This is a genomic window from Corynebacterium sp. LK2510 (assembly GCF_040946405.1).
Taxonomy (GTDB): Bacteria; Actinomycetota; Actinomycetes; order Mycobacteriales; family Mycobacteriaceae; genus Corynebacterium.
In genome coordinates this window covers 286,157-342,590 of record NZ_JAYWLR010000001.1, presented here as the reverse complement: position 1 = coordinate 342,590, position 56,434 = coordinate 286,157, and the positions used below count along the sequence as shown (strand labels likewise).

Sequence of the window (56,434 nt, the reverse complement as noted above, 5' to 3'; positions counted from 1 at the left end):
CACCGGGGAGCCGCTTGCCGTCTACGAAAATGCGGCAAAAGTCGGTGGATCGTTCGATCGGGACCGGAACGATTGCGGGACTGCCCGCGCTCGGGCGCTTTGGGCGCTGGCGGGGAAGCGGAATACGTGGCGGCATGGGCCCTCCCTTCAGACCGGACTTTCCAGATAATACGCCCTAGCGCCCCCGTTCAAACGAAACGGGAGCGCTAGGGCGGTAAATGCGAGGTGGCGCCTAGAAGACGGTCAAGCCTCGACTGCGGAAGGTCTCTCGGACCCGGTTGACTGTTTCAGCATCCGGTGGTGAGACACCTTCGAGGTTGTACGGAAGACCGACCTTCTTCCACTTGTCCGCACCCATGTTGTGGAAGGGGAGAACCTCGACGCGCTCGACGTTGCTCGCCCAACGGCCAGCGATGTCGGCTACGCGCTCGACGTTCTCGGGCGAATCGGTCAGGCCCGGGACGAGCACGAAGCGCAACCACACTCGTTTGCCCATCGCATTGAGGCGGTCGCCGAAAGCGATCGTCGGTGCGAGTTCACGGGCGGTGACGCGCTGGTATGTCTCCTCATCCCCAGACTTGAGGTCGAGGAGGAACATGTCGATGGTGCTGAGATCATCATCGGTGAGACGCGCACCAAGGTAGCCCGAGGTGTCAACCGCAGTGTGGATGCCTGCGTCGTGGAGCAGACGGAGCAGCCGCCGAGTGAAGGCGATCTGGAACAGCGGCTCGCCACCGGAGAGGGTGACCCCGCCCCCGGTCGCGTCGAAAATGCGCTTGTAGCGGATGATCCGCTTCGCCACGTCTTCGACGCGCTCGAGCGTGCCTTCCTTCATCTCCATCGTGTCCGGGTTGTGGCAGTACTGACACCTCAGCGGGCACCCAGAGAGAAAGACAGTCATTCTCGTTCCGGGGCCGTCGACGGAGGTGACCAACTCCCACGAGTGGACAAGTCCGATATCGCCGGTGCGGCGGGCGTCGAGAAGCTCGGGCCTGGTGATCTCCAGGTTGTCTGTAGACAGACCACCGAGTCCGCTTGCGACACCGCGGACGCGCTCACCTACTTCAGGCGAGAGCGTGACGCGGCCTGAGATGCCATCGTTTGCCATTTAACTCTTACGCGCCCTGGTGGAAGGTGCGGGAGATAACGTCGCGCTGCTGCTCCTTGGTCAGCTTCACGAAGTTCACGGCGTAGCCGGAGACGCGAACGGTGAGGTTGGGGTAGTTCTCCGGGTGCTCCATGGCGTCCTCGAGGGTGGACTCGTCCAGCACGTTGATGTTGGCGTGGTACAGACCAGCCTCCTGCTCGTGCTGGGCACGGTTGGCACGCATGGCGTCGAGGCGCTCGTTGAAGGTCTTAGCAGACATTGTGATTCTCCTTCTTAGGTGAGGTTGGGTTACTTGTTGTTGGGGCAGGTCTCGTCCATGATGAAGCCGGCATCGAGAACGCCGACCAGGTTGGAAACCTGCTCATCCTTGTCGCGACCAAGGCCCGTCGGGGTGATGGTGTTGGTCAGCGAGATGCCGTCGAGGGCGTCGTTGTAGTCGAGCTTGCCCACGGACAGCATCGAGGCGACCATGCCGTGGCTGTCGGCACCGTTCTCCGGGTTTGCGCCCGGAGCGAACGGGGTGCCGGCCTTGTGGCCAGACGGGAAGGATCCCGTCGCCTTGCCGTACACGACGTTGGAGGTGATGGTCAGCACCGACTGGGTCGGGATCGCGTCGCGGTAGAGCGGGATCGCCTTGATCTTCTCCATCACGGTGTGGACGATCGTTGCGGCGATGTCGTCGGCGCGGTCGTCGTCGTTGCCGTAGAGCGGGAACTCGCCCTCGGTCTTGTAGTCGACGATCAGGCCGGTCTCGTCACGCACCGGGGTCACCTTGGCGTACTTGATGGCCGACAGGGAGTCCGCCACGATCGACAGACCTGCGATGCCGCAGCCCATGGTGCGGACGATGTCGGAATCGTGCAGCGCCATCTCGATGGACTCGTATGCGTACTTGTCGTGCGAGTAGTGGATGATGTTGAGCGCCTCGACGTAGGTGGAAACAACCCAGTCGAGCATGAGCTCGTACTTCTCCCAGACCTCGTCGAAGTCCAGCGGGCCGTCGCCCTCGATCGGGGTGTGGTCACCGTCGGTGATCTGCTTGCCGCTGACCTCGTCGCGGCCGCCGTTGATGGCGTAGAGCAGGGCCTTGGCAGAGTTGACGCGAGCTCCGAAGAACTGCATCTGCTTGCCGACCTTCATCGGGGAAACGCAGCACGCGATGGCGGCGTCGTCGCCCCACTTGTCGCGGATCTGCTTGTCGGACTCGTACTGCAGGGACGAGGTCTCGATGGAGATCGCGGCGCAGAAGTCCTTGTAGCCCTGGGGCAGCTCCGGGTCCCAGAAGATGGTGATGTTCGGCTCCGGGGCGGGGCCGAGGTTGCGCAGGGTCTGCAGCAGACGGAACGCGGTCTTGGTGACCTGGTGGCGGCCGTCCTCGGAGAAGCCGGCGTCAGACCAGGTTGCCCAGTACGGGTCACCAGAGAAGATCTGGTCGTAGTCCTCGGTACGCAGGAAGCGCACGATGCGCAGCTTGATCACGAGCGCGTCGATGATCTCCTGTGCCTCGGTCTCGTCCAGGACACCGTTTGCGAGGTCGCGCTCGAAGTAGATGTCGAAGAAGGGGGAGAGGCGACCGATGGACATGGCGGCGCCGTCCTGGCTCTTGACGGATGCGAGGTAGCCGAAGTACGTCCACTGGACGGCTTCTTTCGCGTTGGTTGCCGGGCCCGAGATGTCGAAGCCGTAGGAGGCAGCCATCGTCTTGAGCTTCTTCAGAGCCTTGATCTGCTCGGAGTGCTCCTCGCGGTAGCGTGCCCAGTGCTCGGAGAAGTCCTCGCCGAGGCGTGCGTCCTTGGAGCGGTTCTTCTCCTCGATCAGGGCGTCGACGCCGTAGAGGGCGACGCGGCGGTAGTCACCGATGATGCGGCCGCGGCCGTAGGCGTCGGGCAGACCGGTGATGATGTGGGAGGAACGCGCCGCGCGGATACGCGGGGTGTAGATGTCGAAGACCGCGTCGTTGTGGGTCTTGCGGTACTTCGTGAAGATCTTCTTGACGTCCTCGTTGATCTCCTTGCCAGCCTCGTGAATGGCCTGCTCGACCATCCTCCAGCCGCCGTTGGGCATCATGGCGCGCTTGGTCGGAACGTCGGTCTGAAGGCCGACAATCACGTTGTCGTCCTCAGAGATGTAGCCAGCCGGGAAAGCGTCAATGTCGGCGGGGGTGTCGGTGTCGACGTCGTAGACACGGCGCTCGCGTTCGACCGCGAGGTAGGTGGAATCGAGGTGGTTCCACAGGCGCAGCGTCTTCTCCGTGGCGCCGGCCAAGAAGGAGGCGTCGCCGTCGAAGGGGGTGTAGTTGCGCTGAACGAAGTCGCGCACGTCGATCGATTCCGTCCACGGGCCGGTGGCGAAACCTTCCCACGCGGTGCGTTGGGATTCAGAAACTTCAGTCACGTTCTGAGATGTCCTTTCCAGGTTGCTGAATTACGAAGCGGTTCACGCTCACACAAGCAACTAAATAGCGCAGACCGCTTCATGTCCAATAGTGTAAACCCCGCATTACACATAGTCTAAATCTCTTTGACGTGATATTCGCCCTACTCTTTGGGGCGTATTTGTGCTTATCGACGACCCCAAAAACACCGCACCCCCGGCACCATCGTGGGCACCGGGGGTGGGGAAGCGAATAACGGTTAGTTCTCGCCGTTGAAGTCGCGCGTCTCAGGCATGGACTTCGAATCCTCCGCAGAAAGCTCGGCAAGTTTGCCCAGCGCAGTGCGTGCGTGCATCTGCTGCAGGGTAGTTGCGAGGTTGTAGCGGTTCGGTGAGACAGCGTTGAAGATCCACGTGAGGCCGGACACGAGGCGGTTGCGCGATCCAGCAAGGAAGGAAACGTGAACGAGCAGCCACAAGAGCCACCCGATGAAGCCGGACAGCTCGACCTTGCCGATCTTCGCGACAGCGTTGAAACGGGCCACGATGGCCATGGAACCCTTGTCGAAGAAGTCGAAAGGATCGCGGTCTTCCGGCGCGACGTCGTGCTCGACCTGCTCCTTGATAATTGTGCCGACGTACTCACCGGACTGGATAGCCACCTGCGCGACACCGGGGAGACGGTCGCGGCTCATCATGTCGCCAACGATGAAGATGTTGGACTTGTCGCCCACGGTGAGGTCCGCATTGACCGGAACCTTGCCGTTGCGCTCGGCTTCGACACCGACCTGCTCAGCGATGGTCTTGCCCAGCGGGGAAGCCTGGACACCAGCGGACCAGATCTTGGTCGCGGAGAGGATTGTGGTTTCCTCTTCCGTCTTGGAGTCCTTGTACGTGACGGAGTCTGCGTCAACGTTGGTGACCATGGCGTTGAGGACCACGGTCACGCCGCGCTTTTCGAGTGCGCGCTGAGCCTTCTTGCCGAGGCGCTTGCCAAACGGGGGAAGGATCTGCGGCATGCCGTCGATAAGAATGATCTTTGCCTGGGAGGGCACGAAGTTCTTGTACTGGCCTTCGAAGGAGCGGTGGGCCAACTCGGCGATCTGACCGGCGAGTTCTACGCCAGTCGGGCCTGCACCCACGACGACGAAGGTGAGGAACTGCTCGCGCTCCTCTGCGGATTCTGCAAGCTCTGCACGCTCGAAGGCGGTGACGAGACGTGCACGCACCTCGTGTGCATGGTCCAGGGTCTTCAGGCCCGGCGCAAACTCGGCGAAGTGATCGTTGCCGAAATAGGACTGGCCCGCGCCCGCAGCGACGATGAGGGAGTCGTACTCAACCTCAACGGTGCGCTCACCCTCAGTGAAGGTCACAATCGAACCGTCGACGTTCACGTCGGTAACATCGCCGCGAACGACGCGGACGTTATTCTGCCCTTTGAGGATCTGGTGGACCGAAGTAGCGACCTCGCCGGAGGAGAGGAGGCCAGTGGCCACCTGGTAGAGCAGCGGCGGGAAAAGGTGGTGGTTCGTGCGGTTAATCAGCGTGATGTCCACATCCGCGTCGGCAAGCTGCTGTACGGCGTTAATACCGCCGAAACCAGCACCAATAACAACGACGTGGTGGCGGTTGCCCGCCGGACGTTCGGCTCTCTCAGCCATCAGAATCGTCTCCTTCGATCATCGTGCACCTGTAATCTAAAACACAGCAGTTATGCTGACGCGTCCATACTACGCGGAGTATCCCATCGGATATGGGGTGGCCCCGTCGTGGCGCGATGTTGAAGCCAGAGCAGGGGATTAAGGTGTGGTGCGTGCTGACTCATTCTCACCTCGACACTGTTGACGCCACCGCCTGGCCGGGGGTCGCGACACTTCCAACAGGCTCGTTTGTGGCGGCGCGGGCCCGCAGGGCGGAAAAGGTATTTGCGAAGGCCTGTGCGCAGGCGGGGATCGAACTCGATCCCGTTGCCGGCGCCGACATTGCGGTGGAACACGAGGAGCTCTTTACCCGTCTCGCCACAAGCGGCTGGGTGGGTCTTGCCGAAGGCTTCATGGCAGGCGAGTGGACTGTCAGTGACACGGATGCGTTGGTCGGTGTCGTCGAATCCCTGATCCGCTCCGGCTATCGCCCGAAGGCTGCGGTCGCGCCCGGCGGCAACGCGGGTGGGGATGTTCCACCTGAGCTGGTCCAGCATTTCGCCGAGGATTCGATGAGCGCGTTCATGGGGCATTTCGCCACCGGGGTTCCGACCACCGAGCGGACGATGGTGTCGTCGTATGTCCCGGGGGCCGGCAGGCGCAACGAACCGGCAGCGCATTACGTCGATGTGACGAATATCGGTGCGCCGCTCGGTGCGCAGCGTGGCGATCTCGCGCCTGCGCAGCGCCGCTCGGTGGAGATGCTTCTCGACGCCGCCCGGGTCTCAGCACGCACCCACGTCGTCGAGCACCCGGCCTCGGGTGGCCTCGTGGCGATCGAGGCGGCGCGCCGCCGTGCGACCGTTGATGTCCGCACTGCGGACTCTGCCGTCGCGCACGCACTTAGTGAGCGCCTCATCTTCGCGGGAATCCGCGACGCGGTGCACATTGAGGTCGGCGCAGACGCGACGCGTTCGGGGGGTGCGTACGACGCGGTGATCTCTGTGGAGAAGTTGGAGACCCTTTCAGACCGCGCCAAAGTCGGTTACCTGCGCGCGCTCGGGGCGCTCATACAGCCTGGCGGGCGGGTGGCTCTGCAGACGGTGACGCGCACGCCGGCCTACTCGGTAGCGGCGGATGCAGCCGCGGATTCATTGCGCGCCTACGTGTGGCCGGGGCTGAGCTTTGCGACGCCCACCGAGATCGCGAGGATCGTCGACAAGCGCACCAATCTCCGGATCATCGCAGAGACGCATGCACAGGAACACCTCGAGCCGTCGCTGCGCATCCAGCGCCGCTGGTTCGACGCGCACCTGCGCGAGGCGGCTGCCGACGGGTTTGATCCGGTGTACCGGCGTCTGTGGCAGTGGCAGTTCGCCGTGCGCGAGGCGCTGGCGCGCTTGGGCATGATCGACTTGGTTCAGCTGACGCTGGTGCCGCGGCACCGCAGGGGACTACGGTAACCAGCGTTACTTGACATAATGTACATTATCGGACAATAGGGTTTAATTACGTCATGTGACGTAATTACCGATATATGTGGGCCTAGTCTGTCTTTCTCAAATTGAGGCGAATATTGAGCTCTCCGTCCTCGGCAATCTTTGCGGCTACGAAATCCGGCGTCTCCACGCCGTAGTCCGTGCGATTGATCGGCACACCGCCGGCAACGAGCAGCCGGTCGCCGGAGCGCGCGACCGCAAAGGTGTGTGTGATGGAGTTGGTGACCCCGTGGATTGTGAGATCTCCGGTGAGCTCTACGGTCTCAATGGATCCATCGTCTGGGACGTGAGTCAGGTCCGCGGCCTCGGTGAGCGTAAAGGTCGCCTCCGGGTAGGTCTCGGTGTGCAGAATCTTAGACTGGACGTTGGCGTCGCGAACGTCGCTGTCTGTGGTCAGTGTTGTCAGATCGACGGAGATCTCTCCGGAGCGCAGCGTGCCAGCTTCGATCTGGACGTCACCGTCGACGTCGCGCGTCGAGCCGGATGTGACCTTTTCCTCCGCGGGCAAGATCTCGAAGAATGTGAAGCCAGCCGAGGACTGATTGGCGCCAGGCCCCGAGGTGACGGTCCACGTCCCATCGAGGTCCGTTGACGCAGGCTTGAGCCTCGCCTCGTCGATACCTTCCGTTTTGACGCCCCCTCCGCCAGCGACCATAGCGTAGATCAACGGGACGAACGCCAAGGCAGCGAGCGCTGCAATGAAGAGCACACCGACAACGATGATGGGTTTCTGCGAGCGCTTCTTGTTCTCGATGGGTTTCACCTTAACTTCTCCAACTTCCTCGCGATATCAATTAATTCGTCACATAAGTGACGAATTTCTTGGGTGTCAGCACCCTCGGCATGCGCCGTGGCGACGTCTTCTGCGGCGCACCGCAATTCAAACAGCCTATCGCGCATCTCAGCCGCTCGGACCGGGTGAATAATCACCGCCTCGGCAGGAATGTCGCTGCCAGAGACGTTATTGCGCTGCTCGTAGGCGCGTTGCTTGCATGACGGCCCGCAGTACTTGCGCTTCCTACCCCGGCCCGGCTGCTCGGGCAACTCTCGCCCGCACCACGCGCAGGTGGCGGTCTTGCTGGATGGCACACGGCTAGCTTAGCGCACGCTACCGAGGGCGGGAACAAAGTCGTAGCCGTGACCGTTATACTCGATGTATCTAGGCCCATTGAGTGGGCCTGAGACGTTAGAGAACAATCGAGCGAAGGGATGGAACCGCATGGCTGATCGTGTGTTGCGCGGTAGTCGAATGGGTGCTGTGAGCTACGAGACTGATCGCGATCACGATCTCGCTCCACGCCAAATGGCGAAGTACCGCACCCCGAGCGGTGAGGTTTTCGACGTCCCGTTCGCCGACGACGCTGAGATCCCCGAAGAGTGGATGTGCAAGAACGGCCAGGTGGGAACCCTCATGGAGGGCGAAGGCACCGAAGCGAAGCCGGTTAAGCCGCCGCGCACCCACTGGGACATGCTGCGCGAACGCCGCACCATCGAGGAGCTCGATGTGCTGCTCGAGGAGCGCCTCGACCAGCTGCGCAAGCGCCGACGCACGGCTGCGCGCTTGGCCAAGGAGCAACAGGAAGCGCAGAACAACGCATAAGAAAAACCCGGGTGATCACCCGGGTTTTTTCATGTCCTACTTCGCGTCCGTGTCGTCGTGGCGCTCGGTTCTAAACACCTCGCGGACGAACTCCACAGCGGTATCCGCGGCACGAGCGGCGCGACGCGGCAACTCGCCAACACCAGAGCGCTTGAGCTGGCGCGAGGCTTCCCTCGCCCCCTCCCCGACCAGGTTCGCAAGGCCCTCTGGGGCGGCGCTGGCGGCGCGACCGCGCTTCCAGATACTCGAGCGGTCAAGGGTGTGGTGCACCTGCCGGCTGGCCTCCTCGGTCAGGTTGTTGATGAGCGTCGTGCGCTTCTCCAGGCCCCACTTGCTCACCTCCACCAGCGACTCGCCAGCGAAGCTCGCATCAAGCTTCGACTCCCCCAGTGTCCGGTCTTCGAACGTGATGGGAACCTCTCGGACGTCGAACCCGGCGTCGATAGCTGTGCGGGCGATGTCCACCTGGAAAATGTATCCCTTGGTGGACAGGTCGTAAAGGTCAATGTCTTCGAGAACCTCACGGCGGAAGGCGCGGAACCCGGCCGTCATATCGCGCACGTCCCCGCCGAGGGCGAGACCGATGTAGCGGTTTCCCCACTTCGACAGCAGGTAGCGATTGCGCGGCCAGTTCTTCACTTCCCCGCCGTCGACGTAGCGGGAACCGATGACGAGGTCGGCGCCGTCGGCAATGGCGTCGAGAAGCCTATGGAGCTCCTCCGGGGCGTGGGACCCGTCGGCGTCCATCTGGCAAATCACCTCGTAGCCGTGCTCCAGGCCCCACTCGAAGCCCTCGCGGTATGCAGCGAGCAGCCCCTCCTTGGCGGTGCGGTGCGCGACGTGCACCTGCTCGTGCTCCTGGGCGAGCTCGTCTGCCTTCGCACCCGTGCCATCAGGTGAGTTGTCGTCGACGACCAGGACGTCGACGTCCGGGGTGGCCGTGAGCACGCGGTCGATGATGAGTGGGAGGTTCTCCACCTCGTTGTAGGTGGGGATGATCACCAGCGTGGTGTTCGCCACAGGTATTTCTCCTTATGAAGCGGGGTTTTTCGTCTCCCCAGCAGCATACTCGCTCCGCGCACTACGCAGTGACAGCAGCATCGCCACCAAACCGAGCGCAACCATGACCCACTCCAGTTGTGTGCCGAAGCGCACCGCCGGAGTGACCGTTTCGCGCAGCGGAAGCGTCTCGGTCAAAAGGGCGGGCTCAAAGATGCCGCTGCTCTGCAGGACTGTGCCGTCCGGGGAAATGATCCCAGATGCGCCGGAGGTCGCGGCCACGACCACGGCGCGGTCTGTCTCAATCGCGCGCATCCGGCTCATCGCCATCTGCTGGTAGGTCATGTCGGTGAAGCCAAATGTCGCGTTGTTCGTCGGCGTCGCGAGGATCTGTGCCCCGGCGCGAACAGCGGTGCGGTACGCCTGGTCTACCGCGACTTCGTAGCACGTTGCCACGCCCAGTTTCACCCCGGCGATGGTGACGACTCCGTCGCCGTCTCCCGGCTTAAAGTTGCCTGCGAGATCGACGTATTCGGAGAACATCCGGAAGAAGTCGCGCATCGGCATGTACTCGCCAAAAGGCTGCAGCCACTTCTTGTGGTGGTACTCCCCCGGGCCAGTCTCCGGGTCAAAGACGACCATAGTGTTGCGGGCGCCTACCTCGTCGCGGGTCAGTGTGCCGACAAGGATGGGGGCATCGATAGCTTGGACGGCTTCATCGACAAGCGCCGCGGCCTCGGCGTCCGCGAACGGGTTCACGTCGGACGAGTTCTCCGGCCACACGACGAAGTCGGGCCGGGCACCGGAGTCCGCAAGGCGGACTGTTTCGGCGGTGTGGTTGGCCAGCACCGCGCGGCGCTGGGCGTTGAAGTCCAGCCCGAGACGGGGAACGTTGCCCTGCACCGCGGAAACGGTCACTTCCCCACTGTCTGCCGCGGACGGAACCGCTCCCGCTGCGCCAGCGAAGGCCACCGGTGCTGCGGCTACAGCGAGGGCGAGGGGGCGTCGATAAGCAATGGCGGTGACGAGGCCCGCCGCGACCAACACCATCGCCAGGGTGATCAGCGCGGGACCTCCCAGCGGGGCGAGGTGGCGAAGCGGACCGTCGATCTGCCCCCACGCCAGGCGCACCCAGGGAAAACCCCCGAACGGCACGCTAGAGCGCAGCCATTCCCAGAACAGGTAGATAAAGGCGAACAGGACAGCCCCGAAGCGGTGCCTCCCTGCGAGGACGCCCAGCGCGCCGACCGGGATCGACGCGAGTGCCAGGAACAACGACAGCGCCACGTACGGCAGCGCGCCGACGAACTCACCGATCCACGGCAGGAGACACAGATATAGGGCCACCGCGTGGGTGAAGCCGAGGAGTGCTCCGAGTCTCGCCCCCGGGCGATGGCTTGTCCACGGCAAAAGGGCGGCGAAAAAGGCCCCGATCCCGGCGAACCCGAGGAGCCACTGACCGTGCGGCGCATACGAGAAGTAGACCAGCACGCCCGACGCTGCGGCGAGGGCGAGGCGGGCGAGGATGACCACCTAGCGCTCGCCCCCGTTCGGCCGGTCCTCGTCACGCGCACTGTCCTCGCGGTACCACTTCTCCAGCTCGTCTGCGTCGATGACGTCGGCAGAGCTTTCCGACGTCTGCGTAAAGCTGCCGTAGCTCGTCCTATGCTGCGCCATAGGCGAGGAGGTGTAGACCTTCATCCCGAACTGCTCCATCGACGCGGTTGTCTTCGCCGTGAGGCTGCGCCGGATCAGTGCCCGTGTCGGCGGGAAGACAAGCAGCAGGCCTGCTAGCGACGACACGAAGCCGGGAATGATGCACAGTGCCCACCCGACCATCAGGATCGCGCTGTCGCCCGCGAGACGGCCCAGCGAATCAAGTGAACCGGGACCGTACGCGGTGCGCGCGACGGAATTTCGCAGCGTCGCACTCGCAATGAAACCGCCTACAACAGAAAGGGCGAATACCGCAAGAATCGTCCACCCAATACCGATGAGCTGTGACACCCCGATGAAGGCGAGGACTTCCACGATGAAATAAGCAAAAAGAAGGAGCCTCATGCGGCCAGACTACCCGGCAACGGAATCCAAGAGCCATTTCACGTCGCGCGGCGCGTGGAGGAAATACGGGGCAATGTGGTTGGCTCCGGTCCTCCCCGGGATGCGGCGTAGGCGCCGCGCTTCCAGGTCGATCCCCCACTGCTGGGAGAGGTGGGCCAGACTGGCGAAGGGAATCACGTCGTCGTTGACTGCACCCCAGAAACGGGTCGGGATGTGCAGCGGCCGGCGGTTGCCGAGCGCCATGTCCCCAAGCCGCGCGCCGGTATGAGGCAGGTTTTCGAGGACGTCCGACATGGGAACACCCAGCGTTGTCCACTCTTCCGTGCGCGCCCACGGGCGGTTGACCACGGCACCAATGGCGCAGACACTCCCTGCCTCCACTACTGCCTGTGCACCGGCGGGGCTGAGAACCGAATACACCTCCTCGGCGAGTGCGGCGTCCCAGGCCACGAGCCCGGCGACGGCGTAGAGCGCCACAACCGCGAGCATGGAGCCGTCGACATGCGAGAGAACGTCGGTGAGGTTCGCCGGGGGTGCGCCCACCACAGCGGCGAGCGGCTGGAGCTCGGGGGCGTATTCGGGTTCCTCCAACCAAGCGCCGACAGCGCCGCCGCCCTGCGAATAACCCCACAAACCCAAAGCCTGGGTGCCGACGCCGAGGGCGCGGGCGGCCCGGGTGGCGTCGACAAGCGAGCGCGCCGCGGAGAAGTGGTCGCCGTAGAGCTGGACGTTGTCCTCTGGGTCGCGCGGGTAGTCGGTGAGCACGACGTCCGCCCCAGCTGCTGTGAATAGGCTGATCACCGGTTGTTCGTAGGCCGCGATCGCGTCCCAGGGGCGGCGGCGCACCGCGAATCCCACGGTGCAGGAATAGGACGGGTCGCAGCGCGGCGCCACCCCCTGGGTCGACGGTGCGAACGCGATTGTCGGGCGGGGGACATTCCCGCGCCATGGTCGGCGCGACCGGATGACGGCACCGGTGGCGGTGAGGCAGCGGCTGCGCGAATCTGATGTGGCGTAGTCGATGCGGTACGCGCTGACCGGGTTGAGCCGGGTGCGCAGGCCGACTGGGTGGACCTCGGTCGCGCGCAGCAACGTGCCGGGCGTGACCCCCGTCAGCCACGTCGCCGCGCCGAAGTCCGGGTCGGTGCGCGGAAACAGGCTGAGCGCGTCAACCGCGTACGGCAGGGTCGCGCGCATGAGCATAGAGAGCACTGATGCCTCCTAACGCGGCATGCGGCGCCAGATGAAGCGCGGCACACACCTCATTGCGGCGGCGAGCAGCCGCAGCTTCCCCGGCACCCACACTGTTGCGCTGCGGCCCCTCGCGGCGGCCGCCACCACGGCGTCTGCGACGACGTCCGGGGTGACGGACATGACGGCCGGTGTCATGCCCTCGGTCATGGAGCCGATGACGAAGCCCGGGCGGGCAGTGATGAGAACGAGCCCGCTTCCGTGCAGGCGGTCCGTGAGACCCTGGCAGAACGGTTCGAGGCCCGCCTTCGTGGAGCCGTAGACGTAGTTGGCCCGACGGGCGCGCCAGCCTGCGATCGATGAAAACGCGAAAATCTCCCCGCGGCGCATCTGGTCGGCGAGGACGGTCAAGGCGTTGACCTGGGCCAGGTAATCGATCGTCGCGATGCGGGCTGCTTCGGTTTCGTCGCGTTCGGCGAGCTGCTGGTTTCCGAGGATGCCGAAGGCGACGATCGCGGTGGTCACGTCGCCCGCCTCCTCGATAATCCGGCGGTGCGAGTCGAGGTCCGTCGCCTCGAAGGGCACCAGCTTCACGTCTGCGGCGCCCGCAGCGAGCAATCGCTTCTCGACGCCTCCCCCACGCCGCACGTCGCGCAGCGCGACAACCACGTCGCGGTTGCGGCACAGCCGAACCGCGACCTCCCCGCCGATGTCGCTGGTTCCGCCAAGCAGGAGGATCGTGCCGTCGCTCATGCAGGACAATGCTAGCGAAGTGTGCGGCTCACCCGGTTCAGGCGCACCGCGCCCTCCGCGTCAACGACCACGATGTCCTCGAGCCGCATGCCCCAGCGCCCGGGGATGTAGATGCCCGGCTCAATGGAAAACGCCATGCCCTCGCGCAGCTCGGTGGATTCACCCGGTGCGATGAAGGGACGTTCGTGCAGCGCGAGGCCAATGCCGTGACCGGTGCGGTGGGTGAAGAATTCGCCGTAGCCGGCCTCTCCGATCACCTCGCGTGCCGCCGCGTCGACCTCGCCAGCTGAGATCCCGGGGCGCACCGCTTCGAAGGCTGCCTGCTGGGCGCGGGCAAGGACCTCGTAGGCCGCCGTGACCTCTGGGTCGGGCTCGGCGCCGACGACATAGGTCCGGGTGCAGTCGGAGTGGTATCCAGTGTCCAGAGACCCACCAAGGTCGACTACGACGGGGTCGCCCTTGGCGAGGACGCGCTGGGAGTGGCTGTGGTGCGGATTGGCTCCGTTCGGCCCGGATCCGACAATGATGAAGTCGACGCTCTCGTGGTCCGCGCGAATGAGTTCGGCGATGTCGTGGGCTACCTCGTTCTCGGTCCGGCCGACCCGCAGGAGTTCCGGGACTCGCTGGTGGACTCGGTCGATCGCCTCCGCGGCGCGGCGCAGCTGCGCGATCTCGTCAGGTTCCTTGGCCATGAGCACGTCTGCCAGAAGATCGGCCGCGAGAACGCTTGTCGGAACCAGGCGCTGGAGTCGGAGCACGTGGTCGGCAGTCAGAGAGGTTCCGAGCCCGACGGGGCCGTCGCCGAGGGCGTGCACCACCAGCTCGTATGGATCGTCTCCATCGCGCCAGCCGACGATCTCCACCCCGTCGACGCGGAAGCTGTCGACGTCCGTCAGTGGCGCGACCAACCGCGGAGCTCCATCGGGCCCGATGACGAGCGCTGTCAGCCGCTCGTGGGACTGCGCCCACGAGCCCGTAAAGAACGCGAGTTCGGGACCGGTGCCGATCACCACGCCTCCGCTGCCCTTCTCTGCGACGGCGCGGCGCGCTCGGCGAATTCGCTCTACGTACACGGATTGGTTCACGCCTAGCTCCCGATGGCGACGACGCCGCGCCGGATGGCGTCGATCGCCTTGTTCGCAGTGCGCCGGATCTCGTCGGTGTAGCCGGTCTTGGCAACTTGCTCGAGCAGGTCGATGACCTGGCGGCACCAGCGCACGAAGTCGCCGGGGGTCAGCTCTGCGCCCGACTCTGCTGCGGCGGCGAGACTGTATCCGAGTGGAGCCCCTGCCGTCCATTGGTGAAGGGAGAGGGCAAAGCCGGGGTCTGGCATCCTGGTCACCGGCAACCGGTGGCGCTGTTCGTCGGAGACGAGCTCTCCATAGATGCGCATCGTCGCGTCCATGGCTTCCGCCATGCGCTCCGTGGCCGCCTCCGGAGATCCTCCAGTGGCCTTGCGGTTCTCGAAGACGCACATCGAGGCGACTCCGGCGAGCTCAGCTGGGTCGAGCTCGTTCCAGATACCGCGTTTCAGGCACTGCGCGACGAGTAGGTCGGAGACACTGTGGATGGACGCGAGGCGCTCGCCCTCGTCGGTGACCTGTGGCTCGCCTTCAACAATCTCGACGTAATCCATCTCGGTCAGCAAACCGATGATGTGCTCGAACGTGGTGCCCAGCGAAGCAGTCGACGAGTCCACCCTGCGGGACTTCGCGGCGAGCTTGCGCTCCTCGCGCACCAGCTCCTCTCCCACCCGTGCGAGCATCTCGCGGTCCGTAGCAGGCCATGCGTGCACTGGGTGGTTGCGCAGTGCTTCACGCAAGGCAGTGACCTTCTTCGACGGGCGGGTGCGAGCCTGCTCCTTGAGCCGCTTCGGGGCGTGGAAGGAACCGCGGGCAAGCATGCTCACCACCTTGCGGGTGTGGCGGCGCGGCTGGTCCTGCATGTGGCGGGGAATCTTGATCTGTCCCACCACGACCGGAGGGTTGCGGAAGGACGCTGCGTCGATGCGCCCTGACCACCCGCGTTCAGTGGTCACCCACGGGCGCGGGTCGTTGCGCTTACCAGCAACTTGGACGACGGCCGCCAGTTCGGGGCGCTTCTTGCCGGGCAGGGCGATGACCTCCCCCACCTCGAGGCGCCCGAGAATCGCAGCTGTCTCAGTGGCGCGGTCTTCGATGGCGTTGCGGCGCATCTCCTTTTCCGCCTCAGTAAGGTCGCGGCGCAGCCACAGGTAGTCGACGAGGTCCGCCGCGGGGTCGTCGGAAGGCGGCGCGAAAGACGCAATGTCGCGCTCGAGCTGGGCACGCAGCTTGTCCGCCTTCGCCTGGTGCCGTTCGATTTCGCGGACCTCACCGACGACGGAGCGGTCCGTCTGGAACTGCGCGAACGACTGCTCGATGAGCCGGATGGAGTCGTCGAAGCCGTTCATTTTCAGCATGTTGATGGCCATGTTGTAGCCCGGCTGGAACAAAGAGATGAGCGGGTAGGTGCGTGTCGACGCAAGGCCTGCGACCTCGCGCGGATCCATCGCCGGAGCCCACTGGACCACGGCATTGCCGATGGTGTCGATGCCGCGGCGCCCCGCGCGACCCGTGAGCTGGGTGTACTGGCCCGGGGTCAGGTCGACGTGGGCCTCACCGTTGAACTTGACCAGCTTCTCGAGCACGACGGTGCGCGCAGGCATGTTGATGCCGAGCGCGAGGGTCTCCGTGGCGAAGACAACCCGAACGAGTCCGCGAACGAACAGCTCCTCCACAATGTGTTTAAACGCGGGCAACAGCCCGGCGTGGTGAGCGGCGAATCCGCGAGACCACGCGGTGCGCAGCTGGCGGTAGTTGAGGATGTCGAGATCTTCCTCCGGAATATCCTTTACGCCGGCATCCGCGATCTCCGCAATGAGCTGCTGCTCCTCGGGTGTGGTCAGCTCCTTGCGCGAGCGCAGGCATTGGAACAGTGCGCCGTCGCAGCCTGCGCGGGAGAAAATGAAGACGATGGCCGGAAGCATGTCCCGTGCCTGGAGCGCGGAGACGACTTCGGGCCTGCCCACAGGTCGGATCTTGTCCGGGCGATCGCGTCCGCTGCGGCGGCCCTCTGCGCGAGAGCGGAAACCGCGGCCCTCCTCAAAGTCGCGGCGGCCCTCCTCGGCCCGGCCGGACTCGATGCGCTCGATGGCGTGCTCGAGGTCGCGGTTGACGCGGCCGCCGGTACCAGGTTCGAACAGCGGGAAGACCTTCCGGCCGACCATGACGAACTGGCTGAGCGGGATCGGGCGTTCTTCGGAAACGATCACGGCTGTGTCGCCGCGCACAGTGTCTAGCCACTCGCCGAACTCCTCCGAGTTCGACACCGTTGCCGACAAGCCGATGAGCGACACCGAGTCGTCCAGGTTGAGGATGATTTCCTCCCACACCGCTCCGCGGTCGCGGTCGGCGAGATAGTGGATCTCGTCCATCACCACGTGTGAGAGGCGCTCGAGCTGTGGGGAGTCCGCGTAAATCATGTTGCGCAACACTTCGGTGGTCATCACGACCACGTCGGCGGTGGCGTTGATGCTGACGTCGCCTGTCAGCAGGCCGACGGCTTCCGACCCGTGCTCGTCGACCAGGTCGTGGTACTTCTGGTTGCTCAGCGCCTTGATTGGCGTGGTGTAGAAGCACTTGGTGCCGCGGCGCAGCGCAACGTAGACGGCGAACTCGCCGACGATGGTCTTTCCCGACCCCGTTGGTGCGCAGACGAGGACTCCTCTGTCTGCCTCAACGGCTCTACAGGCGTCCACCTGGAACGGGTCGAGCGGGAAAGGGCGGGTCGTGCGGAAGTCCTCCAGGAGCTGCTCAGGTAAAGCCATGCCCCCTAGAGTACGTCGTTGAAGTAGTCATCGGCCCGCCGCGTGTCGCGCACCGGCCGCTCAACCAGAGTGCTCGCCGGCGGGTTGACGGGAGCGGGTGCGGCTATGGAGCCGGAGGACGACACTGGCCCGGAGGCTTCGTCGTCGTCAAGCTCCAGCCACTCCGGGCGGTTTTGCGCACGGCGCTTGTCGCGAATGCGGCAGAACTGGAACGCGAGCTCGACCAGAAGAGTCATCGCCAACGCCAGCGCGACCATCGAGAAAGGATCCTGGCCGGGTGTCATGAACGCCGCGAAGGCGAATAACGCGACGATGATGATGCGCCTTTTGTTGCGCACGTGCTCGTAGCGCAGGATGCCCGCGAGGTTGAGCATGACGATCACGAGTGGCAGCTCGAAACTAACACCGAAAATGACGATCAGTGCCAGCAGGAACCCGTAGTACTCCTGCCCGGTCAAGGCAGCAACCTGGAACTCTGATCCGCCTCCCATAAGGAAGTACAGACCCTTGTCCAGGACGAAGTAAGCCAGGACCGAACCGGCGACGAACAGCATCACCGCGAGAGAGACGAACACGAAGGTGTAGCGCTTCTCGTTGCGGTGCAGTCCCGGGGTGATAAAGCGCCAGATCTGCGTGAGCCACACAGGCGAGGACACAACCACCCCGGCGAGGGCACCCACCTTCAACCGGAGCATGAACATCTCGAACGGCTTGGTGGCCAGAAGGCGGCATTCCCCGTCACGGGTGAAGTCGGCGCGCAGGTGGTCTGGGAGGTTGCAGTACGGCTGGCGGATGATCTCACCCAGTGGCGCGGTGCCAAACGGCGCCTGCTGGTACCAGATGAACCCGATGACGGTTCCAACCGCGATGGCCGCCATCGAGATAATCAGGCGGCGCCGTAGCTCTTTGAGATGGTCGACAAGCGACATCTCCCCGGTCGGGTTCTTCTTCACCTTCCGCGGAAGCTTTCGTGCCACGGCTTACTGGCGCGGCCGCGGCTGATTCTCGGGGCGGTCCCAGAAGCCGTCTTGCGGCGTGGCGGCGCTTTGCGTCTCGGGAGCCGGCGTCACGGTGCCGCGGGGCAGCTCCGCGCGAGGGTCGTTCGCAGGCTTGTCATCGTTTTGCATCTCCTTAACCTCGGATTTGAAGATGCGCGCGGAGCGGCCCATGGACCGAGCTAAGTCCGGCAGCTTGTTTGCACCGAAGAGCAGAAGGACGATGACGAGGATGATGAGGATTTCCGTCCAACCCAGATTAGGCATGGCGTTCCTTTCGCGTTGTCGGCGGTATCGACCTATCTTAACCCCTCGACTGCTGCCGCTGCCCTCCGACCGACTTCGCGCGCTAGCTCGGCTGGTTCCACAAGGCGTACCCGGTCTGCCTGGCTGAGGCAGAAGCGTATGAGCCATTCGGGGCTGCCGTACGCCATTCGGGCGTCGTGCCAGCCGTCCGCACCTGCCACGTCGTCGAGCTCGATCTCCCAGTAGTCGGCCAACCACGTCGCGGTATCGCGGATCAACAACGTCGCTTTGGTCGCGTCTGCGAAGCCGAAGGGGTCTGCGGCGTCGATGTTCCGCGACAACGTCTCCGGGGACACGTGCGTGCCCGCATAACTGCGCGAGGCGGCGCGGATTCTGTCGAGGCGAAACGATTTCTCCTGCTGGCCTTCTACAGCCCGCAGGTAGGTCTCTCCCCCGGTGTGGAACAGGGAAACCGGGGCGACGGTACGGGTGCTGGTGGTGTCCGATGACGCGGAGTAGTACTCCACTTCGAGCATCAAGTGTTTTGCTAACGCCTCCGCGATGACCGCTGCGACGGATGCGTTGTCTCCTGCGGGGTGGTCCGCATCCTCGACTCCCCTGCCGTGGGCGACGCGGCGCAGCTTCGCCGCTGCGGATGTGACGGCGTCGTGGTTGATGAGCCCGGGCATGGTCTCGAGGGACTCGAGGGTGAGTAACAGGGCGTTTGCCTCTGTGGGGGTGAGCCTCAGCGGTTTGTTCAACCCTTGGTCATCGATGACGGTGATCCCGGTCCACGACGCGACCAGGTCGATGAGCTCCCCTGGTCCGTTGCCGACGCCCGACATGCTGAGCCGGGTCAGGTCGGCCATGACGTCGTCGTGGCTGTAGCCCAGGTCGCGCGCGATCTCCATGGGGGTCGCACCGGGGTGTTGGCGCAGATACGGGATCAGGTTCAGCGAGCGGACCAGGCCTTCGAGCTTGACGGGACTATCTTTCACCGAGTGCCTCCAAAAGCTTGACGACGTCCACCCGCACCTCTTCAGGCTCAATGCGGCGCACATGTGGCGCGAGGCTCGCCAGGGTGCGCACCAGCCAGTCGCGTTCCACCCCGGCAAGGACGATCTCATTGCCCTCGCGCGCCCCGCGTGCCGCAAGCTCCGCGCCGCCGACGCCGCTGTCGAGGGTGATGCGGGCATCGGTGACCGGCCCGCGCAGGATGTCCTCGACGATGTCCTGCAGGGCCCTGTCTGGCTCAACGTAGCGTCCTGCCGTCCGGCGAACGTTGTTGACGCGCATGGCGCGAAACGCTCTCTCCCCGTCACGCTCGGTGTCGTAGCCGACCACGTAGGCGCGGTTGTTCAGCGCCACGATTCCCCACGGAGCCATTGTCCGGCGCTGAGGTGCCGCCGTGGGCGCTGGCTGGTAATCAAACGACATGCACGACTTGGCTCGGACGCAGGCGGTGACGTCTTTGACCGTCTCGGCGTCGAGGCGCAAAACGTCGTTGTCCACGCTATCGAGCGTCGGCCCGTCGAAGGTCCTCGTCGCACCAGAGGCCGCGAGCTTGGCCCATCCAGAACGGGCGAACGCCCCGAGGCTGCCTGTCCGACCCAGGTCGCCGGCGAGGCCGAGCACGGTTGCTTCCTCATCAGTGAACTCGATTGGCGGGAGCTCGTAGGCGTCCTTGTTCACCCAGACGAGTCCGTTCTCCATGCGCGCGGGCACGCCGGCGCGGCGGATGGTCTGGATGTCGCGATTGAGTTGGCGCTGGAACGCCTCGGTGGCGCGCGGGGCGTAGCCGGAGACGTGCGCGTACACCCACTCGTAGTCGCGCGGGCGTTCGGACCCCAGCAGCGCGAATGTGAGGTTTGTCAGACGCTCAATCGCGTTGCCGTCCGCCACGCCTACTCCTCTTCTTCGTACGCGAGGACGTCGTTGATGAGGTCCGTGACGCGTTCGTCCTGGGTCACAAATGGGTCGAGCAGCTCGATGGTGCGCGGTTCGGGGAGGTTGGATTTGAGCTGGACCCAGTCCACGTTGTGCGGCATTCCCACTTTCCGTACGGCGGCGAGGAACTCGGCGCGCAACCGGGCACGGGTGGTTTGGGGAGCGTTGTCGCGGGCATGCGCGATGTCCTCATCCGTCGTCCACCGCGCCGCCATGGACTTGCGCTGTAGGTGGAAGAACAGTCCGCGTTCGCGGTGGATGTCGTGGTAAGCCAAATCGATGTGGGCTAGCTTCGGATGGTCCCACCCGCAGCCGAGCTTGTCCTTGAACTGTGTGAGCAGCTTGCGCTTGATCACCCAATCGATCTCGGTGTCGACCCCGGTGAAGTCCTGGGTCTCGATCGCGTCGAGGACGCGGCCCCACAGGTCGACGATGCGGTGCATCTCGGCGTTCGGTGTGCCCTCGTCGGGTCGCTGCCCGAGCCAGAGGAGCGCGGCTTCGTGAAGCCGACGCTGGACGTCGAGGGCTGTGATGGAGCCCCCGTTGCGCAAGGCGAGGACGGTGGAACCGGTCGGATCGCCGGCGATCTCGCGGATGTGCGCGATCGGGTCCTCCAGCTCGAGGTCGGGAAGGTCGATGCCCGCCTCGAGCATCTCGATGACCAGCAGCATCGAGCCGATCTTCAGCGCGAAGGTGGGCTCGGACATGTTGGAGTCGCCGACGATGACGTGCATGCGGCGGAAGCGGTGCGAGTCGCCGTGCGGTTCGTCGCGGGTGTTGATGATGGGCCGGGTACGCGTCGTTGCGGACGACACGCCCTCCCACACCTGGTCGGCACGTTGGGAGATCCAGAACTGCCCGTCCTTGACCACACCTGCGCCACAGATGAGCTGGCGAGTGATGAGAAAGGCCAGCAGCTGACGCGAGAAGTTCTTCAGCACGAGCTCGCGGCTGATCAGATAGTTCTCGTGCGCCCCGTAGGAATTGCCGAGGGAGTCAACGTTGTTCTTGAACAGGTAAACGTCCGCTTTGATGCCTTCGGCCGCCAGGGTGTCCTGCGCGGTGCGCGCGAGCTCATCGAAGGCGACCTCGCCAGCCTTGTCGTAGTTGAGCAGCTGGGTGACCGAGTCGCACTCGGCCGTCGCGTATTCGGGGTGCGCGCCGACGTCGAGGTAGAGCCGTGACGCATTTTCGGTGAAGATGTTGGAGCTGCGGTGTTGCATGAAGACGGGCCGAAACAGGTAGCGCGCGACCTCTTGCGGGGTGAGCGCCGCCTTTCCGTCGCGAACAGCCGTGACTCCGAACTCGGTTTCGACGCCCATGATGCGCCGCGCGAACACTCCAGACATCGGCTTCTACTCGCCGCCCTTTTGCACGTACGAGCTCACGAACTGTTCGGTGTTGGAGTCGAGGAGCGCGTCGATTTCGTCGAGGAGACTGTCAGTGCCGGTCGTGTTGAGCTGGACCTGGCCGGCGGCTTGCTCGTCGTCGTTGGGGGTGTCGCCACCCGGTGCTGCGTGGATCTGTTGCTGGTTTGCCATGATGTCAATCCTAGTCCGTTGTCGTGTTCAAGAACCCGAGAAGGTCCTCGACGCTGTTGCTGTTTTCGAGGGTGTCGCCAAGCGTGGCGTGGGTGAAGCCGTCGACGGCGTCCAGGTGTACCTTGTGGACCCCCGCCGCGGTCTCGAAAACCACCGACTGCCAGCTCGAGGCGCGGATGTTCTCGCCGAACTTCCGGCTGACTTCGCCGCGGAACCAAGCGCGCGAGTCGAGCGGCGGTGTGGCCGCGGCGTTGGCGATGACGTCGGCGGAGACAAGTGTCTTCATGCTGCCTTTGCGCACGAGGGCGTGGTACAGCGACGCCTGCGGGTCGATGTCGGCGTACTGCAGGTCGATGGCCTTGAGCTTGGGGTCGGAGATGTCGACCCCGCGCCCAATAAAGCCGCTGATCAAAGCCCACTTCGCCGCCCAGTCCAAACGGTCGGCGGTGGAAAGCGGGTCGCGCTCGAGGTCGTCGAGAAGCTCGCCCCAGAGCGCGCACACTCGCTTATCGACGTCATCGCTGGGGCGCACCCGGGAAAGGTACTCGCGGAGGATGGCGGTGGCGCGCATGCGGCGGCCGTCGGCAAGCTCGAGCTCGTGCGTGCAGGTCGGGTCGTGCGAGACGAGCTTGATTTCGGCGACCGGGTCGGCGAGCGCGAGGTCGCGGAAGTCAATATCGGATTCGATGGCGTCGAGGACGAGCTTGGTCATGCCGAGTTTGAGGAAGTTCGAGTACTGGCTCATGTTGGCGTCGCCCACGATGACGTGCAGGCGGCGGAATTCGCGCTCGTCGGCGTGCGGTTCGTCGCGGGTGTTGACGATGCCCCGGTTCAGCGTCGTCTCCAGGCTGACCTTCTGCTCGAAGTAGTCGGCGCGCTGGGAGATCTGGAAGCCTTCCTTCTCGCCCGCCTGCCCGATACCGACGCGCCCGGCCCCGATGATGACCTGGCGGGTGACGAAGAATGGGATCAAGGCCTGTGCCAGCTGCGGGAAATCGGTGTGCCGCGAGTACTGGTAGTTCTCGTGGGAGCCGTAGGACGCGCCCTTGCCGTCGACGTTGTTCTTGTAGAACTTCAGCGGCGGGCACGGGGCCTTTTCTTGCAGTACGCTCACGCCCTGCTCGTACAGCTCGGCGATGTTCGCGGCCGCCGTGTTAAGCACTACGTCTCCGGCCGCGTCGTAGATCATTGCGTCGAAGGCATTCGACACCTCGGGGCTGGAGTACTCGGGGTGGGCGTGGTCGACGTAGAAGCGCGCGCCGTTGTAGGTCACGACGTTGGCCACACCGATCGCGTTGGGATCGACCACGGGCACGGTGTTGTAGCGCTTCAGGTCGAACCCTCGCGCGTCCTTGAGCGGGTGCTCGTCTTCGTAGTCCCACCGCGACCGGGCCGGAGTGTTGAACGCCGCGTACGCGACGACCGCGTGGGTCGAGGTGACGATCGGGCTCAGGCCTGGGTTGGAGGGGCAGATGATTCCGTACTCGGTCTCGGTACCCATGTAGCGCGTCATGGGTACCAAGGTTACTCCCCTATCTTGCCGAGGAAGTGCCGATGCACGGTCTGATCACCCGTCAATTCTGGGTGGAAGCTCACAGCGAGTGCGGTGTCGGTTTCCACGCCGACGATCGCGTCGCCTCGCTTGGCGACGACCCGGGTTCCCTCCCCGACGCTTTCCACCTTTGGGGCGCGGATAAACGCTCCCGTGGCGGGGCCGAAGGAGGTTTCGATCGTCTCCACGGCGCTATTGATCTGCGGCCCGAACGCATTGCGGCGCACGACCATGTCGATCACTCCGAGACTCTGCTGTCCCGGCGCGGGATCCACGATCTCGGTCGCGAGCATGATCAGCCCGGCGCAGGTGCCGAGGACCGGCAGGCCACCGGCGAGTGCTTCGCTAAGCGCATCCGTGCACCCGAAGGTGCGCAGCAACCGGTCGATCGTGGAGGACTCGCCGCCGGGGATGACCACGCCGTCAAGCTTGTCGACGTCTGCCGGGCGCCGCACCAACCTCACCTGCGCGCCGAGGTCGGTGAGCATGTCTGCGTGCTCGCGCACACCACCCTGCAGCGCGACGACGCCGATGGTGGGGGCTACCACCCGCGCTCCGCCAGGCGGTGAGGCGCGGGCAGGTCGGCTACGTTGATGCCCACCATGGCCTCGCCTAGCCCGCGCGATGCCTCAGTGACGACGTCGATGTCGTCCCACGCGGCGGTCGCCTTGACGATCGCGGCGGCGCGGGCAGCCGGGTCGCCGGATTTGAAGATGCCGGAGCCGACGAAGACGCCGTCGGCGCCGAGCTGCATCATCAGGGCCGCGTCGGCCGGCGTGGCCACGCCGCCTGCGGTGAACATGACGACGGGTAGCGTGCCGTGCTCGGCGACGTATTGGACTAGCTCGTACGGGGCCTGCAGCTCCTTAGCAGCCACGTAGAGTTCGTCGCGGTTGGCGTTCCGCATCGCGGAGAGCTGGGCGATTTCGGCCGTGATGGTGCGGATGTGCTTGGTGGCTTCTGAGACGTCGCCGGTGCCGGCCTCGCCTTTCGAGCGGATCATCGCGGCGCCCTCATTGATTCGGCGCAGTGCCTCGCCAAGATTGGTCGCTCCGCACACGAACGGAACGGTGAAGTCGCGCTTATCGATGTGGTTGGAGTAGTCCGCCGGGCTGAGCACCTCGGACTCGTCGATGTAGTCGACCCCGAGGTGTTCCAGGATGCGTGCTTCTACGCTGTGGCCGATGCGCGCTTTGGCCATGACCGGGATATCGACGGCCTCGATGATGCCCTCGATGAGGTCCGGGTCCGACATGCGGGCCACTCCACCCTGAGCACGGATATCTGCCGGGACGCGCTCGAGAGCCATAACGGCGACGGCTCCGGCGTCCTCGGCGATACGTGCCTGCTCCGGAGTGACAACGTCCATGATGACTCCACCCTTGAGCATTTGGGCGAGTCCAGATTTCACAGTGAGGTTCGATTCAGTCATGCGGACAATCGTGCACCGGCAACTGGTAGATTTGAAGATCCAGTAATAAATAGATTCTTTGGACCAGTTGTGTTTGACCTTGACCGTTCGCTTCCCACCCCGCTACCCGCCCAGATTGTGGCCGGCATGCGCGGTCTGGTCGCGAACGGACAGCTTGCCGCGGGCGACCGCGTTCCGTCCACGCGTGAGCTGGCGCGCCAGCTCGCGGTGTCGCGCGGGAGTGTTGTGACTGCATACGACCAGCTCATCGCCGAGGGGATCCTCGTCGCCGCGCAGGGCGCTCCAACAATCGTGCACCCAGAGCTGCCGGCGGTGAAAGCGACTCCCGTACCGCCGCGGCCCGCCGGCGTTCGTGCGCGGCGGGGACCGGAGCTGTCGTTGAAGCCCACCTCCGGCCACGCCGGCACCATCCGGCAAGCGGCGTGGCGCAAGGCATGGCGTGAGGCGGCCGACGCAGACAGAGAACCCGTGGACAAGGCGGGCCAGCCGGGGCTGCGCTGGGCGGTGGCTGAACACCTCCGCCTTGCCCGCGGCATGACGGTGAACCCAGACAGCGTCTTGGTGACGGGTGGTTCTCGTGAGGGGCTCCTCCTGATCCTAATGTCCCTCGGCCGCGGTCTGCGGGTAGGCGTCGAAGATCCAGGGCACCCAGGGCTGCGCCGCATTATCCCCATGGCCGGACACCAGTGTGTTGATTGTGTGACAGACCGCTCTGGGGTGGTCGTCGAAAAGCTTCCCGGTGACTTGGACGCGGTTCTGGTGACGCCGTCGCACCGCTACCCGCTCGGGGGTGCGATGCCCGCGGCGAGGCGTACCGCCCTCGCGGAGTGGGCGCGCGAGACGGGCACCGTCGTCGTGGAAGACGACTATTTCGCCGAGCTGCGCTACCGCCACTCCCCTCATCCACCACTGGCGGCGATGGCCCCCGGTGCTCCCGTCCTTGCATTGGGAACTTTCTCGACCTTGCTGAGCACACGACTTTCCGCCGGCTACGTCATCGCGGATCCGATAAACGCGCCGCTCATCCGCGCCACGCGCGAGGTACTGGGGATGCCGGTCTCCCCTGTTACCCAGGCCGCGATAGCAGCGCTTCTCAACGGCGGTCACGCGAGGCGAAACTCCCGCACCGTTCACACGCGCCTGGCACGGCGCAAGCAGGTGCTCGGGGACGATCTCATCCCCGCCCTGACCGCCTGTGGTGCCACCGTGTCAGAGGGGCCGGGACCGTTGAGTACCGATCTGGCAGTGTCATTCAACACCTCAGTTGGGCGCGAGTGGTTCGCGGGCGAACTGGACAGCCGTGGCGTCGAGTTCGGCACGATCGACGGCGGCGAGTCAATTCACCTGAGCTTCGGTCATCTCAGTGACGAAGATTTCACGCGCGCGGTCGACGTGCTCACGCGCGTAGGCGCGGAGTCGTCTCCACATTGAACTCTTCCAACGTCAACGCGTTGTCGTCACGCACCGGCAGGCCACGATCCCGGCTGACATAGCGTGAACCGTCTGGGAAGAGGAAGTGGATGTCGCCGGCTTCCTCGAGAATCGTGATGAAGCCGTCGCTGACCAAGCTATGGCACGCGGAACACAGCGGCAGCAAGTTGTCGAGGTCAGTGGTACCGCCGTCCGCCCAGTCCCGGATGTGGTGCATCTCCATAAAACGCGAGTGGTCGCATCCAGGAATCGCGCACTCTCCACGCCACATGAGCATCAGCGCGTTGATCTGAGCGTCGTTGGCCAACCGGAAGCGGCGGCCGGTGTTGATGACAAGCCCAGTTTCGTCGACTCTGTTGACCCTGTATTCGGCATTGCTGAGGAAGTTCTTGATCGCCTCGGACGGTGCACCGGGGTTGTTGGGAAGGTAGGCCCGGCCATCGGTGGTCATGACCACGTTGACATGGGCACCGGGTGCTCGCAGTGGGTTGGACGGCCGGGTCAGAGCGATATTGACCAGCCCCATGAATGAACTCAGTAGTGCCTCACGCAGGGGCAGTCCGAACCTGGAAACGCTGCTCGCCGCGTGGCAGTCCAGTTCACGGTCCACGGCCGCTGGATCGACTAACCCGTCTTCTCCAGACAGGTTGTCAAGGTCGATGTCGCGCCAGGCCAGCTCCCCGACCCTCATTGCGGCCATGAGCTTTGCCCCTTCCTCCGCGTTGAAGTCGGCCCACAGCCCGATGCGGCCGTCATTGCGAGCCTTCATCCGGACGTAGGACTGGCGCTTCCTCGGCCCGGGGTTGTCGCGGAACTGCAGGAGAGCCAGTTCAAGCTCGTGGTAGCGCATCTCTTCGGCGAGAGCGACGATATCGGCCTCGTTGTGCTCGGTGAGGTACGGCAGCATGAGGCGCACCTTTGAGTAGTTGATCCTCCCCTCCAAGAAGGCGTCGGCCATCACCGAGAACTCGAGCATTGCCCGGCCGGCCTTGACGTACTCGTGCGCGGTGGAGTGCGAGACCGACAAGTTGCGGATGAGCCAGCCCGCGGTGGAGCGTGCGCCGAGCTGGGAGGCGATCCGGAGTGCGTCGACAAGCGCGATGGCGTAGAGAATCTTTGCTTTGTTGCGGGTGATGAGGCCGAATCCGGACTCGATGAGGCTGACGAGGTGCTGCGGTGAAGTGTTGGTCAATTCGGTGGCGATGGACATTGATCCCCCTGATCACGTCTCGAATGGGCGTTCTATCGCGAACGTTAGCAAAGGGGTCAGACACGGCCTTAAAATGCAGTCTGACGTGCGAATTCGAAGAACGCACGAAAACGGAAAAGAGTCCGCAATGCGGACTCTTCACACAGATTCTCAGCAGCTATCCAAGCTCGGTCATACAGTCCGCATTGCGGACTATCCGACCACCTCGACCGCCATGACGCGCCGACCGTGGTGGCCCGTAATCCGGGCCCATTCATCGGGGTTCGCCGTGTTCGGCATGTCCTCGCTCTCATCCTGCTCGGCACGCACCGCCGCGCGCAGATGGTCCGGGCTCACACCGAGTACCGACGCCCCCGAGAGGTGATCCTTGATCGCCAGCTTCTTCGCCCTGTCCACGATGTTGGCAATCATCGCGCCGGAGACGAAGTCGGAGTAGTTCAGCGTCTCCTCGGTGCCGTCGGCAAACGTGAGGCGAATGAACGCGCGGGGCTCGAACAGTGCTGCCGTGGCGGCGTCGATAAGCGAATCCGTGTCCTCTGCGTGCGGGACGGAGTCAGTCAAGTGGCGGGCGAAAATGTCGCGCGCCTCCTCGCGCGTCGGACGCGACACGCGGATCTTGATGTCGAGGCGCCCCGGGCGCAAGATGGCCGGGTCGATGAGCTCCTCGCGGTTGGTCGCACCGATCACGATGACGTTGGCGATGTCCTCGACACCGTCGATCTCGGTGAGCAGCTGCGGAACGACGGTCGTCTCCATATCCGAGGACACACCCGAACCGCGGGTGCGGAAAATAGACTCCATCTCGTCGAAGAAGACGATCACGGGATGTCCGTCGGCCGCGAGCTCGCGGGCCCGCTCGAAGATCAGGCGGATGCGCCGCTCTGTCTCGCCGACAAACTTGTTCAGCAGCTCAGGGCCCTTGACGTTGATGAAGTGCGCGGTGCCACCGTCGCCGATGCGCGAGGACAGCGAGTTCGCCACAGCCTTGGCAATGAGCGTCTTACCGCAGCCGGGAGGGCCATAGAGCAAAACACCCTTCGGCGGGGTCAGGTTGTACTCCTTGTACAGCTCGGGGTGGGCGAACGGCAGCTCAACCGAATCCTGAATCGTCTCGATCTGGTTGTTCAGGCCACCGATGTCCGCGTAGGTGACATCGGGGATCTCCTCCAGCGAAAGCTGCGTGACCTCCGTCTTCGCCACCTTCTCGAAGGCGAAACCGATACGCGTGTCGCACAAGACGGTGTCACCCGCGCGAACAGTGTCGCGCAGCGGCTCCGCAAGCTTAACGACGAACTCCGCACCCTGCGGATCCATCAAGATGACGCGGTCCGGGCCAATTCGCTCGACCACCGTCGCGAGCACTCCGATGTCCTCGAAGCCGCACACCTCGACGATGATCGTGCCCTGGCCGAGGCGCACGAGCGCGCCGGGGATCAGCGCCTCCGGCGACACCCGCGGAGATACCTTGACCCGCATCCGGCGGCCCGAGGTGAAAACCTCCGCGTCGATGTCGTTGCCGGAAGAGCTGAGGTAGACGCCATAGGTCGAAGCCGGCTCCTCCAGCTCCTCGATCTGGGCGTAGAGGTCGGTGAGCTTGTCGCGACTCGCCTTGAGCAGCTCTGCAAGCCTGCTGTTGCGTGAGGTCAAGTCCTGGTTCTCACGCCTGAGAGCTAGGGAATCTGCTGCGAATGCGTCGTCGACAATAGCCATGCCTCAAGTCTAGCGCCGCGCTTTGCGCTGCGGGCGCGGCGGGGTGACCCCGTCTGCGAGCCTGCGGGTCCACACGAGGAACGCAGTGTGCGCGTTCATGCGGTGCTCCGGGCGGGTCGCCAACCCGTCGACTTTCCACTCGCGAAGCAGCGTCTCCCAAGCGCGCGGCTCGGTGAAGCACTTCGCCTCGCGGATTCCCTCCATGATGTTCATCAGCTGCGGGACGGTCGCCACGTACGTCATGAAGACGCCGCCAGGGATGAGCAGGTTCTTTACCGTGTCGATGAAATGCCACGGCTCGACCATGTCGAGGATGAGGCGGTCGACCGGACCGCCCAGGTCTTCCTGCGTCACCGCGCCGAAGTCTCCGAGGCGCGGGCTCCACCACTCCGGTTCCCCACCGAAGTACTCGCGTACGTTGTTGCGGGCGTACTCAAGGTGGTCGTCGCGGATTTCGTAGGAGTAGACGTGACCCTCAGGGCCGACGGCACGAAGCAGGGACATCGACAGCGCGCCCGATCCGGCACCGGCCTCCAGTACGCGAGCACCCATGAAGATGTCGCCCTCAACGAGAATCTGGGCGGCGTCTTTCGGATAGATCACCGCCGCGCCGCGGGGCATGGACAGGACGTGATCGACCAAGAGGTGGCGGAAGCACAAGTAATCGGCACCGAGCGTGGATTTGACCACAGAACCCTCATCCGCGCCTATGATCTCGTCGTGCTCGACGATGCCCTTGTGGGAGTGGAACTGCCCGCCGGCGGTGAGCTCGATGGTGAAGTGGCGGCGCTTGGCGTCGGTGAGCTGCACCTTGTCGCCTGCCTGGAACGGGCCTGAGTACATGGATCCTCCTGGTTGTTGTGCCGGTCGCGTTAACGGTAGTCGGCGCGGTAGAAGGACTCCAAGGCGCGGGTGAACCAGGCCATGTCCTCGACGCCGCAGAGCTCTCGCGCGGAGTGCATCGACAGCAACGGCACCCCCACATCGACGGTGCGGATACCGAGGCGCGTGGCGGAGATCGGCCCGATGGTCGAACCGCACGGCACATCGTTGTTGCCCACGAACGGCTGCACGGGGACGTCAACCGCGCGGCAGGCGCGGATCCACTCCGCCTGGGTCACAGCGTCTGAGGCGTAGCGCTGGTTGGCGTTGACCTTGAGCACCGGGCCGCGGTTCATCAGCGGGCGGTGCGTCGGGTCGTGCTTGCCGGGATAGTTCGGGTGCACGGAGTGCGCCGCGTCCGCCGAGATGAGCATGGAGTCCGCGAGTGCGGCGGAGGGGTCGTCGAAAAGCGAGGCGAGCTTGTGCAGCACCCACTCGAGCAGCGGCCCGCCAGCGCCGGTGGTTGAGGCCGAGCCGACCTCCTCGTGGTTGAACGCGGCCAGCACAAGCACGTCGCGCGCCGCGTCCTTCGCCGCGAGCAGGGCGCTTAACGACGCCCACACGCTCGACAAATTATCCAACCTGCCAGCGGCCAAAACATCGCCGAGTACCTCGGCTGGCTGGGTGTCCGCGGAAATGAGTTCGTGGGCGAGAATGCGCTCGGCCTCGACACCGGCGGACTGGGCGACAATGTCCATGAACGGCCGGTCCACGCCCAGGATCGGCTGCGTGTGCACCTGGCGCTCCACGGCGGGGGCATCACCGCGGTAGAGGTGGATCGCGAGGCTGGGGACACGGGCGATGGCTCCGGTGTCGACGATGACCTCGGTTGTGTCGTCAAGCACCACGCGCCCGGCGAAGGAGAGGTCGCGGTCGAACCAGGTCTGCAGGATCGGACCGCCGTAGACTTCCACCGCCACCTGGCGGAAACCCTCGCGGATGACGTCGGGGTCCGGCTTGACCATCAGCCCCGGCGAATCGGTGTGGGAGCCGATGATGCGCAACCGCGGGCGGGGATTCTCCGGGATCCACCACGCGATGACCGCGCCGCCGTCCACGATCACGTGTCCTCCAGGCTCGACACCGCCGTCAAGCGCGAAGCCAGCCTCCTGGAGCCGCGTGGCGACGCCTGCCGCAGCATGAAACGCGCTCGGGCTGGAAGCGAGGAAGTCAGTGAAATCCGTGATTGTCATGCCTCCACTCTATGATGTTGGGCACTATGACATCCCCGAAGCGACGCGCACTTGCACTGTCCCCCTCCCGAGCCTCCGACTACAAACAGTGCCCGCTGCTTTATCGCCTCCGCGCGATTGACCGGCTGCCGGAGGATAAAACCGAGGCGCAGGTGAAGGGAACGCTCGTTCACGCGGTGCTTGAGGAAATGCACGGTTGGCCACGCGAGGAGCGGTCCTACCCGGCCGCGGTCAAGCGGATCAAGCCGGCCTGGGAAGCGATGCTCGAGCGCGACCCTTCGTGCGCCGCACCGATCGAGGATCTCCACCAACTCTTTGTCGACGCCCGCACGCTCATCCGCGGTTACTTCGAGATGGAGAACCCTTCCGGATTCGACTCGACCGAGCAGGAAATGTACGTCAACGCAGTACTCCCCAACGGCGTCCCCGTGCGCGGATTCATCGATCGGGTGGACGTCGCTCCGACCGGAGAGGTCCGGGTCGTCGACTACAAGACCGGCAAAAAGCCACTACCCCGCTATTCCGCGGACGCCCAGTTCCAGATGCGTTTCTACGCCCTGGTGTACTGGCGATTGTTCGGCCAAATCCCTGACCAGCTCAGGCTGATGTACCTCAAGGTCATCGACTCGATGTTCCTCGCTCCCTCGCGTGAGGAGCTGGAGTACTTCGAGCGCGACCTTGGAGACTTGTGGAACAAGATCGAATCCGACGGCAAGGCCGGAGCGTTCCGCCCGCAGAAATCCAAGCTCTGCGGGTGGTGCTCCTTCCAAGAGCTCTGCCCCGCCTTCGGCGGAACACCGCCGCCGTACCCGGGATGGCCCGGGTCGGTGGCGGACGAAGCCAATTAGAACAGGCCCGAGATTACGCCGTCCGCATCGACGTCGATGTTGTTGGCCGCCGGCTTCTTCGGCAGACCCGGCATTGTCATCACGTCACCGGTCAAGGCGACGACGAACCCGGCACCGGTGCGCGGGAGCAGGTTGCGCACATGCAGGGTGTGCCCGGTCGGCGCGCCGAGCTGCGAGGGGTCGTCGCTAAACGAGTACTGCGTCTTGGACACGCACACCGGAAGGGTGTCGAACCCGTTGGCCTTCAAAGAAGCGAGATCGCGCAGCGCCGCCGGCGAGTACTGGACGTTGTCTGCCCGGTAGATCTCGCGCGCAATCGTCTCGATCGCATTCTCCACGCCGTCCGCCGGGTCGTAGAGCTGACGGGAGGTCCCCTCGGACAGATTGTCAAGAACAACGCGCGCCAGATCCATTGCACCGTCGCCGCCCTTGGCCCACACTTCGGCCTCGGCGAGTTGGATGCCGCGCTCATTTGCCCAGTCGCGCACGAACTTCCGCTCGGCGTCCGTGTCAGAGGTGAACAGGTTGATCGCCACAACCGGGGTGACACCGAACTTGGCTACGTTCTCCACGTGGCGCTCCAAGTTCACAATGCCCTCGCGCACCGCGTCGACGTTTTCCTCAGTGAGAGCGTCCTTGGCCACGCCCGCGTTGTACTTAATGGAACGAATGGTGGCTACGATGACCGCTCCTGCGACGTCGAGGCCGCCGTAGCGGGCCTTGATGTCGAAGAACTTCTCCGCACCCAGGTCCGATCCGAACCCGGCCTCGGTGAGCACGACGTCGGCGAAGCTCATCGCGGTGCGGGTGGCGATGAGGGTGTTGCAGCCGTGGGCGATGTTGGCGAAGGGCCCGCCGTGGATCAGCGCCGGCGTACCGCCCAGCGTCTGCACCAGGTTCGGGTTGATTGCGTCCTTGAGCAGGGCGGCCATTGCGCCCTCGGCGTCGAGCTGACCGGCGGTGATCGGCTGCTTGTCGTAGCTCAGGCCAATGGTGATGGCCGCGAGACGCTGCTTCAGGTCCTCCAGATCCGTGGCCAGGCCCAAGATCGCCATGATCTCGGAGGCCGCGGTGATGGTGAAGCCGGCCTCTGCCGGGACGCCACTGCCCGGCCCGCCGAGCCCGGTTACCACGTTGCGCAGGGACCGGTCGTTGACGTCGAGGCAGCGCTGCCAGGTCACTCGGCGCGGGTCGATACCGAGCTCGTTGCCCTGGTGGATGTGGTTGTCGATCAGGGCGGCGAGCGTGTTGTTGGCGGCGGTAATGGCGTGGAAATCGCCCGTGAAGTGCAGGTTGATGTTCTCCATGGGCACGACCTGGGAGTAGCCGCCCCCGGCTGCACCGCCTTTGATCCCCATCACGGGGCCGAGCGAGGGCTCGCGGAGGGCGACCATCGCCTTCTTGCCGAGCTTCGCCATGGCGTCGGTCAGCCCGATCAAGACCGTTGACTTGCCCTCCCCCGCCGGTGTCGGGGACACGCCGGTGACAAGGATCAGTTTCCCGGGTGCAGCGGACGGCGCGGAGGTGATGTCTACCTTCGCCATGTACTTGCCGTACGGGATCAAAGCGTCATCGGCAATGCCTGCGCGTTGCGCGATATCCGTTACGGGTTCGAGGGTATGTGCCTGGGCAATCTCTACGTCGGTAGCCATGGATAAAGACTATATCCACACATCAGCCTTTGGCGAAGATGACCTAAAGTGCCCCGCACGGCGCGTTCCCGGAGGAGGAACGCGCGGTCAACGACGGGTTTAGTCGGGGCTATTCCTCGTCGAGGTAGAGCTTGCCGCGGAACTCGGGGTGCATGAGGTTTTCCTTGCTAAAGGCATGGTTGAGGTCCTCTTCGCTCATCAGGCCGTGCTCGAGCACGAGCTCGCTCACGCTGCGCCCGGTCTCTGCGGCCTCCTTGCCGATGAAGTCGCCGTTGTGGTGCCCGATGTACGGGGTGAGGTAGGTGACGAGGCCGATGGAGTTAGCGACGTAGCCCTCGCACACCTCGCGGTTGGCGGTGATGCCCGTGACGCACTTCTCGCGCAGCGTCTGCGCCGCGTTACGGAGCAAACGAATCGAGCTGAACAGGGACTCGGCGATGACCGGCTCCATCACGTTGAGCTGCAGCTGTCCTGCCTCGGAGGCCATAGATACCGTGACGTCGTTGCCCATCACCTTGAAACACACCTGGTTGACAACCTCGGGGATGACGGGGTTGACCTTTGCAGGCATGATCGAGGACCCTGCCTGGAGTCTCGGAAGGTTGATCTCGTTGAGGCCCGCGCGCGGACCGGAAGACAAAAGACGCAGATCGTTGCAGATCTTCGACAGCTTCATCGCGGCACGCTTGAGGGCGGAGTGCATCATGACGTATCCACCCGTGTCAGAAGTCGCCTCGATGAGATCCGGGGACGCCTGGATATCAAGGCCGGTGACCTCACGCAGCGCGGAGACAACCTGGTCACGATAGCCCGCCGGCGTGTTGATGCCCGTACCAATTGCGGTTGCTCCGAGGTTGACCTCGAGCAACGCGTCGGCGGCGGTCTTAATCGTGCGCTGCTCCTCAAGCAGGTTCGCGCCGAATGCGGTGAACTCCTGGCCCAGGGTCATCGGGACGGCGTCCTGCAGCTGCGTGCGCCCCATCTTGAGGATGTCCTGGAACTCGTCACCCTTGGCGCGGAACGACTGCTGAAGCTCATCGAGCTCGTGGAGGAGCGACTCAACAGCGTAGTACACGCCGAGCCGGAAACCCGTCGGGTAAGCGTCATTCGTGGACTGCGACATATTGACGTCGTCGTTGGGGTGGATAACGTCGTAGGCCCCTTTATCCTCGCCCATGTGCTCCAGGGCGAGGTTGGCTACGACCTCGTTGGTGTTCATATTGACGGACGTACCGGCCCCGCCTTGAAACACGTCGATGGGGAACTGGTCGAGGCAGCGCTCCTCCACCAGAATCTGGTCGCAAGCCCAGACAATTGCCTGCGCCTTGCTCTTGGGAAGCACGTGCAGACGGCGGTTCGCCATAGCGGCGGCCTTCTTTACCTGCACCATTCCACGAATAAACTCCGGCAAATCGTTAATCGCAGAGCCGGAGATCGGGAAGTTGTTCAACGCCCGAACGGTGTGTACGCCGTAGTACACATCCGCGGGGACGTCCATCGAACCGAGCAGGTCTTTTTCAGTACGCGTATTCATGCACGCCATCATACACATGGCCCAGTCGGCCGGATTAGAGCCGAGCGATGCGCAATTCGGTGGCCAAAATACCTTCCGCGCCGACGGCGGCGAGCTCGTCCATGACCTTGTTTGCCATTGCGCGCGGGACCATCGCACGCACAGCCACCCAGCCCTCACGCGACAACGGAGAGACGGTGGGGCCGGTGATTCCGGGCGTGATCGCGCTCGCTGCGTCGAGGTTCTCGCGGGCGACGTTGTAGTCGATCATCAGGTAGGTCTGCGCGTTGAGGATGCCCTGAATGCGCTTGAGCACAACTTCGTGGCGAGCGGTCAATTCTTGGCCAGTTCGCTTGACGACGACAGCCTCGCTCGTCGTAATCGGCTCACCGAACGGCGCGAGGCCCTGCTGGCGCAGCGTCGCTCCCGTAGAGACAACATCGGCGATGACGTCGGCGACACCCAGCTTAATGGAGATCTCAACGGCCCCGTCGAGGCGGATAACCTCGGAGGGGGTGATCCCGCGCTCAGCGAGGTAGTCCTCCACGAGACCCGTATACGAGGTAGCGATGCGCTTGCCCTCCAAGTCCTCGACCGTCCAGGTCTCCCCCGCCGGAGCGGCGAAGCGGAACGTGGAGCGGCCGAAGCCGAGCGGGAGCACCTCTTCGACCGCCGCGCGCGAATCGAGCGCGAGGTCGCGTCCCGTGATGCCGAGGTCGAGGTGGCCCTGCGCGACATAGATCGCGATGTCCTTCGGGCGCAGGAAGAAAAACTCCACACCGTTGGCCACATCGGCGACGTTGAGGGCCTTGGTGAACCCGCGGTGCTTGTAGCCTGCCTCGGCAAGAACCTGGACGGCCTTCTCGGACAGAGAGCCCTTGTTCGGTACTGCAATCCTGATCATGGAAACGCCCTCCTAGAGGTACTTGTAAATGTCGTCCGGGGTCAGGCCGCGCTTGACCATCATTACCTGGGTCCAGTAGATGAGCTGGCTCATCTCCTCCGCAAGCTCCTGATCGGATTGGTACTCGGCGGCAATCCACACCTCGCCGGCTTCTTCGTTGACCTTCTTGCCAATGAAATGCACGCCCTTGTCCAGTGCCTCGACAGTGGCTGAACCCTCGAGCCGCTCGTCGGCTTTGCGGGTCAATTCGGCAAAAAGGTCATCGAAGTTTTTCACGGTGAATCACTTTATCGCATGGCTGTGGTGAACCATTGCGAAACCTCCGGCAGGCCGGCGCCGACGAACCCCTGCGGGTCAAACGAGTGCACGCCCTCGGGCACCTCCTCGGCCAGACCGATGACGCGGCACCCGGCGGCGGCCGCCGCACTCATCCCCGCCCATGAGTCCTCAAACACGAGGCAGTCCGACGGCGATTCACCAACGCGACGCGCGGCCTCGATGTACATATCCGGCGCAGGCTTCGGGGAGGCCACCTCATCTCCCGTAATCGAATCGGTGAAGAACTCGCGCCCTACGGCATTGATGCACACGTCGGCGAGCTCGCGCTCGGTGTTGGTGGTCACCAGCATTGGCATCCCGGCGGCATGCAGGGATGACAGAAGGCCAATCACACCGGGGTTCGGCTCCAGGTCGTGCGCGAACAGCTCGCCCATGCGCGAATACATCCACGAGCGGTAGTGCTCGTAGTCGCCGTTGACCAGGTCGACGCCGGCGTTGTCGGCGCAAATGCGCAGGGTGTTGACGAAGCTGCCGCCGACGGTTCGTTCGCGTAGTTCGGGAGTGAGCGGTTTGCCGAGGCGCTCGGCGAGCTCGTAGGTGGCGACACCCCAGAGACGCTCGGTATCAACCAGGGTTCCGTCCATGTCCCAGAAAATTGCTGCGGGCATGCTAATCCAGCTCGGGAAGAGCAGCCAGCGCCTCATCGTCCGCACCGGTGGCGGCAGCGGCGCGGAACACCAAACCCTCGAGGTCAGACTTTTCCTCCGGTTCGAGCACAGCGTCGGCATTCTTCCGGTTGAAATCATTCAGGCTGGCGTAGAACGGCGCAACGACCTTGGTCAGGCTTTCGGCGTCGGGGTCCGCGCCAAGCAACTCAAGCGCGTCGAGGAAGCCCTCGATGAGCTGTTTGAGCTCGGGTAGAACGGCGGGGTCGAAGGGCTCGTCCCACAGCTCCTTGTCCTCGTCACGCAGATAGGAACCGGAGGCAAACGTGGTGAGGTCGGCGATGAACTCGTCGACGTCGTCTTGGAACTGCTCGCGGATGGTCATGCAGACATTGTGCGCGAAATCGGGGCAAGCCGCACACCGAGCAGCCCATCGGCCGCCGCGGCGACGACACCGTCGTGGTCTCCGCTCACTGTGTCGAGGATGTCGAGGGCGCGAGGGGTGTCCAGATCGTCCGCGAGGGCGGCACGCAGCTCCGCCACGATACCCAGGGCCGACGCGCGGGACGCCTCACCGGTGACGGCCTCGCGCCAGCGGGCGAGGCGGGTCTCGGAGGCGTCGAGAAGCGACTGCGAGAAATCGCGATCCTGGCGGTAGTGGCTGGCGAAAACGGAGACGCGGATCGCGCTCGGGTCGTGGCCCGCGGCCGTGAGCTTGTGCACGAACACCAAGTTGCCGAGGGACTTGGACATCTTTGTCCCGTCGAGCGCGATCATCCCGGCGTGGACGTAGTGCCCGGCCATACGCTCGGTGCCATACGCCGCCTCGGCGTGGGCCGCGGAGAACTCGTGGTGCGGAAACGCGAGGTCCGAGCCACCGCCCTGGATCGCGAAGGTGCGGCCGAGGCGGTTCGTGGCAATCGCCGAGCACTCCACGTGCCACCCGGGCCGGCCCGGGCCGAGCTCAGAATCCCACGAGGGCTCGCCTTCGCGCGGGCCGCGCCACACAAGCGCGTCGAGGGGGTCGCGCTTGCCCTCTCGCTCGGGATCGCCGCCTCGCTCGGCGAAAAACTCCTCCATCGTGGCGCGGTCGAGGTTCGACTCGTAGCCGAACTGGCGGGTGGCCTCGATGGAGGCGTAAATGTCCCCGGAGTCCAGGCGGTAGGCCGCACCAACCTCGAGGAGCCTGGAAACCATCGCGACGACCTCAGTGACCGATTCGATCGCACCGATGTAGTCACGAGGCGGGATCACGGCCAACGTCTCCATGTCGCTGCGGAACAGGTCGATCTGCTCGCGGCCGAGATCGCGCCAGTCCACGCCGTCGCGCGCCGCACGCTCGAAGAGCGGGTCATCGACGTCCGTGATGTTTTGGACGTAGTGGACGCGGTGGCCGTTTGCCAGCAGCTGGCGGTACACGAGGTCGAATGTGAGGTACGTCGCCGCGTGCCCCAGGTGTGTCGAGTCGTACGGCGTGATGCCGCAGACGTACATCCCGACTTCGGCGCCGGATACATCGACAGGCTTGACTACCTGGTCGGCGGTGTCGTACAGGCGGAGTTCGACCGCGTCTCCGGCAACGGAGGCTACGGCGGGATAAGGCCAAGAGCGCATGGTGCCTACCCTACTGCTATGCCGGGGCGATGACGCCGGCGGCCAGCAACGCCATGACGATCAGACCGAGCGGAATGCGGTAGGCGGCGAACCACGCGAAAGAGTGGTGCGCGACGAACTTCAGCAACCATGCGATCGAGACGTAGCCCAAGACGAACGCGATTGCGCTGCCTACAAGCAACTGCGCGCCGGTGGCGGCCTGGCCGGCTTGGGGGTTGAAGGCGTCGGGAAGCGAGAAAAGGCCAGACGCGAGCACGGCGGGGATGGCGAGCAGGAAGCTGAATCGCGTAGCCACCTCCCGGTCGAGGTTGAGGAACAAACCACCCGAGATCGTGCCACCCGAACGCGACACCCCCGGAATGAGGGCCAAGCACTGCCACAGACCCATGATGATCGCGTCCTTCATAGTCAGCTCGTCGAAGCTGCGCTGCTTCGTTCCCTTGCGCTCGGCGAGGATGAATACGAAGGAGAAGATGATCAGGACGGCCGCGGTGATCCAGAGGTTGCGGAAGTTCTCCCGGATCAGGTCCTTGAGGACGAGCCCCAGCACTGCAACGGGGATGGTTCCGACGATGACCATCCACCCCATCCGGTAATCGAAGCCGCGCTTGTCCTTGTTGAGCAAGCCGACGAACCAGCCGCTGAGGAAACGCCAAATGTCCTTGGCAAAGAAGACCAGCACCGCCAGTTCGGTGCCGAGCTGGATCACGGCGGTAAAGCTCGCGCCCGCATCCTCGCCCCAAAGCAGCTCAGAGACGATGCGCAGGTGGCCTGACGAGGACACCGGAAGGAACTCCGTCAGACCCTGGACGATCGACAAGACGACGACCTGAATCCAGCTCATTGAATCCGCAGTACTCATGGGTTGAAACCCTACTCCGCGACGTTGCTAAGCTTTCAACTTGTGAAACTAGGTGTCGGATCGAGTTGTGTCGTGCTGGTCACAGGCCTGGCGTTGGGCCTCGGTGCCTGCCAGACCCCGCCGCAGAATGAAGAGCAAGCCGGGGGCGGTGTCGCTATGGGCAATGCCACACCCGCCGCTTCCCCGGCGACGTCATCTCCCGCCGGCACCGTCTACGACTTTGAGGCGGTCTCCGACTTAGACGCCACGGGCGAGCTGATCTCCGTGCGTACCGGCAACGAACTGCGCGTGGGGACCCTCGAGGCCGTCACCGCCGGCACCGCGCAACGCTACGAGCTTTCCGACGCCTGCGGCGATGTCGCCGCCAACGTCGGCACGTTCGCTATCGCGTGCGGAACCGAGATTCGCGTGTTCTCCGCCGACGGCGTCGACACCGTGACCGCTGAGGATCCGGTGAGCTCGGCGGTGCGCACCTCGGACGGTGATGTGGTGGCAGCGTCGCACGATTCCACCACGATTACTGTGTTTGGCGCTGACGGCGAGGTCTCGACGTTTGAGGCCGCGAAGGGCACCGACCAGCTCGTTGCGGCGCCGCGCGGCGCAGACAAGCACGACGCCGTAGTCCGCGTCAACCACGAGGTCACCACGGTTCAGGACATGGACATCGACAACGGCCGCCAGGGCGGCACGCTGCGTGCGGGCCTCGGTGTCGGCGACGTTGCCGGCGGCCCCCACGGCCTCGTCCTCGCAGCCGACACCACCGGTTCACAGTTGTTGGTCTACAACACCGACGACATCATCCGCTTGCAGATGACAGCCCCGGTGGCAGAAAGCCCGTGGGCGGTCACGTGGGATGATGCGCGCGCCCTCGCGTGGATCGCGTCCACGGCGACCAACACGGCCGAGGGTTACACCCTGGCCACCGGTGTCCCCATCGTGCGCACCACCGTCGAGACGGTCCCCGACGCCCGTCACATGGTCTCGCTTCCCGACGGCACCCTCGTTCTCGCCTCCGCCACCGGCGGCGGACTCCAAGTCGTCACCCCCTAACACACGAAAGGCCTCTCATGCGCCTCTACGACGCTGCACTGAAAGTCATGTTCCTGCTTCCGCCGGAACGCATCCACGACATCATCTCGACCGGTCTGCGCACGCTGAATAGCGCTCGCCCCGTCGCACGTGTGATGGAGAAGGTCGTCGCCGTCAACGACCCCGTTCTCGAGCAGGAACTGTTCGGAGTCACCTTCCCCGGACCGCTGGGACTGGCAGCTGGATTCGACAAGAACGCCACCGCGGCTGACGCCTGGCGCGCAGTCGGGTTCGGCTATGCCGAGCTTGGTACGGTCACCCCGAAGCCGCAGCCCGGCAACCCCGCTCCCCGCCTGTTTCGCCTTCCTGCGGACAAGGCAATTCTCAACCGAATGGGCTTCAACAACGACGGTGCCCTCGCCGTGGCGATGAACCTGCGCAACCGCCGGTCGCGCAACATCGTTGGGATCAACATCGGCAAGAACAAGACCGCCGAGGACGCCGTCGCGGACTACCGTTCAGGCGCAACAGTGCTCGGCCCCCTGGCCGACTTTGTCGTCGTCAACGTCTCTTCCCCCAACACGCCGGGCCTTCGCGACCTGCAGGCGGTGGAGGAACTGCGCCCCATCTTGAGCGCCGTCAAGGAGAGCACCTCGACCCCCGTGCTGGTCAAGATCGCGCCTGATCTCAGCGACGAGGACATCGACGCTGTCGCGGACCTCGCCGTCGAGCTCGGTCTCGCGGGGATCGTGGCCACGAACACGACCATCTCGCGCGAGGGCCTGACCACACCTGCCGACGAGGTTGAGGCGATGGGAGCGGGCGGCATCTCCGGAGCGCCGCTGGCCGAGCGGTCCCTCGAGGTACTCAAGCGCCTGAACGACCGTGTCGGCGACGAACTCATCCTCGTCAGTGTCGGCGGGATTACCACCCCTGAGCAGGCCTGGGAGCGCATCACCGCTGGAGCAAGCCTGTTGCAGGGCTACACTCCGATGATCTACGGCGGGCTCGGTTGGATCAGGGGCGTGCACCGTGGCCTGGCGGCGCAGGTGCGCGCGCACGGGTTGGCGTCGATTAGCGAAGCAGTCGGCAGCGGCCTTACATGGCGCTCCGACGCAAAATAAGCGCACAGATCGTCGCCACCACAGCCCAGAGGATCAGCCAGTAGGTCTGCGTGAGTGCGATCGCCGTTGACGGCAGAAGGATCCCGATGACGACGAGCGCCACCGCAACCGCGAGGACGGCTACCTGGGCAACGGAGCGCGCCTGGCCGCGGACGAACGTGGCGTTAGCGCCGAAGATCGCGGCAGCTGCGAAGATCGTCACCACCTGCGGTGTGATCTCGAAGACGGATTCCCCGCGGAAGAACGAGACCGCCGCGTAAATGACGAGGACAAGGGCGAGAGCCAGAAAGGCCCCGCCTACGCGTAGTTGGACCGGAACCATTACTTGTTCTCGTACCAACCCCAGACGACGCCGCGCCCGAGTGTGTGGAAGTACAGGTTGAACGCGAGCACCGTCGGGGTGGCGTCCTCAGGCACATCGAGAGTGTCGACATCGAGCGCGTGCACCGCGAACAGGTAGCGGTGCGGCGCGTGGCCTGCCGGCGGGTTGGCGCCGTAGAAGGCACGCTGACCGGAGTCCCCTGCGAGGGTGACAGCACCCACACCGAGATCCTCATCCGCCCCTGCACCCGCGGGCAGCTCGGTGGTGCCTGCGGGGATGTTAAAGGCTGCCCAGTGCCAGAAGCCCGCGCCTGTCGGGGCGTCCGGGTCGAAGCATGTGACGGCGAACGACTTCGTGCCGTCGGGCACGCCGGACCACGCCAGCTGCGGCGACGTGGCGTTCTCACCCACCTGCTCGGCAGAAAGCTCGGCGCCGTCGGTGACATCTGTGGACGTCAGAGTGAAGGCCGGCACCTGCTTCATCACGGCGAACGGGTCGTGGCCGGGGAACACATCTGCGGAGTAGTCGTAGTTAGTCATGTACCCATTTGTACCCAAAACCGATCCCGCCCGGGGTCGAATTCGGAATTGCACACGAAAAGGTACACCGTTGAAGTTAAGCGTTTTTCACCCTCTCACCTGGCGATTTGTTTGATTCGCAGGGCCGTCCTATAGTTATGCGAGTGCCCAGCCGAAAGGCTGAAAACACTACCCGGCCCGGGTGGCGGAATGGCAGACGCGCTAGCTTGAGGTGCTAGTGTCCTATTAACGGACGTGGGGGTTCAAGTCCCCCCTCGGGCACAAGACATCGGGACCCCACACATCGCGGGGTCCCGATTCTTTCGTTTCGCTGCTCCCCCCCACAAGAAAGCCTGTCTACGGTGCCGAAGATCTCCGTCCCGCGCGCACTCGCGCTCTGCGTGGTCGCCGTCGTATTCTTCGTTGTCTGGCGCATCGTGGACGTCCCGCCGCTGGCGGTGCTGCGCGATTGGGCGGATAACACCGGACCTATCTTCCCTGTTCTGTTTTGGATGCTCTACGTCCTCATTACCCAGTTCCCCGTCCCGCGGACCGTGATGACGCTGTCGTCCGGAATTCTCTTCGGGCCTGTAGCAGGACTCGCCATCGCGCTAACGGCGACGACAGCGGCGGCTGTGGTCTCCCTTAGCGTTGTGAGAGGACTCCTCCGCGACTGGATTACGCCGCGCTTGACGCACCCTTCGGTGGAGATGATCAACCGCCGACTCGAAGAGCGTGGGTGGCTCGCTGTGGCGAGTCTCCGGATGATCGCGGTGGTGCCGTTCTCAGTGATGAACTACGCGGCTGCGCTGTCGCGTGTGCGCGTGGCTCCATTCGCGATTGCGACCTTCGCCGGCTCCATGCCTGGGACCCTCGGCACGGTGTTCTTCGGGGACACACTCACCGGCCGCGCCGACCCCGCGGTGATCGCCCTCACCGCAACTCTTGCGGCGATTGGGATCGCAGGCTTGCTTCTCGACGCCTCCCTCCCCACCCGCCAGGGGGTGGCAAGTAAAGTCCCCACCATAGACAGATAGACTCGACAACCATGATTGCTGTGCATGCCCGTTACCGGGGCCGGGAGAAGCGCCGCGCCGATGTGGTGACCCGCTCGGCCAGTGCGCTTTCAACACTGCCCGGTGTCGGCGAGTTCGAGCCCGTGGGCGTGGAGGACATCCGGGCAAACGTGGACAGCCCCGAGGCAGCCCTCAACGTCATCATGGCGCTGCTCGCTGACGGCAACTGGGCGGTCGGGATCGGGATCAATCCCGATGGAGCGGCGCTTTTCGCCGCGACGAGCGCGGTGGGGTCGCGCCCAGGATCCGTCAACGTCCGGGTCAACGGCGCCGGTGCCGGCACCTCGGCTGAGGATATCGCCGCCGCGATCGCGTTGCTGGGCCACGTTTTGAACAAGCGCACCTACGAAGGCCGAGAGGCCACCGCGCTGTTGCGCAGTGGCCTCAATCAGAATGAAGCGGCGGCCGAACTCGGTATCTCGAAACAAGCCATGAGTCAGCGTCTGCAGGCGGCTGGGTGGCGCGCCGAGCTTGCCGGGTGGAAGCTCGTGCTCAACCTCATTACTCAGGCTGACGCTCCGCGAGGTTAGGGGCAATAGCGCTGCCCTGCTGCGGACGCGCCGCTTCGATCTCGGGACGCGTCGTGGCGTTCTCGCCTGATTGCGTCGGATCCGGGTCGTCAACGTGCTTGTTCGCCACCGCACGTGCCTCGGCGAGAGCTTTGGCCAGCTCGGGGTCGGTGGAGGTGTCGAACCACTCGTCGGTGTCCTCCTGGGAGGCCATGTCCCGGGTCTCCTGGTCCACGCCGGCCGCCTCGTAGCGGAAGACGCCGTCGTCATCCTTGTTCGCGAACGCCTTAGCAAACTGCTCCAGGGAATCGCCGAAGGTCGAGGGGATCATCCACATGGTGGCGGCCTCGTTGTCAGCGATCTTCGGCAGCTTGTCCAGGTACTGGTACGCGAGGAGCTCCGGGGTGACGCCGGAGGACTTGATGGCGGCGTTGACCTTCTGGATAGCCCGGGCCTCGCCCTGGGCCTCGAGGAACTTCGCGGCGCGCTCGCCCTCGGCGCGCAGGATCATCGCCTGGCGCTCGGCTTCGGCGTTGAGGATGGCAGCGTGCTTTTCGCCCTCAGCCGACAGGATGCGTGCCTGCTTTTCACCCTCGGCGGTCTTGATGTCGGACTCGCGCTTACCTTCGGCGGTGAGAATCATGGCGCGCTTTTCCCGGTCCGCCTTCATCTGCATTTCCATCGACTGCTGGATCGACGGCGGCGGGTCAATGGCCTTGAGCTCCACTCGGCTAATGCGCAGGCCCCACTTGGCGGTAGCCGCGTCCAGTTCACCGCGCAGCCGGCGGTTGATGGTCTCGCGCGAGGTCAGCGTCTCCTCCAGGGTCATGCCACCGACGACGTCGCGAAGCGTGGCAACGGAGATCTGCTCCACACCGACGAGGTAATTGTCCACGCCGTAGATCGCCTTCGCCGGGTCGTTGATCTGGAACGTCACTACGATGTCGATCGCAACCGTCAGGTTGTCCTGGGTGATGACGGCCTGGGGCGGGAACGAGACAACGCGCTCACGGGTGTCGACACGCGCGCGCACCCTGTCAATGAACGGAACCAGCAGCGTCAGTCCGCCGGAGACCGTTCGTGTGTAGCGGCCGAGGCGCTCGATAACGGCGGCCTCGCCCTGGGGAATCATCTTGATGGAGGTGAAAGCTAGCGCCACCACCAGCGCGATGATGACGAGTACAAGGATTGAACCCACTATCTTTCCTTCCAGACGACCGCAACGGGGCCGTCAATGTCAGATACGGTTACGCGGGACCCTTCCGGGATCTCTACTGCGGGGTCGAGGGACCTGGCCGACCAGATATCACCGTGCAGGCGTACTTGGCCGCCGCGTGAATTAATGGCCTCGATCACCTCTGCACTGGCCCCGACAAGGGCTCGCGGGGAATCGTCGTAAGCCGACGGTGTGTGAAACCGTTTGTGAAGATACGGCCGGAGGATAAACCAGAACGCCGCCGAGGAGACGGCGAAGACCGCAACCTCGGCAATCACGGGCAGATCAATGAGAGCGACACCGGCCGTTGTCAAAGCGCCGGCGGCGAGCATGAGCAGTGTGAACTCACCCGCCGCGAGCTCCAGGCCGGCAAGGACGATCGCTGCAATAAACCACGCTAAGGCACCCACACCCCCAGGCTACAGGTCTTCCTTAGTCAGCTCGGGAGTAGTGACGAAATCGATAAGGCGCTCCACTGCCCCGATAAGAGTGTAGTCGAGGTCGCGGAAGCTGCCGACGGCATCGTAGACGCGGTGCCATCCCTCCTTCGGGTCCGACCAGCCGAGACGCCGGCACACGCCCGTCTTCCAATCCTCGCCGTAGGGCACGTCCGGCCACCCGGGAATCCGCACGCTCGATGGCTTCACCGCCGCCCAGATGTCGATGTAGGGGTGGCCCGTGACAAGCACATGGGGCCCGACGTCTGCGACGATGCGGGACTCCTTCGTACCCTCGATGAGGTGGTCGGCCAGGACCCCGATGCGACGGCCCGGCCCAGGCTGAAACTCAGCGAGGCGCTCCGGGAGATTGTCCAAGCCCTCGAGGTACTCCACGACGACACCCTCAACGCGGAGGTCGTGGCCCCACACCTTCTCCACGATGGCCGCATCGTGGATGCCTTCCACCCAGATCCTGCTCGGCATCGCCACCTTGGCCTTAACGTTGGCCACCTTGCGCGAGCCTGAGTTCGACTGCTGCGGTCCCGCATGCGTCGGTTCGACGTAGCGGGTCAAGCTCACGCGGCGCCCCTCGACCAGGAAGGCTCCGGGCAGCATCTTGAACAGCCGCTGTGCTCCGCGTCGGTCCTCCAGCCGCACGAAGTCTCCGTCGTAGGTGCGCTCGAACCCGACGACGGCCCCCACGAACTCGTCGCCGACGACCTCCGCGACAAGTCCGGGTTGTGCCGGGACGGCTGGGTATGTCGGGGCCTGCTTACGCGCATGGCCTTTCAGGATGTCTCCTCCGTAGCGGTCGTCAAAGCTCATAGTGGGCAGATTCTATCCGCTAGGATGTCCGCGATGGATACGCGCGCCGAAGTCTATTCCCCCCTGCAAAACACCGCCGTCTGGCTCGCTGCCTGGCTGTACGGGGCGGAACCAACCGACAGCCTTGTCGACGCGTTCACCGACCTCGGGGGACGCCATGAGCTCGGTGGCCGCCCGTTGGCCGATTTGCTTAGCGACGTCCGCTCGATCGCCGACATTTCATCCCCCGACCCCGTTGTCCGCCTCCTTTTGTGGGGACCGGGACAAGCGGCCGAAATCCCGCCGACGTCTCCGGCGGCTCAGGCACTGACTCCCGCGGGGGCGCTCGCCGTGCGGGAATCCGACGCCCTCACCCACATCCTCGTCCCGTCCTATCAGCCTGACGGAGTCCACTGGCGCTGGTTCGAGGAACACGGCCGCCTCCCAGAGCCGGCATGGCTCAGCCCTGGGGAGGCTGATGCGCTTTTGACCCAGGCGACCGATTCGGCGGCGCTGTTGATCGAGGCCACCGGGCAGACCGTCGAGGGGCTTGGCAATCCGCGGCTGACAGTGGGCACGCTCGCGGACTTCTACGACACCCCGGGGCTCCCGGCGAGTGTGACGCCCCGGGCGGCGAAGCTTTTCGCCAGGGCCGACCGCGTCGCGGCGATCATCGAGACGGTCACCGACCGCATCGGCGACCACAGCTTCGACCCGCACCTGTTCGCCCTCTGGCGCCACATCCGTACCGCCCGCATGGCGGGCGTGGCGGACGCGGTACACGACCTGTGGCGGGTCAACGTCGGGGGTTAGTGGCGTGCCGGGCGCTGCGGGGCGCAGCAGCTTGGTTTGCACGGGGCACCGTTGACGGTACAGCCCTGGACAGTAATCGTGGACAGGTTTTGCGGCTGCGAACCCTCGGCTGCACTGTTAGCGAGGTCGACGACCATTGCGGCGAAGTCGCGGGTGAGGCCGACCGTCGGCAAGCGATCGAGCGTCATGCCCTGTTTTGCGATGTCGTCCTTGAGCTCGGTGTCGAGGTCCCAGACGACCTCCATGTGGTCAGTGATGAAGCCGACCGGCACGCAAATGATGTGCTCGGTGCCCTCCTGCTCACGCAGTTCGAGAGCGCGATCGACGACGTCCGGCTCGAGCCACGGGGTTGCCGGATTACCCGAGCGGGACTGCCACACAACCTCGTAGTCCGCCACTCCTGCGGCCTCCGCGATGAGTCGGGACGACTCCGCCACCTGACGCGAATAAAGGTTAGCGTCATCAACACCGCCAGAGGCGTTGTCTGCAGCGGTGGGGACACTGTGCGCGGAGAAGAGCACCTTAGACTTCTCCATGTCCGCCTTGGCTACGGCTTCTGTCAAAAGCTCTGCGTTGAGACGGATGAACTCGGGGTGGGCGTAGAACTGCCACAGCTTGGTGAACTCAATCTCCGGGGCCACCTCGCGCAACCGCTTGATGTCTTCGTCGTATTGACGGCATGCCGAGTATCCGCCCCACGCCGATGTAGCGAAGACGAGCACCCGACGGTGGCCGTCAGCGTGAATCTGCTTGACCGTACCCTCCCCGAACGGATGCCAGTTGCGGTTGCCGAAGTAGACGGGAAGGTCGTACCCGCGGTCGGCGAGCTCCGCCTCGAGGTTTGCGATGATCTGGCGGTTCTGTTGGGTGATCGGGCTGACACCACCAAAGTGGAAGTAGTGCTCACCCACCTCCTTGAGACGCTCACGGGGAATGCCGCGCCCCCGCGTCACGTTCTCCAGAAATGGAATAACCTCCTCCTCGCCTTCGGGGCCGCCGAAGGAAAGGAGGAGGAGTGCGTCATAGTCGTTGAGAGCCATGCCAGACATGGTAGACCCCGTGGGCCCTGCCCCTACAGCAGGCGCACCGCCTTGTCAGCCATTCCCGACCACCTGACCGACGTCACCTGAACATTCTGGCCGGACTGAGGCGCCTCGATCATCATGCCGTCGCCCAGGTAGATCGCCACGTGCTGACTGCCGTTCGGCCCCCAGAAGAGAAGGTCGCCGCGCTGGGCATCGCTCGGGTCGACCTGGGTTCCGCGCTGGTACTGGTAGCCGGTGTAGTGCGGCAGCGAAATTCCCGCTGCGGCGAAGGCGTACAGAACCAACCCCGAGCAGTCGAAGCCGCGAATTCCGCCGCCATTGAGGCCTGCGGTCGGGCCGTTCGCATCGCCGCCACCCCAGACGTAGGGAGTGCCGACCATCGATTGAGCTCGGGCAATGACCGTCTCCACAAGCGCACTGTTGGGGGTCGAGGCGATTTCTTTTTCCGTCTCGTCTTCTGATGTGGTCTCCGGCTCCGGTGTCGTCAGCGTCTCGGTGACCGACACTGCATCCTCAACTACGGGCAAAACGTCCGCCACGTCGGGGCTGACAGTTTCGCGGGAGCCCACCACGCTGGCGAAGCCTTTGGAAAACGCCGCGATGACATCGTCGGAGCTTCCCCCGACGTAGGGGTCTTCCAGAGAGGCGTGCTCAGCTTGGGAGGATCCGATGACGGCCGCTGTGGCGGCAATCGCCGCAGCCTGCACCTCCGGGTCATCCGCCGACTCACCTTGCTCTCCGGCCAGCAGCGCCGTGGAGACGGCGTAGCTAATAGCTTCCTCGCTCGGTTCCGGAGCATCAGGCTGCTCTTCTGTGATCCGTTCACGCACCGCTGAAATCATCTCGGGGGTGGCTTCCGGAACGTCAGGGGTAGAAAGCGACTGTGCCTCGGGAGCAGACGGCTCGACCGACTCTGTAGACTCCCCGGTTTCGTCGGCAGCCTCGTCCGCCGCGGACGGGCGAACCTGATCAAGCTGTTGCTTCGCCTCGTCGACCTCGGCAGCGGCTTTCTCGCGCTCGGCCTCGTAGGTGGTGAGCTCCTGCTCGCTGGAGTCAAGCGAGGCGCGGGCCGCCTCCTCCGCTTGGGCAGCTTCAGCTGCGGCCTCATCAGCCAGACGGCTCGCCTCGCGCAGGGTCGACTCCTCGTTAGCGGCGGCGGTACGCGCGCGCTCCACCTCAGCGAGGCGTGCCTGCTTCTCCTCTACCTGCTGGCGCACGTAGAGAGAGCGGTCGAGGACGTCTTTCTGGTCGGCCGCACCGCCGGCGAGCACAGTAGGCGCTCCCTGTGCGCGGTACTGCAGCCTTGCGACGTCTGCGAGTTCCCGCCTAGCAGCGTCGACAGCCGCCTGGGTTTCGGCCAACCTTTGGCGGGCCTCCTCGACGCCTCGGCGCATTTGCTCCGCGCGCGACTGCGCATCGTGGAGGTCGACGAGCGCCCGGTTGACGCTCTCGCGCAGATCTCCCATGTTGAGGTTGATTGCGTCGACGCGCGACTGAGCGTCGCTCAGCGCGGTTACGAGTGCCGCGGCAGACCAATCGGAGCTTTGCGCTCCGGCGATCGGTGCGGACACGGTTGTAACGATTGAAAGGGTGGTTGAGCACGCGATGACACTGGCGGCGGTGCGCCCCCAGAGAGATCGGGTGCCCTTCTTCGGATTGCCCACTGAAGGTGCTCCTCACCCGCGCGCCGACAGCGCGTCCGGGTCGACGGTGACTAATCGTCGAGCCGGACGGGAAATGACTAGTTTCCAAGCTTGACACGCGGATTAAACAGGTTGACTACTGACGCGGGCGCGTAAGCCGACCCCCCAACTCCACTCAGAACCCCGCGCTAGGTGCTTGGCGTGCTTCCCCACATGCCCGAACCTGATGCGTTATTTGATGCAGAATTGGTTATGAACGACTCACGAGCCAACATTGAAACCATACGTCATGTTATGAACCTGTTGCCCAAGCTTTACCTTCTTTCACACGAGTCAAGGCGCGTCACATGACCCGGTAGCGTCATATACTGCGGGGATCGACACGCAAAAAATCAGTGTGAACATCGTCACACTGGTTTACGTAGAACGGGAGGCCTCAAATAGTCAAGTTCCATCGCTTGACCAAAGCGGCGGTCGCACCTGCCACCACCACGACGGAAGCCACGGCTGCCGCGAAAAATAGCGGCCAGGCGGTGACCCCACCCGAAGCCACGGAGGCGAAAGCCTGGAGCCCCTCCCCGTAGTCCGGCTGAGCCATCATGGCGCGTTGCGCACTCTCAACCTGGTGGCGGGTCAGAGTTTCGCTCACTGCCCCGCTCGCCTGCGGCGTGCGGACAATCACTGGGTCACGACCGGTTGCATCCGCGAGATCGTGCGCAATATCTCGAAGGTCGGCCGGCTGCTCCGGCGTCATCTCCAGAACCACGATTCCCGCGTTCTGCAGTATTGCCCCCTCTGACACTGCGCTCGCACTCTGGAGATGCACCTCGAGCGCCTCATTAGCCGGGTTCGCGGTGCCAAACGCAATTCCGTCGTCCCGCAATTGCGCTTCGAGAGCAGCCATATCCACGTCCGCCGGGATCATTCCATTACCCTCCACCTACCGGTTGTCCACTAAATGAGACGTAAGTCACATATAAAACATTACGTTCGTAACGTTAAATGCCCATCTCGATGTGGCGCAGTCCCCTATCATGGGAAGTCGACCATCAACGTGGTTGATTATCCCGAAATTGGTAACCAACGAGAAACGGAGCTGACTGTGGCTGAAAGCAAGAACTCCTTCAATTCCAAGAAGACCCTCGAGGTCGGAGGAAAGTCCTACGACTACTTCGCCCTTGACGCGGTTGAAGGTATGGAGAAGCTGCCCTACTCCCTCAAGGTGTTGGGTGAGAACCTGCTGCGCACCGAGGACGGCAAGAATGTCACCGAGGATCACATCAAGGCAATCGCCAACTGGGACCCCCAGGCCGAGCCTTCCGTAGAGATTCAGTTCACCCCGGCCCGTGTCCTTATGCAGGACTTCACCGGCGTGCCCTGCGTAGTCGATCTTGCCACCATGCGCGAGGCAGTCTCTACCCTCGGCGGCAATCCCGACCAGGTCAACCCGCTTAACCCAGCGGAGATGGTTATCGACCACTCCGTCATTATTGAGGCATTCGGCTCTACCGACTCCCTCGACAAGAACGTCGAAATCGAGTACGAGCGCAACGAGGAGCGCTACCAGTTCCTCCGCTGGGGTGCGGAGAACTTCTCCAACTTCCGCGTTGTTCCGCCGGGAACCGGCATCGTCCACCAGGTCAACATCGAGTACCTCTCTCGTGTCGTCTTCGACAACGAGGGCGTTGCGTACCCGGACACCTGTATCGGTACCGATTCCCACACCACCATGGAAAACGGCCTGGGCATCCTTGGATGGGGCGTCGGCGGCATCGAGGCCGAGGCAGCCATGCTGGGCCAGCCGGTTTCTATGCTTATCCCCCGTGTTGTCGGCTTCAAGCTCACCGGCGAGATCCCGGTCGGCGTGACCGCGACCGACGTCGTTTTGACCATTACCGAAATGCTCCGCCAGCACGGCGTGGTGCAGAAGTTCGTTGAGTTCTACGGCAACGGCGTGCGCCAGATCCCGCTGGCGAACCGCGCCACCATCGGCAATATGTCGCCGGAGTTCGGCTCCACCTGCGCGATCTTCCCGATCGACGAGGAGACCATTAACTACCTGCATCTCACCGGCCGCGACCAGGAGACCATCGACCGCGTCGAGGCCTACGCCAAGGCTCAGGACATGTGGCTCGAGGAGGATGCTCCCGAGGCTGAGTACTCTGAGTACCTCGAGCTCGACCTGTCCACCGTCGTGCCGTCTATCGCCGGACCGAAGCGCCCGCAGGACCGCATTCTGCTCTCTGAGTCCAAGGCAACTTTCCGCAAGCAGCTGCCCGACTACAACGATGCCGGTGAGGGCACCGCAGAGCCTGTCCGCGCCCCGAAGACCGAGACCGTTTCCTACAACGAGTCCTGGCCGGGTAACGGCGAGTCTGCCGCGGAAGGCGCCGAAGGCCGCGCCTCCAAGCCGGTCATCGTGGAGTCTCCGCAGGGTGGCGAGTACACCCTCGACCACGGTGCCGTTGCCATTGCGGCAATTACGTCCTGCACCAACACCTCGAACCCGTCCGTCATGGTCGGCGCCGCACTGCTGGCGCGCAAGGCCGCGGAGAAGGGCCTGAAGGCAAAGCCGTGGGTCAAGACCATCATGGCCCCGGGCTCCCAGGTCGTCGACGGCTACTACGAGCGCGCCGATCTCTGGAAGGACCTCGAGGCAGTCGGCTTTTACCTCACCGGTTTCGGCTGCGCCTCCTGCATTGGCAACTCCGGCCCGCTGCCCAACGAGGTCTCCGAGGCCATCAACGAGTTCGACCTGACCGCGACCGCCGTGCTGTCCGGTAACCGCAACTTCGAGGGCCGCATCTCCCCCGACGTGAAGATGAACTACCTCGCGTCGCCGCTGCTGGTCATCGCATACGCGATCGCCGGCACGATGGACTTCGACTTCGAGACTCAGCCGCTTGGCCAGGACTCCGAGGGCAACGACGTCTTCCTCAAGGACGTCTGGCCGTCTGCGGAGGAAATCGAGGGCACCATCGCCGACACCATCTCCCGCGAGATGTACGAGGCGGATTACGCCGACGTGTTCAAGGGTGACGAGCAGTGGCAGGGACTGGATATTCCGGAGGGCAAGACCTTCGACTGGAACGAGGACTCCACCTACATCCGCAAGGCACCGTACTTCGACGGCATGCCGGATGAGCCGAACCCGGTCGAGGACATCGACGGCGCACGCGTTCTGGCCAAGCTCGGCGACTCCGTCACCACCGACCACATCTCCCCGGCGTCCTCCATCAAGCCGGGCACCCCGGCAGCGAACTACCTCGATGAGCACGGCGTGGAGCGCCAGGACTACAACTCCTTCGGCTCCCGTCGCGGTAACCACGAGGTCATGGTCCGCGGAACCTTCGCAAACATTCGTCTGCGCAACCAGCTCGTGGAGGAAGCCGGCGGTTACACCCGCGACTTCACCCAGGAGGGTGCACCTCAGGCGTTCATCTATGACGCCGCGCAGAACTACGAGCAGGCCGGCATCCCGCTGGTCGTGCTCGCCGGCAAGGAGTACGGCACCGGTTCCTCCCGTGACTGGGCGGCAAAGGGCACCAACCTCCTCGGAGTGAAGGCGGTCATCACCGAGTCGTTCGAGCGCATCCACCGCTCGAACCTCATTGGTATGGGCGTCCTCCCGCTCCAGTTCCCCGAGGGTGAGTCCCACGAGTCCCTGGGTCTGGACGGCACCGAAACCTTCGCCATCTCCGGTATCACCGCATTCAACGACGGTGACACCATCCCGGAGACCGTCCACGTCACCGCGACGAAGGACGGCGGCGAGACTGTCGAATTCGACGCCAAGGTGCGCGTGGATACGCCGGGTGAGGCGGAGTACTACCGCCACGGCGGCATCCTGCAGTACGTGCTGCGACAGATGGTCAAGAGCTAACACCGCTTAGGCGGCCTATGCGCTGAGGGGTCCTCCGGGTTTTCCCGGCGGACCCCTTTCCGTTCTTACCTACTCACCTCGCGGAGGTAACTATGCCAATCGTGCCCGATACAGAACTCGCCCGGCGCAGACGAGAGATTCTCGACGCCGCACGAGCGTGCTTCGCGCAGTACGGCTACGAAGGAGCGACGGTTTCCCGGCTCGAGCAGGCCACCGGAAAGACGCGGGGAGCAATCTTCCACCACTTCGGAGACAAAGAATCGCTCTTCCTCGCAGTGGCGCGTGAGGACGCGGATAAGCAAGCAGACGTTGTGGCCGAGTCCGGTCTCATCGGCCTGATGCGTTCTTTGCTCGCACAGCCGGACTCCCACAGCTGGCACGTCACCCGTGCCGAGATCATGCGAAAGCTGCGCACGGATCCGTCATTCGCGGAACGGTGGCGCGAGCAGCTTGAGGTCCTCGACGATGCGCTGAGCACACGCCTTGAGCGCAACCCCGCCATGCGAGACGATGTGCCAGTCGATGTGATTCGGACCTATTTGGCCACCATGATGGAGGGCTTAGTGGTCAAGATTGCCTCCGGCGAATCGACCGAGCATCTCAGTGCCATGCTGGACTTCGTGGAGCAGTCTGTGCGCAACCGAGTGCCGAAGCAGTAGACCAAGCGGTATAGAATGGCGTTCATGGCCACTTTCCTCTTCGTCTCACTGCGTAACGGGGCCATCGGCCCAGAGGTTGCCGCAGCTGAGCGCCGCGACTTCTTGGATGCCACAGGTCTTGGGGAGGACGAGGTCGAACTACGCGTCATCGCCCATACCAGCGACGTCATCGGCGACGTCTCCGCATACGCCGGGGTGGTCGTTGGCGGCAGCTCGCTCAATGTGACGAACGCGGAGTATTCCGAGTGGCAGTGCCACGTCCACCGCGAGTTGCAGGAGCTTCTCGACGCCCCCGTGCCCGTCTTCCTCATCTGCTTCGGCATGAGCTGGCTCGTCAGCGCAGTCGGCGGCACCATTGGCCACTCAGCGCCCGAGGCCTCTGGACCAACTCTGGTCGAGCTCACCACCGCGGGGCTCCACGATGCCCTCTTCGACGGTTTCCCGGATTCCTTCTTCGCCTTCACCGGGCACACCGAGAACCCCGAAACCTGGCCCGCCGATCTCGCGGTTCTAGCGACAGGTCCAACGTGCCCGATACAGGTAGCGAGGTGGAAGGACCACGTCTGGGCCAGCCAGTTCCACGCCGAGATGGATGCGGCTGCGATGAAGGCGCGCATGGACTTCTACTACGACTATGGCTACTTCCCTCTCACGGAGTACGACACCATTGTCGCCGCGTTGCCGTCGGTAGATGTGAAGTGGGCAAACGAGATTCTGCGCCGCTTCGTTGCACTGTGTCTCCGGCCAACGTAGTCACTGTTATAGGGAGCGACTAAGATGCCCACCATGCAGGCGATTATTACGACAACTGGCCAGGACCGCGTAGGCATCATTGCCGGCGTTTCCAACGCCGCCGCGGAGCGCGGCCTCAACATTCTCGATCTCTCCCAGACGCTTCTGAACGACTACTTCACAATGGTCATGCGTGTTCAGCTTCCGGGTGAGAAGACCGACATGGCGGAGCTGCAGAAGCACCTCGCCACCGTCGGCGAGTCCCTCGGCGTGGTGGTGCGAATCCAGTCCACCGACCTGTTCACTGCGATGAACGAGATCTAATCATGACTGCAGAATTCAACGTCGCATCGCACAACATCCTCAGCGTCATCCAGATGATCGAGGACTACCGCCTCGACATCCGCACCGTCACCATGGGTATCTCCTTGATCGGTTGCACCCGCGCAACCATGGAGCAGACGTGCGAGGCGGTCTACGACCGCGTCACGCAGCGCGCCGAGCGCCTCGTGGAGGTCTGCGAGGGCATCGAGCGCGAGCTCGGTATCCCGATCGTGAACAAGCGCATCTCGGTCTCCCCCATTTCCCTTGTCGCAGCTGGCGTCGAGGGCAACCCGGTGGACATCGCGAAAGCCCTCGATAAGGCTGCCGCAGAGCTCGGTGTGAACTTCGTCGGTGGCTACTCCGCGCTGGTGGAAAAGGGCGCGACCGAGTCGGACTCCCGACTCATCCGTTCCATCCCTGAGGCACTGAGTGTGACCTCCAACGTGTGCGGCTCGGTCAACGTGGCGACGTCGCGCGCCGGCATCAACATGAACGCCGTGCGCACCATGGGTGAGGTAATCAAGGAAGCCGCCGAGCTCACACGCGACGAATCCTCCATCGCGTGCGCAAAGCTCGTCGTGTTCGCCAACGCCGTTGGCGACAACCCGTTCATGGCGGGTGCTTTCCACGGCATCGAAGAGCCGGACACCGTCGTCTCCGTGGGCGTGTCTGGCCCCGGTGTGGTCGACAACGCGCTCGGTTCCCTCGAGGGCGCGAGCCTGAACGAGGTGGCCGAGGAAATCAAGAAG

General features: G+C 64.2%; 57 protein-coding genes and 1 tRNA gene (2 of these 58 cut by a window edge). 15 read left to right on the top strand and 43 right to left on the bottom strand.

The window, feature by feature from the left end; genetic code table 11:
- The 5 genes from VVR41_RS01650 to VVR41_RS01630 form a co-directional block, all read right to left on the bottom strand.
- Positions 1-136: the start of a magnesium and cobalt transport protein CorA gene (locus VVR41_RS01650; RefSeq protein ID WP_321100913.1), read on the bottom strand. It extends 938 nt beyond the left edge of the window; only the first 136 of its 1,074 coding nucleotides appear in the window; the start codon lies at positions 134-136; its stop codon lies beyond the left edge, outside the window.
- 96 nt (positions 137-232) lie between these two features.
- On the bottom strand, positions 233-1,108 hold the full coding sequence (gene pflA / locus VVR41_RS01645) for a pyruvate formate-lyase-activating protein (protein WP_321100914.1): 876 nt from the start codon (positions 1,106-1,108) through the stop codon (positions 233-235).
- 7 nt (positions 1,109-1,115) lie between these two features.
- Entirely contained in the window at positions 1,116-1,415 is a 300-nt protein-coding gene (gene grcA2, locus VVR41_RS01640; protein WP_368523348.1) for an autonomous glycyl radical cofactor GrcA2, read from the bottom strand.
- Complete coding sequence (locus VVR41_RS01635) at positions 1,397-3,502, bottom strand: pyruvate formate lyase family protein (protein ID WP_368523317.1); 2,106 nt, start codon at positions 3,500-3,502, stop codon at positions 1,397-1,399. The genes grcA2 and VVR41_RS01635 overlap by 19 nt, the downstream gene beginning before the upstream one ends.
- A 239-nt stretch (positions 3,503-3,741) precedes the next feature.
- Positions 3,742-5,142, bottom strand: a complete 1,401-nt coding sequence (locus VVR41_RS01630) for an NAD(P)/FAD-dependent oxidoreductase (protein ID WP_368523316.1) — start codon at positions 5,140-5,142, stop codon at positions 3,742-3,744.
- Positions 5,143-5,294: 152 nt separating this feature from the next.
- On the opposite strand from VVR41_RS01630, the gene VVR41_RS01625 reads away from it, so the two are divergent.
- Complete coding sequence (locus VVR41_RS01625; RefSeq protein WP_321100920.1) at positions 5,295-6,584, top strand: class I SAM-dependent methyltransferase; 1,290 nt, start codon at positions 5,295-5,297, stop codon at positions 6,582-6,584.
- 82 nt (positions 6,585-6,666) lie between these two features.
- Here the strand turns inward: VVR41_RS01625 and VVR41_RS01620 are convergent, their stop codons facing one another.
- A complete protein-coding gene (locus VVR41_RS01620; protein WP_368523315.1) occupies positions 6,667-7,383 on the bottom strand; it encodes a YceI family protein in 717 nt (238 codons plus the stop codon).
- Positions 7,380-7,709, bottom strand: coding sequence for a hypothetical protein (locus VVR41_RS01615; protein ID WP_321100924.1), 330 nt, complete (start codon positions 7,707-7,709; stop codon positions 7,380-7,382). The genes VVR41_RS01620 and VVR41_RS01615 overlap by 4 nt, the downstream gene beginning before the upstream one ends.
- A 130-nt stretch (positions 7,710-7,839) precedes the next feature.
- On the opposite strand from VVR41_RS01615, the gene VVR41_RS01610 reads away from it, so the two are divergent.
- Complete coding sequence (locus VVR41_RS01610; protein ID WP_321100926.1) at positions 7,840-8,220, top strand: RNA polymerase-binding protein RbpA; 381 nt, start codon at positions 7,840-7,842, stop codon at positions 8,218-8,220.
- Positions 8,221-8,256: 36 nt separating this feature from the next.
- On the opposite strand, the gene VVR41_RS01605 is transcribed toward VVR41_RS01610, so the two are convergent.
- The 16 genes from VVR41_RS01605 to pdxS are packed head-to-tail and all read right to left on the bottom strand — an operon-like array spanning position 8,257 to position 24,784.
- Positions 8,257-9,240, bottom strand: coding sequence for a polyprenol monophosphomannose synthase (locus VVR41_RS01605; protein WP_368523314.1), 984 nt, complete (start codon positions 9,238-9,240; stop codon positions 8,257-8,259).
- A gap of 12 nt (positions 9,241-9,252) precedes the next feature.
- The gene (lnt, locus tag VVR41_RS01600; RefSeq protein ID WP_368523313.1) at positions 9,253-10,752 is read right to left on the bottom strand and encodes an apolipoprotein N-acyltransferase; all 1,500 of its coding nucleotides are present in this window, start codon (positions 10,750-10,752) and stop codon (positions 9,253-9,255) included.
- Positions 10,753-11,280, bottom strand: coding sequence for an FxsA family protein (locus VVR41_RS01595; protein WP_368523312.1), 528 nt, complete (start codon positions 11,278-11,280; stop codon positions 10,753-10,755). It abuts the gene before it with no gap.
- A gap of 9 nt (positions 11,281-11,289) precedes the next feature.
- Entirely contained in the window at positions 11,290-12,483 is a 1,194-nt protein-coding gene (locus VVR41_RS01590) for a lipase family protein (RefSeq protein ID WP_368523347.1), read from the bottom strand.
- Positions 12,484-12,501: 18 nt separating this feature from the next.
- Positions 12,502-13,224: an SDR family NAD(P)-dependent oxidoreductase gene (locus VVR41_RS01585; RefSeq protein ID WP_368523311.1), complete on the bottom strand. Its 723-nt coding sequence runs from the start codon at positions 13,222-13,224 to the stop codon at positions 12,502-12,504.
- An 11-nt stretch (positions 13,225-13,235) separates the two neighbouring features.
- Positions 13,236-14,309, bottom strand: coding sequence for a M24 family metallopeptidase (locus tag VVR41_RS01580; protein ID WP_368523310.1), 1,074 nt, complete (start codon positions 14,307-14,309; stop codon positions 13,236-13,238).
- A gap of 2 nt (positions 14,310-14,311) precedes the next feature.
- On the bottom strand, positions 14,312-17,071 hold the full coding sequence (locus VVR41_RS01575) for a DEAD/DEAH box helicase (protein WP_368523309.1): 2,760 nt from the start codon (positions 17,069-17,071) through the stop codon (positions 14,312-14,314).
- 5 nt (positions 17,072-17,076) lie between these two features.
- Positions 17,077-18,000, bottom strand: a complete 924-nt coding sequence (gene tatC / locus VVR41_RS01570; RefSeq protein ID WP_368523346.1) for a twin-arginine translocase subunit TatC — start codon at positions 17,998-18,000, stop codon at positions 17,077-17,079.
- 51 nt (positions 18,001-18,051) lie between these two features.
- Positions 18,052-18,333: a Sec-independent protein translocase subunit TatA gene (gene tatA / locus VVR41_RS01565; RefSeq protein ID WP_321102345.1), complete on the bottom strand. Its 282-nt coding sequence runs from the start codon at positions 18,331-18,333 to the stop codon at positions 18,052-18,054.
- A gap of 32 nt (positions 18,334-18,365) precedes the next feature.
- On the bottom strand, positions 18,366-19,310 hold the full coding sequence (locus VVR41_RS01560; RefSeq protein WP_368523308.1) for a helix-turn-helix transcriptional regulator: 945 nt from the start codon (positions 19,308-19,310) through the stop codon (positions 18,366-18,368).
- A complete protein-coding gene (locus tag VVR41_RS01555) occupies positions 19,300-20,214 on the bottom strand; it encodes a helix-turn-helix transcriptional regulator (protein ID WP_368523307.1) in 915 nt (304 codons plus the stop codon). The genes VVR41_RS01560 and VVR41_RS01555 overlap by 11 nt, the downstream gene beginning before the upstream one ends.
- Before the next feature lie 2 nt (positions 20,215-20,216).
- Positions 20,217-21,608, bottom strand: coding sequence for a Pup--protein ligase (gene pafA, locus VVR41_RS01550; protein ID WP_368523306.1), 1,392 nt, complete (start codon positions 21,606-21,608; stop codon positions 20,217-20,219).
- Between the two features lie 6 nt (positions 21,609-21,614).
- Complete coding sequence (locus VVR41_RS01545; RefSeq protein WP_321102784.1) at positions 21,615-21,800, bottom strand: ubiquitin-like protein Pup; 186 nt, start codon at positions 21,798-21,800, stop codon at positions 21,615-21,617.
- A 10-nt stretch (positions 21,801-21,810) separates the two neighbouring features.
- Positions 21,811-23,313, bottom strand: a complete 1,503-nt coding sequence (gene dop / locus VVR41_RS01540) for a depupylase/deamidase Dop (RefSeq protein ID WP_368523305.1) — start codon at positions 23,311-23,313, stop codon at positions 21,811-21,813.
- Between the two features lie 11 nt (positions 23,314-23,324).
- Positions 23,325-23,900 carry a pyridoxal 5'-phosphate synthase glutaminase subunit PdxT gene (pdxT, locus tag VVR41_RS01535; RefSeq protein WP_368523304.1) on the bottom strand — a complete coding sequence of 192 codons (576 nt, stop codon included), beginning with the start codon at positions 23,898-23,900 and terminating at the stop codon, positions 23,325-23,327.
- A complete protein-coding gene (pdxS, locus tag VVR41_RS01530) occupies positions 23,894-24,784 on the bottom strand; it encodes a pyridoxal 5'-phosphate synthase lyase subunit PdxS (RefSeq protein WP_368523303.1) in 891 nt (296 codons plus the stop codon). The genes pdxT and pdxS overlap by 7 nt, the downstream gene beginning before the upstream one ends.
- A 69-nt stretch (positions 24,785-24,853) precedes the next feature.
- On the opposite strand from pdxS, the gene VVR41_RS01525 reads away from it, so the two are divergent.
- On the top strand, positions 24,854-26,215 hold the full coding sequence (locus VVR41_RS01525; protein ID WP_368523302.1) for a PLP-dependent aminotransferase family protein: 1,362 nt from the start codon (positions 24,854-24,856) through the stop codon (positions 26,213-26,215).
- Here VVR41_RS01525 and VVR41_RS01520 read toward each other — a convergent pair.
- From VVR41_RS01520 to VVR41_RS01505, 4 genes are all read right to left on the bottom strand, one after another.
- A complete protein-coding gene (locus VVR41_RS01520; protein WP_368523301.1) occupies positions 26,181-27,425 on the bottom strand; it encodes an HNH endonuclease signature motif containing protein in 1,245 nt (414 codons plus the stop codon). The two genes, VVR41_RS01525 and VVR41_RS01520, sit on opposite strands and share 35 nt — an antisense overlap.
- A 192-nt stretch (positions 27,426-27,617) precedes the next feature.
- Positions 27,618-29,135 carry a proteasome ATPase gene (arc, locus tag VVR41_RS01515; RefSeq protein ID WP_321102774.1) on the bottom strand — a complete coding sequence of 506 codons (1,518 nt, stop codon included), beginning with the start codon at positions 29,133-29,135 and terminating at the stop codon, positions 27,618-27,620.
- A 9-nt stretch (positions 29,136-29,144) separates the two neighbouring features.
- Positions 29,145-29,978: a tRNA (adenine-N1)-methyltransferase gene (locus tag VVR41_RS01510; RefSeq protein ID WP_368523300.1), complete on the bottom strand. Its 834-nt coding sequence runs from the start codon at positions 29,976-29,978 to the stop codon at positions 29,145-29,147.
- A 29-nt stretch (positions 29,979-30,007) separates the two neighbouring features.
- Complete coding sequence (locus tag VVR41_RS01505) at positions 30,008-31,210, bottom strand: M18 family aminopeptidase (RefSeq protein WP_368523299.1); 1,203 nt, start codon at positions 31,208-31,210, stop codon at positions 30,008-30,010.
- Positions 31,211-31,236: 26 nt separating this feature from the next.
- Between VVR41_RS01505 and VVR41_RS01500 the strand changes: the two genes are divergently transcribed.
- A complete protein-coding gene (locus VVR41_RS01500; protein WP_368523298.1) occupies positions 31,237-32,058 on the top strand; it encodes a RecB family exonuclease in 822 nt (273 codons plus the stop codon).
- On the opposite strand, the gene VVR41_RS01495 is transcribed toward VVR41_RS01500, so the two are convergent.
- The 8 genes from VVR41_RS01495 to VVR41_RS01460 form a co-directional block, all read right to left on the bottom strand.
- Complete coding sequence (locus VVR41_RS01495; protein WP_368523297.1) at positions 32,055-33,710, bottom strand: formate--tetrahydrofolate ligase; 1,656 nt, start codon at positions 33,708-33,710, stop codon at positions 32,055-32,057. The genes VVR41_RS01500 and VVR41_RS01495 overlap by 4 nt on opposite strands.
- A 109-nt stretch (positions 33,711-33,819) precedes the next feature.
- Positions 33,820-35,244: an aspartate ammonia-lyase gene (gene aspA, locus VVR41_RS01490; RefSeq protein WP_321100761.1), complete on the bottom strand. Its 1,425-nt coding sequence runs from the start codon at positions 35,242-35,244 to the stop codon at positions 33,820-33,822.
- A 34-nt stretch (positions 35,245-35,278) separates the two neighbouring features.
- Positions 35,279-36,127 (bottom strand): ATP phosphoribosyltransferase, encoded by an 849-nt coding sequence (gene hisG / locus VVR41_RS01485; RefSeq protein ID WP_368523296.1) that lies wholly within the window; start codon positions 36,125-36,127, stop codon positions 35,279-35,281.
- Between the two features lie 12 nt (positions 36,128-36,139).
- Entirely contained in the window at positions 36,140-36,403 is a 264-nt protein-coding gene (locus VVR41_RS01480; RefSeq protein ID WP_368523295.1) for a phosphoribosyl-ATP diphosphatase, read from the bottom strand.
- Positions 36,404-36,414: 11 nt separating this feature from the next.
- Complete coding sequence (locus VVR41_RS01475; protein WP_368523294.1) at positions 36,415-37,074, bottom strand: HAD family hydrolase; 660 nt, start codon at positions 37,072-37,074, stop codon at positions 36,415-36,417.
- A 1-nt stretch (position 37,075) separates the two neighbouring features.
- Entirely contained in the window at positions 37,076-37,456 is a 381-nt protein-coding gene (locus tag VVR41_RS01470) for a hypothetical protein (protein WP_321100755.1), read from the bottom strand.
- The gene (gene mshC / locus VVR41_RS01465) at positions 37,453-38,685 is read right to left on the bottom strand and encodes a cysteine--1-D-myo-inosityl 2-amino-2-deoxy-alpha-D-glucopyranoside ligase (protein ID WP_368523293.1); all 1,233 of its coding nucleotides are present in this window, start codon (positions 38,683-38,685) and stop codon (positions 37,453-37,455) included. The genes VVR41_RS01470 and mshC overlap by 4 nt, the downstream gene beginning before the upstream one ends.
- 16 nt (positions 38,686-38,701) lie before the next feature.
- On the bottom strand, positions 38,702-39,547 hold the full coding sequence (locus tag VVR41_RS01460) for an undecaprenyl-diphosphate phosphatase (protein ID WP_321100750.1): 846 nt from the start codon (positions 39,545-39,547) through the stop codon (positions 38,702-38,704).
- Between the two features lie 72 nt (positions 39,548-39,619).
- On the opposite strand from VVR41_RS01460, the gene VVR41_RS01455 reads away from it, so the two are divergent.
- Both VVR41_RS01455 and VVR41_RS01450 read left to right on the top strand, forming a co-directional pair.
- Positions 39,620-40,597, top strand: a complete 978-nt coding sequence (locus tag VVR41_RS01455; protein ID WP_368523292.1) for a hypothetical protein — start codon at positions 39,620-39,622, stop codon at positions 40,595-40,597.
- Between the two features lie 17 nt (positions 40,598-40,614).
- Positions 40,615-41,700 carry a quinone-dependent dihydroorotate dehydrogenase gene (locus tag VVR41_RS01450; RefSeq protein WP_368523291.1) on the top strand — a complete coding sequence of 362 codons (1,086 nt, stop codon included), beginning with the start codon at positions 40,615-40,617 and terminating at the stop codon, positions 41,698-41,700.
- On the opposite strand, the gene VVR41_RS01445 is transcribed toward VVR41_RS01450, so the two are convergent.
- A complete protein-coding gene (locus VVR41_RS01445; RefSeq protein WP_368523290.1) occupies positions 41,675-42,022 on the bottom strand; it encodes a hypothetical protein in 348 nt (115 codons plus the stop codon). The two genes, VVR41_RS01450 and VVR41_RS01445, sit on opposite strands and share 26 nt — an antisense overlap.
- Positions 42,022-42,561, bottom strand: a complete 540-nt coding sequence (locus VVR41_RS01440; RefSeq protein ID WP_368523289.1) for a YbhB/YbcL family Raf kinase inhibitor-like protein — start codon at positions 42,559-42,561, stop codon at positions 42,022-42,024. Before VVR41_RS01440 ends, VVR41_RS01445 begins: the two co-directional genes overlap by 1 nt.
- 175 nt (positions 42,562-42,736) lie before the next feature.
- Here VVR41_RS01440 and VVR41_RS01435 point away from each other — a divergent pair.
- The 3 genes from VVR41_RS01435 (at position 42,737) to VVR41_RS01425 (ending at position 44,146) form a co-directional block, all read left to right on the top strand.
- Positions 42,737-42,822 (top strand) — tRNA-Leu (locus VVR41_RS01435).
- Positions 42,823-42,902: 80 nt separating this feature from the next.
- Positions 42,903-43,577 (top strand): TVP38/TMEM64 family protein, encoded by a 675-nt coding sequence (locus VVR41_RS01430; protein ID WP_368523288.1) that lies wholly within the window; start codon positions 42,903-42,905, stop codon positions 43,575-43,577.
- A gap of 11 nt (positions 43,578-43,588) precedes the next feature.
- Positions 43,589-44,146, top strand: coding sequence for a MarR family transcriptional regulator (locus VVR41_RS01425; protein WP_321100739.1), 558 nt, complete (start codon positions 43,589-43,591; stop codon positions 44,144-44,146).
- On the opposite strand, the gene VVR41_RS01420 is transcribed toward VVR41_RS01425, so the two are convergent.
- The 3 genes from VVR41_RS01420 to VVR41_RS01410 are packed head-to-tail and all read right to left on the bottom strand — an operon-like array spanning position 44,118 to position 46,606.
- The gene (locus tag VVR41_RS01420; RefSeq protein ID WP_409338252.1) at positions 44,118-45,323 is read right to left on the bottom strand and encodes an SPFH domain-containing protein; all 1,206 of its coding nucleotides are present in this window, start codon (positions 45,321-45,323) and stop codon (positions 44,118-44,120) included. The two genes, VVR41_RS01425 and VVR41_RS01420, sit on opposite strands and share 29 nt — an antisense overlap.
- Entirely contained in the window at positions 45,323-45,751 is a 429-nt protein-coding gene (locus tag VVR41_RS01415; RefSeq protein ID WP_368523287.1) for an NfeD family protein, read from the bottom strand. The genes VVR41_RS01420 and VVR41_RS01415 overlap by 1 nt, the downstream gene beginning before the upstream one ends.
- Before the next feature lie 9 nt (positions 45,752-45,760).
- Positions 45,761-46,606 (bottom strand): DUF3097 domain-containing protein, encoded by an 846-nt coding sequence (locus VVR41_RS01410; protein ID WP_321100737.1) that lies wholly within the window; start codon positions 46,604-46,606, stop codon positions 45,761-45,763.
- Positions 46,607-46,639: 33 nt separating this feature from the next.
- On the opposite strand from VVR41_RS01410, the gene VVR41_RS01405 reads away from it, so the two are divergent.
- The gene (locus VVR41_RS01405; protein WP_321100736.1) at positions 46,640-47,398 is read left to right on the top strand and encodes a hypothetical protein; all 759 of its coding nucleotides are present in this window, start codon (positions 46,640-46,642) and stop codon (positions 47,396-47,398) included.
- On the opposite strand, the gene VVR41_RS01400 is transcribed toward VVR41_RS01405, so the two are convergent.
- The 3 genes from VVR41_RS01400 to VVR41_RS01390 form a co-directional block, all read right to left on the bottom strand.
- Positions 47,395-48,438, bottom strand: a complete 1,044-nt coding sequence (locus VVR41_RS01400; protein ID WP_368523286.1) for a ferrochelatase — start codon at positions 48,436-48,438, stop codon at positions 47,395-47,397. The two genes, VVR41_RS01405 and VVR41_RS01400, sit on opposite strands and share 4 nt — an antisense overlap.
- Before the next feature lie 32 nt (positions 48,439-48,470).
- Positions 48,471-50,108, bottom strand: coding sequence for a DIP1281 family NlpC/P60 protein (locus VVR41_RS01395; protein WP_368523285.1), 1,638 nt, complete (start codon positions 50,106-50,108; stop codon positions 48,471-48,473).
- A 415-nt stretch (positions 50,109-50,523) separates the two neighbouring features.
- Entirely contained in the window at positions 50,524-51,027 is a 504-nt protein-coding gene (locus VVR41_RS01390; RefSeq protein ID WP_368523284.1) for a DUF6676 family protein, read from the bottom strand.
- A gap of 162 nt (positions 51,028-51,189) precedes the next feature.
- Between VVR41_RS01390 and acnA the strand changes: the two genes are divergently transcribed.
- The 5 genes from acnA to VVR41_RS01365 form a co-directional block, all read left to right on the top strand.
- A complete protein-coding gene (gene acnA / locus VVR41_RS01385; protein ID WP_368523283.1) occupies positions 51,190-53,970 on the top strand; it encodes an aconitate hydratase AcnA in 2,781 nt (926 codons plus the stop codon).
- 92 nt (positions 53,971-54,062) lie between these two features.
- Positions 54,063-54,629, top strand: coding sequence for a TetR/AcrR family transcriptional regulator (locus tag VVR41_RS01380; protein ID WP_368523282.1), 567 nt, complete (start codon positions 54,063-54,065; stop codon positions 54,627-54,629).
- 24 nt (positions 54,630-54,653) lie between these two features.
- On the top strand, positions 54,654-55,382 hold the full coding sequence (locus tag VVR41_RS01375; RefSeq protein ID WP_368523281.1) for a glutamine amidotransferase-related protein: 729 nt from the start codon (positions 54,654-54,656) through the stop codon (positions 55,380-55,382).
- A 33-nt stretch (positions 55,383-55,415) separates the two neighbouring features.
- A complete protein-coding gene (locus tag VVR41_RS01370) occupies positions 55,416-55,685 on the top strand; it encodes an ACT domain-containing protein (RefSeq protein WP_321100769.1) in 270 nt (89 codons plus the stop codon).
- A 2-nt stretch (positions 55,686-55,687) separates the two neighbouring features.
- Positions 55,688-56,434: the 5' portion of a PFL family protein gene (locus VVR41_RS01365; RefSeq protein ID WP_368523280.1), read on the top strand. Its footprint extends 624 nt past the window's final position; the window shows 747 of its 1,371 coding nt (coding positions 1-747); its start codon is at positions 55,688-55,690; its stop codon lies off the right edge, out of view.

Coding starts and splice junctions, on each gene's coding strand:
- pflA (WP_321100914.1), bottom strand. CDS start 1,108: ATGGCAAACGATGGCATCTCAGGCCGCGTCACGCTCTCGCCTGAAGTA.
- VVR41_RS01630 (WP_368523316.1), bottom strand. CDS start 5,142: ATGGCTGAGAGAGCCGAACGTCCGGCGGGCAACCGCCACCACGTCGTT.
- VVR41_RS01610 (WP_321100926.1), top strand. CDS start 7,840: ATGGCTGATCGTGTGTTGCGCGGTAGTCGAATGGGTGCTGTGAGCTAC.
- VVR41_RS01595 (WP_368523312.1), bottom strand. CDS start 11,280: ATGAGGCTCCTTCTTTTTGCTTATTTCATCGTGGAAGTCCTCGCCTTC.
- VVR41_RS01590 (WP_368523347.1), bottom strand. CDS start 12,483: ATGCTCATGCGCGCGACCCTGCCGTACGCGGTTGACGCGCTCAGCCTG.
- VVR41_RS01585 (WP_368523311.1), bottom strand. CDS start 13,224: ATGAGCGACGGCACGATCCTCCTGCTTGGCGGAACCAGCGACATCGGC.
- VVR41_RS01575 (WP_368523309.1), bottom strand. CDS start 17,071: ATGGCTTTACCTGAGCAGCTCCTGGAGGACTTCCGCACGACCCGCCCT.
- tatC (WP_368523346.1), bottom strand. CDS start 18,000: ATGTCGCTTGTCGACCATCTCAAAGAGCTACGGCGCCGCCTGATTATC.
- tatA (WP_321102345.1), bottom strand. CDS start 18,333: ATGCCTAATCTGGGTTGGACGGAAATCCTCATCATCCTCGTCATCGTC.
- pafA (WP_368523306.1), bottom strand. CDS start 21,608: ATGTCTGGAGTGTTCGCGCGGCGCATCATGGGCGTCGAAACCGAGTTC.
- VVR41_RS01545 (WP_321102784.1), bottom strand. CDS start 21,800: ATGGCAAACCAGCAACAGATCCACGCAGCACCGGGTGGCGACACCCCC.
- dop (WP_368523305.1), bottom strand. CDS start 23,313: ATGACGCGCTACATGGGTACCGAGACCGAGTACGGAATCATCTGCCCC.
- pdxS (WP_368523303.1), bottom strand. CDS start 24,784: ATGACTGAATCGAACCTCACTGTGAAATCTGGACTCGCCCAAATGCTC.
- VVR41_RS01520 (WP_368523301.1), bottom strand. CDS start 27,425: ATGTCCATCGCCACCGAATTGACCAACACTTCACCGCAGCACCTCGTC.
- arc (WP_321102774.1), bottom strand. CDS start 29,135: ATGGCTATTGTCGACGACGCATTCGCAGCAGATTCCCTAGCTCTCAGG.
- VVR41_RS01510 (WP_368523300.1), bottom strand. CDS start 29,978: ATGTACTCAGGCCCGTTCCAGGCAGGCGACAAGGTGCAGCTCACCGAC.
- VVR41_RS01505 (WP_368523299.1), bottom strand. CDS start 31,210: ATGACAATCACGGATTTCACTGACTTCCTCGCTTCCAGCCCGAGCGCG.
- VVR41_RS01500 (WP_368523298.1), top strand. CDS start 31,237: ATGACATCCCCGAAGCGACGCGCACTTGCACTGTCCCCCTCCCGAGCC.
- VVR41_RS01495 (WP_368523297.1), bottom strand. CDS start 33,710: ATGGCTACCGACGTAGAGATTGCCCAGGCACATACCCTCGAACCCGTA.
- aspA (WP_321100761.1), bottom strand. CDS start 35,244: ATGAATACGCGTACTGAAAAAGACCTGCTCGGTTCGATGGACGTCCCC.
- hisG (WP_368523296.1), bottom strand. CDS start 36,127: ATGATCAGGATTGCAGTACCGAACAAGGGCTCTCTGTCCGAGAAGGCC.
- VVR41_RS01475 (WP_368523294.1), bottom strand. CDS start 37,074: ATGCCCGCAGCAATTTTCTGGGACATGGACGGAACCCTGGTTGATACC.
- VVR41_RS01470 (WP_321100755.1), bottom strand. CDS start 37,456: ATGACCATCCGCGAGCAGTTCCAAGACGACGTCGACGAGTTCATCGCC.
- mshC (WP_368523293.1), bottom strand. CDS start 38,685: ATGCGCTCTTGGCCTTATCCCGCCGTAGCCTCCGTTGCCGGAGACGCG.
- VVR41_RS01460 (WP_321100750.1), bottom strand. CDS start 39,547: ATGAGTACTGCGGATTCAATGAGCTGGATTCAGGTCGTCGTCTTGTCG.
- VVR41_RS01450 (WP_368523291.1), top strand. CDS start 40,615: ATGCGCCTCTACGACGCTGCACTGAAAGTCATGTTCCTGCTTCCGCCG.
- VVR41_RS01445 (WP_368523290.1), bottom strand. CDS start 42,022: ATGGTTCCGGTCCAACTACGCGTAGGCGGGGCCTTTCTGGCTCTCGCC.
- VVR41_RS01440 (WP_368523289.1), bottom strand. CDS start 42,561: ATGACTAACTACGACTACTCCGCAGATGTGTTCCCCGGCCACGACCCG.
- VVR41_RS01425 (WP_321100739.1), top strand. CDS start 43,589: ATGATTGCTGTGCATGCCCGTTACCGGGGCCGGGAGAAGCGCCGCGCC.
- VVR41_RS01410 (WP_321100737.1), bottom strand. CDS start 46,606: ATGAGCTTTGACGACCGCTACGGAGGAGACATCCTGAAAGGCCATGCG.
- VVR41_RS01405 (WP_321100736.1), top strand. CDS start 46,640: ATGGATACGCGCGCCGAAGTCTATTCCCCCCTGCAAAACACCGCCGTC.
- VVR41_RS01400 (WP_368523286.1), bottom strand. CDS start 48,438: ATGGCTCTCAACGACTATGACGCACTCCTCCTCCTTTCCTTCGGCGGC.
- VVR41_RS01380 (WP_368523282.1), top strand. CDS start 54,063: ATGCCAATCGTGCCCGATACAGAACTCGCCCGGCGCAGACGAGAGATT.
- VVR41_RS01375 (WP_368523281.1), top strand. CDS start 54,654: ATGGCCACTTTCCTCTTCGTCTCACTGCGTAACGGGGCCATCGGCCCA.
- VVR41_RS01370 (WP_321100769.1), top strand. CDS start 55,416: ATGCAGGCGATTATTACGACAACTGGCCAGGACCGCGTAGGCATCATT.